The sequence below is a fragment of the Pseudomonas sp. ARP3 genome, assembly GCF_001029595.1.
GTDB lineage: Bacteria > Pseudomonadota > Gammaproteobacteria > Pseudomonadales > Pseudomonadaceae > Aquipseudomonas > Aquipseudomonas rhodesiae.
Map to the genome: position 1 here is coordinate 1 of NZ_LEKF01000008.1, position 57,103 is coordinate 57,103.

The window sequence follows — 57,103 nt, forward strand, 5'->3', positions numbered from 1 at the left end:
GACCTACCGCTATCGGGGGCAAGCCCCCTCCCACAGTTTGTTTGGCGTACAGCCCGGAATTACTCGGACTTGACCTGGTGCTTGACGATGATATCCACCAGGCGTTTGGCAAGTGCCGGGTAGTTCTCGTCGAAGTGATGGCCGCCGGGCAACTTCAAGGCTTCGCCCACGGCAGTCTTATCGGTGCAGCCGCTCTCATCGACTTCTTCGGCACCGTAGATGCACACCACTTTATCCGCTGGCAACTTGGCCATTTCCGGCCCGGTGGCAGCTTCTTTGCCGGCGTTACCCAGCCAGCCTTCCACTTCGATTTCAAAGCTGCCGGTGCGGGCGAAGGCCAGCAGGATGATCGCATCGACCCGCTGTTGCTCGTTTTCCGGCAGGCGGTTGTAAATGGCGGGCAGGACGTCGGCGCCGAACGAGTAGCCAGTCAGCACGAAGCGTTTGGTGCCCCACTTCTGCCGGTAGTGCTGCATCAGCTCGGTGAGGTCCTTGGCGCTTTGTTCCGGGGTCTTGTGTTGCCAGTAGTAGCGCAGGGTGTCGATGCCGACCACCGGGTAACCGATCTTAGCCATCTCGCTGGCCACATCGCGGTCCAGGTCGCGCCAGCCGCCGTCACCGGATAGAAACAGCGTGACGGTGTCCTTGGCTTGCCCGGCAGGCACTTCAACCACCGGGATCGCCAGGCCGCCGTTGTCCGAACCCACCAATTGCTTGCGCAGTTCGTTGTTCAGCACTTGCGGGTAATGAATGTCGTAGTCGCTGATGCTGGTGGTGGCGCGCGGCGTATCGCGTACGAAACTGGCGCTTTCGTCGTCAGGGTTGTCGTTCCAGGCCACCAGCCAGTTGCCGTGGGCGGCGGTCTTCGGCAGCGGATCCTTGCAACCTTCCTGCACCAGGGCAAAGCCTACGGAGATGGCATTGGCCTTATCGTCGTTCTGTGTGGCCAGCCAGCGCCACGCGAGGGCTGCGCCGGGGCCGATGCCGCTGACTAGGGTCGCTGGGCCTTTGAGCTGCGCCAGAGCGCCTTGCAAGGCTTGTTCTTGTAGCTTGCAGTCGTCCTTGGGCAGCACCACCTGCACGATCTGCGCTTTACCGCCCTGGCTCAGGGCAAGCAATTGACTGTCGGCCAACACGTCGTCGGCCATCACCGCCACGATCACACGGGCTTTGGCATTGCCGTTCGGGGTGACGCGGGTCATCGCCGCGCCATCGGCCTGGGGCAACTGCTCCAGGGTGGGCTGCGGGGCAGGGCGGTTCCAGTACCAAAAGCCGCCACCCAGGATCAGGGCGAGCAGCACTACAAAGGCCAATACATACCGCCAGGAGCGTCGAATCATCAGCGTTTCACCAATCCAGTCAAGCCGCCCGCAATCAGGGCGGCGGTATCGGCCAATGCCACCAGCGGATCGAGTCCTGCGGGCACGGCCATGTAACGAGGTTCCCAGTCGGGCTGGAACTTGTCTTTGAAGCGGCGCAAACCTTGGAAGTTATACAGTTGCTCGCCGCGGCGGAACACCATCGAGCCCAAGCGCTGGGTCAGCGGAGCGCCGCGTCGCGGTTGCAGGCCCGACAGCGGCACCATGCCGAGGCTGAAGCGGGCGTAGCCGTGGGTTTTGTAGTGTTGAATCAGGCCGACCATCATAAATTCCATGGTCAATTTGGGCGCGTCCGGGTGCGCGCGCATCAGGTCCAGGCTGGCCAGGTCGTGGCTGTACGTTTCGAGCAGGTTGGCAAAGGCCACCGGGCGCCCTTCGAAGCGAATAATCGCAATGCGAAAGTGCTTAAGGTAATCGTCGCTGAAGCGCCCCAGGGAAAAGCCTTTTTCCCGCACGTTCTTACCGGTCAGCCAGGCATCGGAAATGACCTTTAGCTCGTCCATCGGCGCCGTGCCCGGTTCGCAGATCTCCAGGGACAAACCGTCCCGGGTGCCGCGGTTCCAGGTGTAGCGCAGATCCTTCATCTCTTTGCCCTTGGCTTCCAGGTCAAAGCGCTTGAGGTCGACGCGGGCTTCTTCGCCCAACTTGATCGCGGTCAGGCCGATATCCATGTAGTACGGCAGGTTCTCCGCCCGCACTTGGTAGAACACTGGGCGCGCGTGGTGGATGTCACACAGGTCGCGGAATTGCCAGATCATCTCGGCCCGTTGCTGGGTCGGGCCGATCGGGTCGTACAAAGCCACCAGGCTGCGTCCGCGTCGGGCGTACATCAGAAACGCTTCGTCGTTGGGGTGAAACAGCAGGGCTTTGTCGCCGGTCAACGCCAGGCCGCCGTCGGGTTGGGACGAAGCCATTAAAATCTTGGTGGCGCGCTCCAGCTCTTCCGGCGTCGGTAAATGGATCACCGGGCGCGCGGTGCGCAGCAGCCAGGTCAGCGACACAATCACCAGCAACACCGCTGCGCCCAGCAACGAGCGCAGGCCACGCGGCGCGTTGGCGTCGAGGGTGAACTGCCACCACAGTTGATGGCTGTAGGGGACATCTTGATAGGCAAACAGCAGCAGCCAGATTGAAGCCCCCAGCACGCAGACGCTGGCCACCAGGTATAGCGGCGAAAACGGTAGCTCGGTCAGTCGGCTGGCGCGGTAGAACGAGCGCCGGAAGATCGCCAGCAGCACCGCAGTCATGGTCATCAGGGTGGCTTCTTCCCAGTCGAAGCCTTTAAGCAGCGAGAGCAGGGCGCCCACCAGCAGCAGCACCATGGTCAGCATCCAGGCGGCCGACAAACGTCGACGCAACCCTTGAGCGAGCAGCAGGCACAGCACGCCGATCAGGCTGGCGCCGAAGTGGGACGCGTCAATCAGGCGGTGGGGAATCAGGAAGCCGATGTTTTCCAGGCGTGAATCGATTTCCGGCGTGGCGCCGGAAAACAGCAGGACCACGCCGGACAAAAAAACCAGTACGGCCAACACCGGTGCCGCCAGACCCGAGGCAACCCGCAGGCTCTGCTGGGTCTGGAACAGGCGCTGGGCCTCGTTGACCAGCAGGAACACACAGGCAATCAACAGCGGCAGTACCACATAGATCATGCGATACAGCAGCAGCGCGGCCGCCAATGGCGCGGCGCCGAGCTTATCGGCGAAGGCGGCGAGCAGGATCGCCTCGAACACCCCCACACCGCCCGGTACATGGCTGAGCACGCCCGCGGCCAGGGCCAACAGGTACACCAGCAGGAACGGCCCGAAAGGCGGCGCTTCCGGTAGCAACATATAAAGGACGGTGGCTGCGGCGGCGACGTCCAGCGCGGTGATGATCAGTTGCAGGAAGGTCAGGCGACGCCCGGGAAGCCGCAGCGTGCGGCGGCCGACTTTGACCAGCAGGTTGTCAGCAAACGGTTGTTCCGGCAGGCGACGGCGATAAATGCCGATGCACAGCACCGTCGACAGCAACAGCACGGCGCCGGCTATGCCGCCGAGCAGTATCTGCGGCAGATGCAGGTAGGTGGCGGCGGCCGGCAGGTTGCTCAAGGTCGCCAGAGCGGCCAACGGTGGCAGGGCAGTGCCCAGGGCCAGGCTGGCAAACACCGTCATTCGAGCCACTTCCGAGGCCCCGATGCCGTGGCGGGCATAGAGACGGTAACGCACCGACCCGCCCGAGAGCATCGACAGACCAATGGCGTTGCCGATGGCGAATGCGGTGAAGCCGCCGAGGGCCAGAGTCTTGGCGGGCAGGTTCACCCCTGCGTAGCGGGCGCCGGAAAATTCATAGCCCAGCAGGATCACAAAGCCGGCGACGGCCGCGGCGAAGGCTCCCAGCAAAGCTGGCTTGGGCACTTCCAGGATGGAGTCGTGGAGAGCGTAGAGATCCAGCTCCAGCAACAGGTGTCGACAGGCGATCAGGGCGATTGCAAACAGCAACAACGTAACGGCCAGGCCGATCGGCTGTCGGTATTTGCTCAATAGATCGAGCCAACGCAAACGGGTGGGGGCGATCGGTTGGGTTGCAGTCACGGAGTCTTGTGGTTCAGACGAGTTGGCGCGCATCAATCACCTCTAGGATTGTGCGCGACAGGATGGGGGTATCCAGCCAAGTTACCAATCCCTATGGACAAAATAATTACAAATATTAACGCGTATCACCGGGAGCGGCGACTGCGACCATGGGTCGTAGAGGAGTAAGCATAGCGTGTGCTGAGATGGACTCCACAAACCCTGTACGGTTTCATGAAAGATGCCATGTCATTGTTTCAGAAGAACTTTTTCGCCAGATACAAAAAAGGCCACTCTTTCGAGTAGCCTTTCTTGATGTTTGGTTGCGGGAGCCGGATTTGAACCGACGACCTTCGGGTTATGAGCCCGACGAGCTACCAGACTGCTCCATCCCGCGTCTGTGGGCGGCATTCTACAGTCAGACGGCGAGGTGTCAACCGTTAATAACCTAATGGGTCAAATAAGTGTGAATCGATGGCCTTGCCTGCGCTTCGCACGGTAAGTCTACGGCGGGTAAAGATTTTTTTGTCTTACAATTTCCATACATGTCAAAACAGACGCACACAAAAAAGGCCACTCTTTCGAGTAGCCTTTTTTGATGTTTGGTTGCGGGAGCCGGATTTGAACCGACGACCTTCGGGTTATGAGCCCGACGAGCTACCAGACTGCTCCATCCCGCGTCTGTGTGGCGGCATTCTACAGAGGAACGCGAGTGTGTCAACCCGTAAGTCCAAGAAAAGCGCTTTGGGTTCAATTGGTTAGCGTTCTGTGAGGTGCGCCGCAAACACCGCGGGCCCAGTCAGGCCGAGGCTTTCAGCTCTATCGAGGTGGTAAATTCGATTAAGAAAATAAATCCATAGAGGAGAATTCCTACCGTTCAGACGGAAGATTCAAACTACTGGTGCTATATACAGGGGTGAATGCGATACTGATCGCCCGTTGAATTGCCCCTTCTATTTATGACGCAGCGCAAAATCATCCACGTTGACTGTGATTGCTTCTACGCCGCCATCGAGATGCGCGATGACCCGAGTCTGGCGCAGAAGCCTCTGGCGGTCGGTGGTTCAGCTGAGCGTCGAGGGGTGATTGCCACCTGTAACTATGAAGCGCGGGCCTACGGGGTGCGATCGGCGATGTCGTCACGGCATGCCTTGAAGCTATGCCCGGACCTGACCATCGTCAAGCCGCGCATGGACGCTTATAAAGAGGCGTCGAAGGAAATCCAGACCATCTTTCGCGACTACACCGACCTGATCGAACCGTTGTCGCTGGATGAAGCCTATCTGGACGTTTCCGACAGCCCGCATTTTGGCGGTAGCGCCACACGCATTGCCCAGGACATCCGTCGTCGCGTCTCAAACCAATTGCACATCACCGTGTCCGCTGGCGTGGCACCGAACAAGTTCCTGGCCAAGATCGCCAGCGATTGGAAGAAGCCCAATGGCCTGTTTGTGATCACGCCGGATCAGGTCGAAGCGTTTGTCTCGCAGTTGCGCGTCAGCAAGCTCCACGGCGTGGGCAAAGTTACCGCTGACAAACTGGCGCGCTTGGGCATTGAAGACTGCCTGCAACTGCGCGAATGGAACAAGCTGGCGCTGGTGCGGGAATTCGGCAGTTTTGGCGAGCGACTCTGGAGTCTGGCCCGTGGCATCGATGATCGCTTGGTACAGAACGATAGCCGTCGGCAATCCATCAGTGTGGAAAATACCTACGATGTGGATCTGCCGGATCTCTCAAGCTGCCTGGCTAAATTGCCCGAACTGATGGAAACCCTGGCCGGGCGTATGGCACGCATCGACAGCAGTTATCGCGCGGGCAAGCCGTTCGTGAAGGTGAAGTTTCATGACTTTACCCAGACCACCTTGGAGCAGGCCGGGGCAGGGCGGGATCTGGAGAGTTATCAACAATTGATGACCCAAGCGTTCAATCGCGGCGGCAAGCCCGTGCGTCTGCTGGGGATCGGGGTACGGTTGTTGGACCTCAGTGGCGGTAACGAACAGCTAGAGTTCGCCTGGTAGAAACCGCCAATCAAAATGTGGAAGGGGCTCCTCCCACATTCGATCTCCAACCCTGTGAGCGTCTCAGCGTGCGCCTGGATCCGCTACGAGTCGCCCCGCATCCTTGGTTAGCGCTTGCAGGAATTCCTGCTGCAACTCCGGATCATTGCGGGTCAGTTCGATCAGGCTTTGTTCCAGCTCGCTGGCTTCTTCTTCCAGACCCAGCTCCGACAGGCGCTTGACCCGGTGTACCCACTGGCTGACTTCGTCATCTTCCAGATCGTCGTAGATCAGGCCATGGGCTTCGAGCAACTTACTGCGCAGGGTGTTGCTGATGGCCAGGGTCGAGTCCGAGTGCACGTCGTCCTGGCCATCCTCCACGCTGATCTTCAAGGTGGTGACATGGTTAAGGTCCTGCTCGGCGAACGGGCTGTCCAATAGGTTCAGGCGCAGCACGCCGTTACGGTCGGTAGTCAGCTCGTGGGTGTGTTTGCCGGCGGTGACTTGCACGGGACGCTCGCTCCACGGCAGGCTTGAATACTCCAGGCGCTTGTCGCGCTGAACTTCATCGATACCCGCCAGGTTCTGTTGCGCGCGTCCATGGGATTGCACGTTCATGAACGGGTTGAGCCCGTCTATGCCGTAGATCAGCCAGTCGTGGGTCATGCTTGAAGGCAGGTTGCCGAGGGCGAAGATGTTCGCCACATTGGCGCCCGCGCCCGCCACCAGTGCCACCGCGCCCAGGGGCATCTCGTAGACTTTGCGCCAGGGCTGATAGGGGGTGTAGCGGTCGTAACGCCGGGTGACTTCGAACTCGGTGACCTCGAAGGTCTTCTGCTCGTGAATGCGAACCCGGCGTTGCGGCAGTTCCAGCACTTTGGGTTCGCCTACATCAATCTGCAGACTGTGATCGAGCAATTTGCGCTCGACTCGCTCCTCGTGCTCACTGCGTTGCGACATATGATTGGCGCAGCCGCTGACCAGCAGGGCGCCGCACAAGGCGGCGCCCCCCAGGGCTCTGGTGTTTCGCTTGAACATGACTTCTCTTGATCTGGTTTTCAGCGACGAATACGCGCCTGAAGGAAAGACAGCACGTCAGCCACCGGCAACGGTTGGGCTTCGGCTTCGGTCCGGCTCTTGTATTCCAGATTGCCATCGGCCAGGCCGCGGTCGCTGACCACGATCCGGTGTGGGATGCCAATCAGTTCCATGTCGGCGAACTTGATGCCAGGGCTGGTTTTCTTGTCCCGGTCATCCAGCAGCACTTCAAAACCGGCGGCCGTCAATTCGGCATACAGTTTGTCGGTGGCTTCGCGTACTTGCTCGGTTTCGTAGCGCAGCGGTACCAGCGCCACTTGGAATGGCGCCAGGGCGTCGCTCCAGATGATGCCTTTCTCGTCGTTGTTCTGCTCGATGGCAGCCGCCACTACGCGGGATACGCCAATACCGTAGCAACCCATTTCCAGGGTGATCGGCTTGCCGTTCTCGCCCAGCACTTCGCACTTCATCGCCTTGCTGTACTTGTTGCCCAGCTGGAAGATGTGCCCGACCTCGATGCCGCGCTTGATTTCCAGGGTGCCCTTGCCATCCGGGCTTGGGTCGCCGGCCACCACATTGCGCAGGTCGGCCACGGTCGGAACCGGCAGGTCACGCTCCCAGTTCACGCCGAAGTAGTGCTTGTCGTCGATGTTCGCGCCGATACCGAAGTCGCTCATCAGCTCGACCGAGCGGTCGATGATGATCGGCAGCGGCAGGTTCAGCGGGCCCAGGGAACCGGCGCCGGCGCCAATGGCGTCGCGCAGTTCGGCATCGCTGGCCATGACCAGTGGGCTGGCCACGCCTGGCTGCTGGGCTGCCTTGATTTCGTTGAGTTCGTGGTCGCCACGGATAACCAGGGCGATCAGCTTGCCTGCTTCCTCAGCGTGCACGATCAGGGTCTTGATGGTCTTTTCAATCGGCAGATTGAATTTCTCCACCAGGGCCGCGATGGTCTTGGTGTCCGGCGTGTCCACCAGGCGCAGTTCTTCGGTCGGGGCAGGGCGCGAGGTTTCCCGTGGCACGGCCTCAGCTTTCTCGATGTTCGCCGCGTAGTCGGAACCGTTGCTGAACACGATATCGTCTTCGCCGGACTCGGCCAGTACGTGGAATTCGTGGGAGCCGGCGCCGCCGATGGAACCGTTATCCGCTTCAACCGGGCGGAATTTCAGGCCCAGGCGCGTGAACACATTGCAGTAGGCCTGGTGCATGCGGTCGTAGGTGACCTGCAGGGACGCCTGGTCGGTGTGGAACGAATAGGCATCCTTCATGATGAATTCGCGGCCGCGCATCAAGCCGAAACGTGGGCGGATTTCATCACGGAATTTGGTCTGGATCTGATACAGGTTCAGCGGCAACTGTTTATAGCTGCTCAGCTCGTTGCGCATCAGGTCGGTGATAACTTCTTCATGGGTCGGGCCAGCGCAGAAGTCGCGGCCATGACGATCCTTGAAGCGCAGCAACTCAGGGCCGTACTCTTCCCAGCGCCCGGATTCCTGCCACAGTTCAGCCGGTTGGGTGCTCGGCATCAACACTTCCAGGGAGCCGGCGGCGTTCATTTCTTCACGAACGATGGCTTCGACCTTGCGCATCACCTTCAAGCCCATGGGCAGCCAGGTGTAAAGGCCGGAGGCCAGCTTGCGAATCATGCCGGCGCGCAGCATCAGCTGGTGGCTGATCACGACCGCATCGGAAGGCGTTTCTTTCTGTGTGGCGAGCAAATATTGACTGGTACGCATGGTAGGCCGTTGTCGGTTGCTTGGACTTGAAATGACTTGGGATTGTACGGGCGCGGGCTGCAGGAGTACAGGCATCAGAATGCAGAGGGGCATGTGGGATGGGGCTTGCCCCCGATAGCAGGGTGTCAGGCGCTAATGTGTTACTGAGCTACCGGGGGCAAGTCCAATCGTCGCAATGCCCCTCCCACATTGTCAGTCTTCAGCCGGCGGACTCAATCGAATCCGCCGATTTTCCTGGAACCAGTGCAACGCAATCAGCAGCAGCGTCGGCACACCCAGCATGCAGGTGATCAGGAAGAAGTTGTGGTAACCGAATTTCTCCACCATCACGCCCGAGTAGCCGCCAATCAAGCGGGGCAGCAGCAGCATGATCGAGCTGAGCAACGCATATTGGGTGGCGGAGAACTTGAGGTTGGTCAGGCTCGACAGATAGGCCACGAAGGCCGACGTGGCCATGCCCGAGCTGAAGTTATCCAAGGAGATGGTGAAAATCAGCATCTGCAGGTCCGGGCCCATATCGGCGAGCATCACGAACAGCAGGTTAGTGCCGGCCGACATGACGCCGCCGATAAACAGGATCGGCAGGATACCAAAGCGCACGATCAGCAAGCCGCCCATACCGGCGCCGAGCAGGGTCATGATCAGGCCGAAAATTTTGCTGACGCCCGCAATCTGGTCCTTGGTAAAGCCCTGGTCGATGTAGAACACGTTGGCCATCACGCCCATCACCGTGTCGGACATGCGATAGGTGGCGATCAGCCCGAGCAGCAGCAGGGCCTGCCAACGGTAGCGCAGGATAAAGTCGTTGACTGGCGTCAGCACCGGCGCCAGGCCACGGCGGCCCATGGTCGACAGGCACAGGCAGGTCAGGGTGATATAGAGGATTGCGCGCAGGAAGGCGCGGTCTTCCATCAGCAAATCCCACAGGCTGACGCCCTGGAAGATCACGCTGGCGAAATCGGTGTTGTACAGCTGAGTGAACATCGCCGGCACCGACACCAGCAGTACGATCAGCACGAACACCGAGGCCAGTTGATGCACGAAGCTGTAGCGGCCCGCCTGCAATTGGGTACGCAGCGGCACATTGGGCTCGCGCATGAACAGCGTGGTCAGCAGGGCCGGGATCATCAGCACGCCAAACAGCACGTAAGTGCCGGTCCATGCCGAGTGCTTATAGTTGAAACCGGTGGAGCCGAAACCTTCGGCAAAGAACAGCGCGCCTGCGGTGGCCAGCAGCGCGGCGATCCGGTAGCCGGACATATAGCTGGCGGCCAAGGCGGCCTGGCGGCTGTCGTCGGCGATTTCCAGGCGATAGGCGTCAACCGCGATGTCCTGGGTGGCGGAGGCAAAGGCAACGATCACAGCAATGGCTATCAGCCAGGACAAATGCTTCTGCGGATCGCAGAACCCCATGCCGATCAAGCCCAGGATGACCAGCGACTGGGCGAGCACCAGCCAGGAACGGCGGCGCCCGAGCCTGCCCAGCAGCGGCAGGCGCCATTGGTCGAGCAGCGGCGACCAAACCCACTTGAAGGCGTAGGCCAGCCCGATCAGGCTGGCATAGCCGATGGTTTCGCGGGCTACACCGGCTTCGCGCAACCACACCGAAAGCGTCGAGAACACCAACATGTAAGGCATGCCGGCGGCGAAGCCGAGCAACAACAGCACTAACGTCGAGGGGCTGGCATAGGCAGCGAGCGCGGCGCGCCAGGTTTTACGGGGCATGGGCTGGAGTCTGCCTCAGATTCACGGAAACAAAGCGCGCACTCTAACCGCTGTGCTCTACCGGGCGCCAGCCATGGCGCTGAATATCAACGCGATTGTTCAGGATACTGACACCTTCGCCGCGCAAACGCGCACGTTGTTCGTCACCCGATGCGCTGCCCGCCGGCAGACTTATCCGACCGCCGGCACCCAGCACGCGATGCCAGGGCAACCGCGTGTCCTTTGGGAGCTGGCTCAAGGTCCGCCCCACCCAGCGCGCCGCCCGCCCGAGACCGGCCAAGTGCGCCAGCTCGCCGTAGCTCACCACGCAGCCCTCGGGCACTTGCGCCAAGGTCAGGTACAGCGCGGTGCGGCGCATATCGGCAGCGGTTTGTGGTGTATCGACAGGCAATTTCACTGTGGGACTATCCGTTGAATATGTCGGCGTTTTTGTAAGAAACGGCTGTAAACATGGCGGTGAGAATTGAACTCATCTGCGATCCCTGAGTCAGTCCTTGCTAAGACGTTATCTAACACGATAATGCCCTCTTTTTCGCCAAGCCCGAGCCTCGAATCCGCTTATGTTGTCCAGAACCTTGCTGTGCCTTGCTGTTTTAAGCGCTTCCACACCCTTGCTTGCGGACACCGTCTGGTTGAAGAACGGTGACCGCCTGACCGGCAAAATCAAGGTCTTCGACGGCGGCAAATTGCTGATCCAGACCGCGTATGCCGGTGCGATTCCAGTGGACTGGAAGCAAGTCAAAACCCTGGAAAGCGACCAGGAGCTGCTGGTCAAGCAGGATGCCTACAGTGGCGAGAAAGCCAAGTCCCTCCAAGCGGCAGAAGACGGCAAAGTGGTGCTGGCCAATGGCGAAGCGCCCAAGACCGTTGAACTGGCAAGCATCCAACAGATCATCAAGCCTAAACCGGTGATCGAGGACCTGGTGTGGAAGGGCAATGTCGATCTGGCGCTGGACTACAAGCGCGCCGAAAAAGACACCAACGACTACGACGTCGACTTCAAGACCACCGCCCGCCATGGCCAATGGCGCCATACCGGGCAGGGCGAGTACAACCGCGAATTCCAGGATGACGTGACCACCACCGACAACTGGGCCCTGGAGTACGATCTGGACCGCTTTATTACCGAGCACTGGTTCTGGCAGGGGCGCCTGACCTACAAGCGCGACAAAGTCGAAGACCTGGCGCGTCAGCGCACCGTGGGTACTGGCCCTGGCTACCAGTTCTGGGATGACGAGTTGGGCGCTTTCTCCCTCGGCTCGCTGGTCAACCGCACCGACTATGAATATGCCGATGGCGGCAAGGACAACTTCTATTCCCTGGCCATGAAGTGGAACTACAACCGCTACCTGGTGGGCAAGACCGTTGAGTTCTTCACCAATGGCGAACTCGGCAAGCCTATCGATGCGCCGGCCGAGTACTCCCTGGATGCGGAAATGGGCCTGCGCTACAAAGTCACAGAGTGGGCATCGCTCAACCTCAAGGCCGAGCGTGACGTGATCAGCGGCGATTCGGAGAGCAGCCTGAGCAAGACCCGTTATACCGCCGGTTTCGGGGTGGCTTGGTAGTCGCGTCCCTGGCAACCGCTGCTTATATTGATTACCTTGTGTTGAGATCCATTCCCATACGTTATGGGCGGCTGAATACCCGAGGAGTCATACGTTGAGCGCACAGGTTGCCAAGAACGCCCGAGAGCTGTTGCTCAAGGAATACCGTGGGGCTCTCTCCACATTGTCCAAAGCCATGCCTGGCTTCCCATTTGGATCGGTGGTGCCGTACTGCCTGGACGAGCAGGGCCGCCCGCTGATCCTGATCAGCCGCATCGCCCAGCACACCCATAACCTGCAAAAAGAGCCCAAATGCTCGCTGCTGGTCGGTGAGCGTGGGGCGGACGATGTGCAGGCGGTAGGGCGTCTCACCTACCTGGCCGAAGCCGAGCAATTGCATGACGATGCCGCCATCGAGGCCGCAGCCGAGCGCTATTACCGCTACTTCCCCGAATCGGCCAATTACCACAAGGCCCACGATTTCGATTTCTGGGTGCTCAAGCCGGTTCGCCACCGCTACATAGGCGGATTCGGCGCGATCCACTGGCTCGATCAAATGACCCTGGCCAACCCCTTCGCTGGCGCGGCAGAGCGCAGCATGGTCGAACACATGAACAGCGACCATGCCAAGGCGATTGCCCATTACGTCGACCTGGCCGGTTTACCCGTCAACGAGCCTGCGCAATTGGCCGGCATCGACAGTGAAGGCATGCACCTGCGGATTGGCCAGTCGCTACATTGGTTGCCATTTGCCGCGCCTTGCAACACGCCGACACAAGTGCGCGAAGCCTTGGTTTCACTGGCTCACGCCGCAGCCTGGCCGAAAAAAGCGGCGGCTGACGCTTGAATTCACGAAACGGCGACGTCATCTAAGGTGGACTGGCAAGGCATTCTTGCGTTGAGGAAACATTTGATGCGCCCTTTTTTATTGCTCTTTCTGCTGTTCCCGGTGTTGGAGCTGTTCGTCTTCGTTCAAGTCAGCGGTGCGATCGGGTTCTTCCCAGCATTGCTGTTGATTATTCTGGGCTCGATGCTCGGCGTTCTGGTGCTGCGCGTCGCGGGCCTGGCCACGGCACTGCGTGCCCGTGAAAGCCTGAATCGCGGCGAATTGCCCGCTCAGACCATGCTCGAAGGTCTGATGATGGCCCTGGCCGGTGGCCTGTTGATCCTGCCGGGTTTCATCAGCGACGTGGTGGGCCTGGTGATGCTGCTGCCGGTCACCCGCAGGCTGCTGGCCGGCAAGATGCGCCAGCGTGCCGAGGAGGCAGCTATTCGTCAGCGCGCGTTTGCCGAAGACCTGCAACCCCGTGGCGGCCCGGCTCCGCGCCAGCCCCTGGGCCGTGAAGGCGATGTGATCGAAGGCGAGTTCGAACACCGCGACAGCAAATAACCGCTCCAATGGCACGGCACCTTCGGGTGGCGTGCTGCGTTTACCCGCTCCCGGACATAAAAAATTTCATTTGCCGCCCCTTGTAATAAGCCCAGGCGCCCTTATGTAACGGTCACCGCAAGGTTTCTGGTGGTGACACTAGACAGACTTCCGCGTTTCGCTCAGCGAACCGCGACCGGCACCGCCGGAATTTAACCCGCCGGAATTGATACCGGCCGATGAAAAACACAATTAGGAGAGATCGACAATGAGCAAGCTTCGTCCTCTGCACGACCGCGTCGTCATCCGTCGCAGCGAAGAAGAAAAGAAAACCGCCGGCGGCATCGTGCTGCCAGGTTCGGCTGCTGAAAAAGCCAACCACGGTGTGATCGTCGCTGCTGGCCCAGGCAAAACCCTGGAAAACGGTGAAGTACGCGCGCTGGCCGTGAAAGTGGGTGACAAGGTTGTTTTCGGCCCTTACTCCGGTAGCAACACTGTGAAAGTCGACGGCGAAGACCTGCTGGTAATGGCTGAGAACGAAATTCTCGCTGTACTGGAAGGCTGATTTCCCGCTCATTTTCCCGTTACTTCAAAGTATTTAAGGAATATCGATCATGGCTGCTAAAGAAGTTAAATTCGGCGATTCCGCCCGCAAGAAAATGCTCACCGGTGTCAACATCCTGGCTGATGCAGTAAAAGCGACCCTGGGCCCGAAAGGCCGTAACGTGATCATCGAGAAGAGCTTCGGCGCTCCGACCATCACCAAGGACGGCGTTTCCGTAGCCAAAGAAATCGAACTGGAAGACCGTTTCGAAAACATGGGCGCGCAGCTGGTCAAAGACGTTGCCTCCCGTGCCAACGATGACGCAGGCGACGGCACCACCACCGCCACCGTTCTGGCTCAGTCGATCGTCAACGAAGGCCTCAAGGCCGTCGCTGCCGGCATGAACCCGATGGACCTCAAGCGCGGTATCGACAAGGCGACCATCGCCATCGTTAAAGAGCTGAAGAACCTGTCCAAGCCATGTGCCGACACCAAGGCCATCGCTCAGGTGGGTACCATCTCGGCCAACTCCGACAACTCCATCGGCGACATCATTGCCGAAGCCATGGAAAAAGTCGGTAAAGAAGGCGTGATCACCGTTGAAGAAGGCTCGGGCCTGGAAAACGAACTGTCGGTTGTTGAAGGCATGCAGTTTGACCGTGGCTACCTGTCCCCGTACTTCGTCAACAAGCCAGACACCATGGTTGCCGAGCTGGACAGCCCGCTGATCCTGCTGGTCGACAAGAAAATCTCCAACATCCGCGAAATGCTGCCGGTGCTGGAAGCGGTTGCCAAAGCCGGTCGCCCACTGCTGATCGTGGCCGAAGACGTCGAAGGCGAAGCCCTGGCGACTCTGGTTGTGAACAACATGCGTGGCATCGTCAAAGTCGCTGCCGTCAAGGCGCCAGGCTTTGGTGACCGTCGCAAGGCCATGCTGCAGGACATCGCCGTTCTGACTGGCGGTACCGTTATCTCTGAAGAGATCGGTCTGAGCCTGGAAAGCGCCACCCTGGAAAACCTGGGTAGCGCCAAGCGCGTGACCCTGTCCAAGGAAAACACCATCATCGTCGACGGTGCTGGCGTTGAAGGTGACATCGAGTCGCGCATCGCTCAGATCCGCGCCCAGGTTGCCGAGACTTCCTCGGACTACGACCGTGAAAAACTGCAAGAGCGTCTGGCCAAGCTGTCCGGCGGCGTTGCAGTGATCAAGGTTGGCGCCGGTTCCGAAGTTGAAATGAAAGAGAAGAAAGCCCGCGTTGAAGACGCCCTGCACGCAACCCGTGCAGCCGTTGAAGAAGGCGTGGTACCTGGCGGTGGCGTTGCGCTGATCCGTGCTCTGGAAGCCCTGACTGGCCTGACTGGCGACAACGCCGACCAGAACGTCGGTATTGCTGTACTGCGTCGCGCTGTAGAAGCACCACTGCGCCAGATCGCTGCCAACTCCGGCGACGAGCCAAGCGTTGTGGTCAACGAAGTCAAGAACGGCAAAGGTAACTACGGTTACAACGCCGCCACTGGCGTCTACGGCGACATGATCGAAATGGGCATCCTGGATCCAACCAAGGTTACCCGTTCCGCTCTGCAGGCAGCATCCTCCATCGGCGGTCTGATCCTGACCACCGAAGCGGCCATTGCTGACAAGCCGAAGGCTGAAGGCGCGGCTGGCGGCGGTATGCCAGACATGGGCGGCATGGGTGGCATGGGCGGCATGATGTAAGCCAGCCTTACCCCCGTACTGAAAAGCCCCGCCTGCAGTGATGCAGGCGGGGCTTTTTATTGCGCGTTCGATAAAGAACGTACCTAGCGCTCGGTCAGCCGTGGGCTTGCCTCCTTGGGCGCTTTCCAACTCAATAACTGCTGTTTGAAATCATAGCTGGCGGCCTGGTAGTAGGTGATCGCCCGCTGAATCAACGGATCATCGCCGCCCACTCGCGATTCCTGACTCTCCGCCAACGCCTGATAGTGGCGACGCAAGCCCAAGCGCGGACTGAGAATGGCCAAGTCCTTGCCGTCGAACAGCCCCAGGTGCTGGTAGTTGCCGACTACCACGCGCGGCGGTAGCGGGTTGTCCTGAAGCAAATCGCGGCCAAAGAACGTCGACTCGTAGCTCAGGTTGATCAGGCCCAGCAGGGTCGGCGCCAAGTCGATCTGACTGGCCAGTTGCGCGGATTCCCGAGGGTCGATCAGTTTGGGGGCATAAATGAACAATGGGATCTGGTAGTTGGTGATGGGCAGGTCCTCTTTCCCCGCGCTGCCGGCCGTGTGGTCGGCGACGAACACAAAGATCGTGTTATCGAACCAAGGCTTCTGGCGTGCCGCATCGAGGAATTCGCCGATGGCATGGTCGGTGTATTTCACCGCACCGTCGCGGCCATTGCCGGATTTGATATCGATACGCCCATCCGGGTAGGTGTAAGGGCGATGGTTGGAAGTGGTCATCAGTTGTAGCAGGAATGGCTGCTGCCTAGCGTAATCGGCATCGGCCAGTTTCAGAGTTTGTTTGTATAGATCCTCGTCGGCCATGCCCCAGGCGTTTTTAAACGAGATTTCGGTCTCGGGCACGCTGCTCTGATCGACCACGCGATAGCCGTTGCCGCTGAAAAACGCGTTCATGTTATCGAAGTAACCGCGCCCACCGTACACGAACACGCTGTCATAGCCGACCGCGGAAAGCTGTTGCCCGAGGCTGGCAAAACCGCTTTCACGACCGATGCGTTTGACGATTGAGCGCCCGGGTGTAGGGGGAATCGCCAGGGTGATCGCTTCCAGGCCGCGGTCGGTTCGGGTACCGGTGGCGTAAAAGTTATTGAAGTACAGGCTTTGTTGGCGCAGCGCGTCCAGATTGGGTGTGAGGTTTCGCCCGTCGCCGTTGCTGCCCATGTATTTGGCGCTGAAGCTTTCGATGGTCACCAGCACGATATTGGGCGTGCGCAGCGGGCCCGGGTGGCTGATGGCGCGACGGATATCCAGTGGGTCCTGGCCGATGAAGCGCGCGTTGGGCTCGCTGAGTTCGGCGCGCAGTTGCCTGGCGACAACTTCGGTCGGCAGGCTTTTATAGAATTGTGCGTAATCCAACTCGTTGTTACGGAAGGCTGCGAAAAACTGATAAGGGCCGTTGCTGGCCAGTTCGTTTTTGTAGGCGTTACCGCCTTGGGTGCGGGGGCTGTCCTGACTAATCAACTGCAGGCTGAGGCCGACGGCCAGCACCAGCACCAGTGCATTGAGCAAACGGCCACGCAACGGCGGCAACGGGGCGTCCATGGCGGCGTTGAACGGTTTGCGCAACACCAGGCTCAACACAACGGCCAGCATCGCCAGCAAACTGAGCAATTTGCCGATCGGGTAAGACTCCAGCAGGTTGTTCAACACTTCATCGGAGTACACCAAGTAGTCGACGGCGATAAAGTTGAAGCGCACACCGAACTCGTCCCAGAACAGCCATTCGGCCACCGAGGTAAACAGCATCGCGAAAACGCTGACAGTGAGTACCGCCTGCAAAAACCAGCGGTGGCCGCGACGGCGCCACAGACCGGGCGGGCAAAGCAGCACATACAGGCCCAGCGGTAACGCTGCGTAGGCCAGGAAACCCAGGTCGTAAACCAGGCCCACCCCGAACACCGGCAGCAGATTGCCGCCGACTTCGTCTAGGTGGGTGAGCAGCAGCACGGCGCGCGTCAGCAGGAATATCAATAACCAGGCACCGGTTATCAACAGCAGATAGCGCATTGGCGCTGTTTTGACGAAACCCATGTCTATGTTCCTTATATAAATGGGGGGCGATATTCGTCCTGACACTGTAGTCAGTTTGTGAAGCTATAGTGAAAAACTCGTTGCCCTGGCTATTTGATTGAAAACCTTGATCCACGGGCCTTTCAGGTCTATCCCTGAGCCCCACTTGGCCTTAAGCTGCGCGAGCCAACACGGCCGTTACCGCGTACGGAGACACTGCCCATGCGAATTCTATTGGTTGAAGACAACCGCGATATTCTGGCCAACCTGGCCGATTACTTGGGGCTGAAGGGCTACACCGTCGACTGTGCGCAGGACGGTCTGTCGGGCCTGCATCTGGCCGCAACCGAACACTACGATCTGATCGTGCTCGACATCATGCTGCCTGGCATCGATGGCTACACCTTGTGCAAACGCCTGCGCGAAGATGCGCGGCGCGATACGCCGGTGATCATGCTCACCGCGCGCGACCAGTTGGACGATCGGCTGCAAGGCTTCAAGTCCGGCGCCGATGATTACCTGCTCAAACCCTTCGCCCTGTCGGAACTCGCCGCGCGCATCGAAGCGGTGCTGCGTCGTGCCCAGGGCGGCGGGCGCCGGGCGTTGCAAGTGGGCGATCTGAGCTACGACCTCGACACCTTGGAAGTGACCCGTGAAGGGCGCCTGCTCAAACTCAACCCGGTCGGCCTGAAGCTGCTGGCGGTGCTGATGCAAAAAAGCCCCCATGTGCTGCGCCGGGAAATTCTCGAAGAGGCATTGTGGGGCGATGACTGCCCGGACAGCGACAGCCTGCGCAGCCATGTCCACCAGTTGCGCCAAGTGATCGACAAACCTTTTGCCAAACCGCTGCTGCACACGGTGCACGGTGTGGGGTATCGCCTGGCCGAGGGCCGAGATGGAATTTAAGCAGAGCCTTGCCCAGCGGATCATCATTGCCTTTGCCTTGATGAGCGCGCTGGTGGCGGGGGCTTTCGCCATGGGCATCGTGGCAACGGTGCACCTGGTGGAAGAGAAGCTGATTTCGGCGGGCCTCGGCGGCGATTTGCAACGCTTGCTGCTGATGGACAGCGTCGAAGACTGGAGCCATCGACCTGAGCCGGATCAGCTGTTCTATTTCAGCGGCGGCCGTGGCGATTTCGAATTACCCAAAGATCTGCGTCACCTGGAGCCTGGCTTTCACGAGGTATTCCGTGAGTCGCTGTCATACCACGCCATGGTCGAAGTCATAGACGGGCGGCGCTACGTGCTGCTGCAGGATCAGAGTGACTTCGAAGAGCGTGAGCGCGTGCTGTTCGCCGTGGTGCTGGTGGGCTTCGTACTCAGTCTGGCCCTGGCCGTGTTCCTCGGTTGGGTGCTGGCGCGCAAAGTGATGGCCCCGGTGGTGCGTCTGGCCCGCCAGGTGCGCCATCGTGACCAGTTGCTGGGCCTGGCGCCGCCTTTGGCGCCGGACTACGCGGCCGATGAAGTGGGCGAATTGGCGGTGGCGTTCGATGCCACATTGGGCCGTCTGCGCCAGGCATTGTCCCGCGAGCAATTGTTTACCAGCGATGTGAGTCACGAACTGCGCACGCCGTTGATGGTGCTGGCCAGTTCTTGCGAACTGCTGCTGGAAAACCCGGCCATCGACCAGCGCGGGCGTAACCAGGTGCTACGTATTGCCAGGGCTTGCGAAGAAATGCGCGAGCTGGTGCAAACCTTCCTGATGCTGGCGCGGGCCCAGCACAACGATGCGGTGATGTCGCCCCAGGTCAGCCTCACTCAAGTGGCGGAGGACCTGTTGGGAATCTGGCGTGAGCCTATCGAGCAGAAGGGCCTGCAACTGATCTATCAACAGGGCAACCCTCTGGACACGCGCTATAACACCACCTTCCTGCACGCGGTAATGGGCAACCTGCTGCGCAATGCGTTGCACTACACCGAGCAGGGCTTTATTCGCCTGACTCTGGAACCGACCGGTTTTGTCGTGGAAGACAGCGGCGTCGGCATTCCCGAAGAAAAACGCGAAGCCATGTTCGAGCCGTTCGTACGCGGTAGTGAGAAACGCGGCGAGGGCCTGGGGCTGGGCCTGTCGCTGGTACAGCGCATCTGCGAGAACCAGGGCTGGAGCGTTAGCCTCAGCACCATGGAGCCTAATGGTTGCCGCTTTCATGTCGAGTTGAGTCAGGTCAAACCCTGACTCCACCCCCTGCCGTTATCCTGCCAATGGTCGCCGTAATTCGGCGAATATGGCCCGTTGATACTATTTGTCTTTGTAAAGTCTTGAAATGTATGAGATTGGACAGGACAAGTTTTTCACAACGAGTTGACCTATTGATCACGCGGCGCTGAATAGTTTGTAGGCATCAGTCATTGGAGACCTGTTGATGCCTACCCCGATCAAGCTCGAATTTTCCGAAAAGTACGACGATCAGCACGCAGAGAAATATTTGCTCAAGCATCAGGACAATCTGGCTCGCCGGTTGTCCCACAAACGCGACGAGCAATTGGCCCGTGGTGCGCTGGCCATGGCCGGTGAGCCTGGACTGGTGTTGGACTTGCCGTGTGGCGCCGGTCGTTTCTGGCCGCTGCTGGCGGAAAAGCCCAACCGCGTGATTATCGGTGCCGATAATTCCGCGTCGATGCTGAAGGTGGCCACCCAGGCGCAGCCGGCAGAGGTGGTGAAACGGGTACGTCCTTTGCACACCTCTGCCTTTGATATTGATTTGCCAGATAACGCGGTCGACAGCATTTTCTGTATGCGCCTGCTGCACCATATTGGTGATCCGGCCCATCGTCTGGCGATATTGCGCGAGTTTCAGCGAGTTACCCGTGACAGCGTGATTATTTCTCTGTGGGTCGATGGCAATTTCAAAGCGTGGAAGCGCAAGCGCACCGAAGATCGACGTCGTAGGAAAGGTGAGCAGGACGGTTACCAAAACAGGTTTGTGTTACCGGCTGCTACTGTAGAAGCAGAATTCGAGCAGGCGGGTTTTCGTGTTCAGGACGCTCTGGACTTCATACCGCTCTACGCCATGTGGCGAGTATATGTATTACGCAAGAGGTAACAGGATGGCAGTTGAGTGCGTAGCAGGCAGTCACGTAGCTCCAGAAGAACGATTCGACTATTTCTGGCGTCAGCAGGGCGAATGGGTGGAAGAGCCCAATCGTCGGCGCGGCGGCGAAAGCGGTGTACAGCGGGTCATGAGCGCCAGCGGGCGTTTGCTCTATTGCAAGCGGCAGACCGGGCATATTTACCGCAGTTGGCTGCACCCGTTCGGGCGTCCTACGGTGCTGCGCGAGCGTGATGCGCTCAAGGGGCTTCGCCTGCTGGATGTGCGAGTGCCGGAAATGGTGTTCTGCGAAGCGCGTCGTGATCCTGAACACCAGTGGAAAGCCATATTGGTGACGGCTTCTTTGGATGGTTTCGACGAGATCGAAAAATGGTACGCCGCCGGCGGCCGTGAGCAGTACGGTGAACAGGTGCATGAGCGTCTGCTCAAGGAAGTGGCGACCACCCTGGCACGTATGCACAAGGGGCGCTGGCAGCACGGCTGTCTGTACATCAAGCATATTTTTGCGCGCGTGACGGGCGAGGGTGACTCGGCCACCGTCGAAGTGGCGTTGCTGGATTTTGAAAAATGTCGCCAGCGCCTGACCGCTTATCGGGCGGCTTCCCACGACATGCTGCAACTGCGGCGCCATTCGTCGTGGAGCAGCGCTGACTGGGAAAAACTCAGCTACTTTTACGAGACGGCGTTTGGCAGCGCTATCAAGGGTTTAACCAGATGAAGCTAGAAATAGCACGAGGTTTTTTTTTGGTGGGAGCGTTAGGCGTAGCAGCCTTGGCGCTGGCCGCCTGGGAGCAGCCTCGTACCCAGGTACTCAGCGCGTCGCAGGGCGGCGCGCAATGCCTGTTGCCGCGTGTCGCCAAGGCGAGCACCGCGGCCAAGCCCGATCATGAACTGTTGCTGTTCATGTTCGGAATGTCTCAAGGGATGAGGCCGCAAAGTTGAAACCTTTAAATCTCCCGAACAGGGCCTTGCGATGCGAGGCCCTTTTTTTTGCGGATTTTTCAGTCTGTCAGCGGGCGTTTATGCCAGATGCAGATGGTTATCCCAAAGCCCGGCCGGCAATTCCAACGGTTTAGCGACCAACTGTTTCTGTCGGCAATCGTAGAAGCGGCAACGGCCCTGGCCCGAGGTGACCACAAACCCATCCGCCACCGCTCCCACGCCCGCGCAGTCGGGCAGTGGGCCGTCCAGGCGCAGCTCACCGCTGTCCATGTCCCAGATAAAGAAGCGATTGCCGCGCGGGGCCGTCAAGGCGACCAAGCGCAGTTCGCTGTGCACGGCTACGCTGGCGGTGTAATGCCCCATGGCTTGCAACTGCGCATCGGCCACCGGAAATGCCACGAACGGTTGGCCGGGACGCTTGATGGCCAACAGTTCGGAGCGCTCCTGGGAAGGGCCCATAAACTGTTGGCCGGTAAGGATCGTGCCATCGCTGGCAATACCCATGTGACGTACGCTATTCATCTGCTGGCTCAGGGTTTCCTTGCTGATCAGCGCGCCGTCGCGACGCATCAGCACCAGGCTCGGCTCCATGGCGTTGAGGTTCATCTCCACGCGGCTTTCCGCTTCGGTGCGGATGCCGCCATTGGCCACCACCAGGGTTTCGCCGTCGGGCATCCACGACACTTGGTGCGGGCCGATGCCATGGGTGGACAGCTCGCCGCTATGCACCAGGCGCTCACCCTCGAACTTGTACACACCGAGCAGGCCGCGGCCGGGGTCGGAGGTATCGTTTTCGGTGGCGTACAGCCACTCGCCACTCTTGTGGATGACCGCGTGGCCATAGAAGTGGCGATTGACGTTTGAGGAGATGGTTTGCAGCAGCGCGCCATCGCGCAGGTCGATCAGGTAGCTCTCGGTGCCCGGACGACGGGCCACAAACAGCGCAATCGGCAGCGTCGGGTGGTTGATGATGTCGTGGCAGCGCTGGCCGACCTGGGTGGCGAACACCCGCGTGCCGTCCAGGCGATAGCCCACGGCGTAGTGCTTGCCGTCCCCATCATCCCGCGCCGACAGCAGCAACGGTCCGTTGTCCTTGTGCTTGAACAGCGTCCAGCCGCCCAGAGTGAGCGCGCTGAGCAGCACGCTGCCAATCGCCAAAGCCTGTCGCCTGAGCATCATCAGTCACCGTCGTTGGCGTTAAAGCCCAGTTGGATCCCCAGCGCCTTGGCCAGCTCACCTTCATGCAGGCGATGCACCACGTTGAGGCTGTCGTAGAGGTCGTTGAGTTGCTGACGCCCGGCGTCGTCGTTCAACAGTTCGTTGAGGCTGCGCTGGTTGCTGGCAAACAGTTTCAGGGACGCGGCATAGGCGGCGTCGATCTTGTCGGCCAAGGCTTTCTGATCCGACGGCAGCAAGCCACGCAAGCCATTATTGTCGACGCCGACCCACACGGTCTGGGCGGCGGCGAGGCTGGCCTCCAGGCTTTGCAGCGACGACTGGCTACGCCAGGCATCGGCCTGGAACGGTTGCGGGATGCCTTTGGTCTGGCGGCCCATGGGCGTGCCGAGTTTTTTCTTCAGGGTGTCCAGCGCGGTCACTTGCACACGCAGCAGATCGGCGATCGCTTCGTGGGAATCGGCATAACGCTGGTTCGGAAACTTGCTCATCTGCGCGAGCATGCCGTCGGTGCTGTTCCAACTGGCCAGGATCTCTTCGGCCAGGGCTTTCTGGCGCTCACCGATGGCCATTAGCAGCGGGCAATAGCGGGCTTTCTGGGCGCTGTCGGCGAGGTCGGTCTTGGCGTCGTAGAGGATGTATTCGTAGGCCGACAGGCCTTGCACAACCACGCTGGCCTTGGCCAGGGCGGCGCCGTCGATCTGCGGCTGGGCTTCCACCAGTTGCTCGACCTGGCGACCCACCAAGTTCTTTTTGTCCGGCCAGAACTGCACTTGCCACGCGCGGTTGCCTTCGGCCAACGGGCCGATCAGCAGCGGTTGCAGCTCGGCCCAGGCTTTTTGTGCGTGCAGGAAATCGGCGCGGGCGGTGTCCAGGCTTTCCTTGCCTTGGCAGTAGGCCAGCGCGCTGACCGCCAATTGGCGATCGGCGTCGACCCAGCGGCTGTAGGTAGGCAGGATCACTTGCTTGGCGATGGCCGCCGAGGTCACGGCTTGCGGGTCCTGGGGCGAACAGGCGCCAAGGGCGAGGGCGGCCAGGCTGGTGAACAACAACTTGGGACGGAACATGTCGAGCTCCCTTCTGTAATTGGGGCGAAGCTTATAAAGAGTTCAGAAACGCCAGCAACGCAGCGCGCTGCTCGGCATTGAAAGACAGCACATGCTGCTGCGCCGCCTGGGCCTCGCCGCCATGCCAGAGCACGGCTTCGAGCAGGTTGCGGGCGCGGCCGTCATGCAGAAACTGGGTATGACCACTCACGGTTTGCGTCAAACCGATGCCCCACAACGGCGGCGTACGCCAGTCGCGGCCACCGGCCTTGAATTCGCTGCGGTTGTCGGCAAGGCCTTCGCCCATGTCGTGCAACAACAAATCGCTGTATGGACGGATGGTTTGATTGGCCAATTCAGGCTCGGCGGCGTCGGCGGCGGTGGTGAACGTCGGCTTGTGACAACCCTGGCAACCGGCCTGATAGAACAGGTTTTTCCCGGCCAGCACCTGCGGTGCGTCGACATCGCGGCGCACCGGCACGGCCAGGTTGCGAGTGTAGAACAGCACCAGGCGCAGAATGTTATCGCTGACTTCCGGCTCGCCGTCGGGGCCATTCCCGTTGGGCGCCTGTTTGCAGGCGACTTGGGCGTCGGTGCAGTCATCGAAAGGTCTCAGGGTGGTGGTGAGGCCCATATCACCAGAGAACGCGTGAACATTTTGTTGATTGAGTGTGGGTTGCCCGGCTTTCCAGCCAAACCGGCCCTGCACGGTTTTCTGCTGGGCGTCGTCCCAGACCCAATTCGGCCGACCGACAATGGCGTCTTTGTCGGCGGTTTTCGGGTCGGTGTTGCGCAGGATATCCGCGTCGCTGATGGCTTCGAGCAGGCCCAGGCCGATCATCGGTGGCGCAATGCGGGCGGAGAAACGCGTGTCGGGGTGCATCGGGCCGTAGCCCAGTTGGGTGATTTGCAGGTTCGGCTTGCGCAGCTCGACCACGGTGCCGTCTTTGAATGTCACCTTGACCGGGGTGTAGTCGACCCGCACCTTGCCTTCCGGCACCACGCCCGGTACGGCCATGTCCTGCAATTGCCCGCCGTACACCGGCTCCGGCACCACGCCGAGTTGTTCGATCAGCTTGGCGTAGGGCGGTGCATCCGGTATCGACAGGCGCACCAGCATGGACACTGCGTTGGGCGCATCGGCCAGCGGCGGGTGCCCGCGACCGTCCTTGATATGGCAGTTCTGGCAGGCATTGGTGTTGAACAGCGGGCCCAGGCCATCACGGGCGGTGGTGGTGGACGGTGCAATCACCCAGGGGCTGCGGAAAAAACTGTTGCCGACGCTGAAGTCCAGGCGGCGCGTGGGTGACAGGTTGGCCGAGGGCAGGGAAAACGCGTTCTGGTCGCCTTTGTTTACCGTCGTCGCACCGCCGGCGCGCGCTTCACCGGGCTCGGCCTGGGTAAAGCGCGGGGCGTTGTCGCACGCAGTCAGGCCCAGGGCCATACATGCGACAGACAGACGAAAAAGCGAACGGAACATCGAGTTTCCTGAACGAATGCGAAAAAGGTGGGCGCAAAGTCTAACAGGGCGGGGCGGATTGAATAAGAGCAATTATCGTTTGATGGACTCACGGTTCATTCCCGCTAGAATGACCGCACATTTTTTTCTGGAGGTGGCCAATGCAGGCTCTCGACGCTTTGCTCAACCGTGTTTCCGTGCCGCGTTTGCTGGAGCCGGCACCGACCCCGGCGCAGCGCGAGGTGCTCTTCGCCGCCGCCATGCGCGCGCCGGACCACGGTCAACTGCGTCCGTGGCGCTTCCTCACCGTTGAAGGCGCGGCGCGTGAGCAAATGGGCACGCTGCTGGCCGAAGCCGCGCGCCTGCAAGACCCCCAAGCCCCGCAGGCCGCCATCGAAAAGGCCCAGAATGGTCCGTTGCGGGCGCCGCTGGTGGTGGTGGTGATCGCGCGTCTGCAGGAGCATTTCAAAGTGCCAAAATCCGAACAACTGCTGGCCGCCGCCTGCGCGGCCCACGGCATTCTGCTGGCGGCTTACGCCCAGGGAATCGGTGCGGTGTGGCGCACTGGTGAATTGTCCTACTCGGCCCACGTCGCCAAGGGCTTGGGGCTGGCGGCGAATGAGGAAGTGATTGGCTTCCTCTATTTGGGCACACCGCAGAACCCGCCGCGTACGGCACCGAAGGAAGATGTGGCGGCGTTTGTGCAGGCTTGGCCCGGTCTTTGAAAGGTGGGGGGGCTTGCCCCCGATAGCGATGTGTCAGCTACAGATGAGTTGACTGACACACTGCAATCGGGGGCAAGCCCCCTCCCACATTGGTCCCGTGGTGTTTGTTAAACCTTGAACTGATCCATTAGTTTCATCTGCTGGCTGGCCAACGCATTGAGCTGGCTGCTGATGGCCGCCGATTCGGTGGCCTGGCCGGTAAGGGTTTCGGTCACGGTGCGGATCGCCGAGACATTGCGGTTGACCTCTTCGGCCACCGCGCTCTGCTGCTCGGCGGCGCTGGCGATTTGCAGGTTCATGTCGCTGATCACCGTAACCGCGTCGCTGATCTTGCCCAGTGCCTGCACGGCCTGATGGATCTGTCCGGCATTGCTCTGGGCCTGGCTTTGGCTGGAATGCATGGTCGCCACCACGCCACGGGTGCCGCTCTGGATGCGTTCGATTACCTGGCGGATTTCCTCCACCGAATCCTGAGTGCGTTTGGCCAGGTTGCGCACTTCGTCGGCCACCACCGCGAATCCGCGTCCGCTTTCCCCGGCGCGCGCTGCTTCGATCGCCGCGTTGAGCGCCAGCAGGTTGGTCTGCTCGGCGATGCTGCGGATCACCTCCAGCACTGAGCCGATCTGCTCGCTGTTGACCGCCAGCGCTTCGACTTCACCCACCGCCTTGCTGACTTCGTCGGCCAAGGTGGTGATGTCGCGGGTGCTCTTCTCGATAATCTGCATGCCTTCACGGGCCGACTGGTCGGCGCCGCGCGCCGCACTGGCGGCGTTGGAGGCGCTGTTGGCGACGTCGTGGGCCGTGGCACTCATCTCGTTGGAGGCGGTGGCCACCTGGTCGATTTCGCGGAACTGCACTTGCATGCCTTCACTGGTCTGGCGAGCAATGGCCGACGATTGATCCGCTGTGCCCCGGGCTTCGGTGATGCTTTGCTTGATCTGTGCAATGGTCGGCTGCAGCTTGTCGAGGAAGCGGTTGAACCAGTTCACCAACTCGCCTAGTTCGTCCTTCTTGGCGTAGGCCAGACGCTGCGTAAGGTCGCCTTCACCGCTGGCGATGTTCTTGAGCATGGCCGCCACGCTGTTGATCGGGCGGGTCACGCCGGTGGCGGTGAGCCAGATCAGCAGAAGGCCCAGCAGGCCGGCAGCGGCCCCTACCAGCAGCGCCTTGATTGTGCCGCTGGCCTGGGCTTCGTCGAGTACCGCTTGGAGCTTGACGTTATCGGCCAGCATCACGCTTTTGGGCAGTTTGATCACTACGCCCCAAGGCTTGGCATCGGGGAGTGGTTTGACCGGGTACACCGCGCGGATGGTGTCGCCCTGTTCGCGGATCATGCGGCTGTCACTTGCCAGCAACTGCACGATCTCCTTGCCTTCTTCACCCAGGGTGTCGATCAAATTCTTGCCGACCCTGGCCGGTTCGCCGCTGTAGGCCGCAATCAGACCGCTGCTGGAGAGAATCTCCAGGTGCGCAGCCCCGTTGAACAGGTCTTTTTGTGCGACGTCGGTGGTTTCCTGCAAGGCGGTCAGCGCAATGTCCACGCCGACGACGCCGATAAGCTTGCCCTCTACAATCAACGGCGATGCGATGGTGGTCATCAGTACCTTTTTGCCACCTACCGTATCTTCATAGGGTTCCAGCAGGCAGGTATTGCGGGTGTCGCGTGGGCACGTGTACCAGATGTTGTAGGGCGTACCGTTGAGGGTGACGGTGGTCTTGTTCAGGTCCTCTTCAACCATGATGGTGTTCAAGCTTTCGCCGCCGGCACGGCTCCAATAACTGGAGAAGCGCCCTTTCTCATTGGAAGCGCGGGCCTTGTCATCAAGGAATTCGCTGTCCTTGCCGTCCAGAGCGTTGGGTTCGAACGACAGCCAGAAACCCAATACTTTGCTGTTGCGATCGAACGTGGTTTTCATGCTCTGATTGAGGTCCTCGCGCAGCGCACCGGCTTCCAGGCCACGTTTGTTGGCCATGATGCGCAGGTCCTTGATCTGGTCGGCCAGTGCGGTCAGCGCCAGCAGGCTGTCGCCGAATGTTTCCTGCAACTGCACCGCCTGTTCGGCCGCCTTGGCCTGCAGCAACTGTTCCACGCCGTCAGTGAGCATGCGTGAGCTTGAGTCACTGACCAGTTGATCATTCTGGTTGGTGTTGTAAATGTTGATGCTGACCACCAGCGCAATCACCCCTAACAGGCAAAGCCCGGACAGCAGCACGATTTTCAAGCGGATAGAGAGGGTGTCGAACATAGGTTCACTCACGAATGGACGTAGTGGTGGGCAAGGCACGGCCAAGTCCATTCAGCGCTATGTCTGCAACATCGGCGCAACGGATCGATTCATGAGCAGAAGGCGATAAGCGGTAGGAAAACAACTACAGCCTTTGTTACGCGGGGGCTGGCAGCCTTTCGGGGCGCGACCAGATCCACAGGTTGCCCAGGCTCATGCCGACGATTGCCAGGTACACCGGCCAGCCATGGTCGAGCATCACCAGCATCAGGATCGCGCACAGCAACATGCTCACGGTGGCGCTGATTTTGGCGCGACGGGCGATGATCTTGCCGTTGCGCCAGTTGAACAGGATAGGTCCGAACAGGCGGTGGTTCTCCAGCCACGCGCTCAGGCGCGGTGAGCTTTTGGTCGCGGCCCAGGCGGCCAGCAGGATGAATTCGGTGGTGGGCAACCCCGGCACCACAATCGCAATCAAGCCGATGCCCAGGCTCACATAAGCCAGCAGGCCGAAGAGGAGCTGGGCGATTTTCGAGGTGGATTGGGTCTGGCGGGTCATGGGATATGCAGATTCGGGAAAAAACAAAGACAAAGGTGGGAGGGGGCTTGGCCCCGATTGCAGTGCATCAGCCAACAAATAGGAAACTGACCCGCCGTCATCGGGGGCAAGCCCCCTCCCACAGTCGATTGCATTTCAAAAGGGGGATCAGGCCAGTTCTGGGGCGCTAGCGTACGCCTGTTCCAGCAAAACGGTGAAGCGTACAAACGCGTCAATCGCGCCTTTTTCCGCTGCCGCTTCTTCTTCGGCGCTCAATTGCAGTGCATCCAGGGTGCGGGTGAAGCTTTTCCAGCCTTCGGCGCGTCCGCCGGCCGGCTCACCCAAATGGCGTGCGCCAAAGGTGTCGCTCAGGCCCAGGCCCACGGCACGCTTGATCAGGAACGCAGCGCCCAGCTTGGAGCCTTCGGACACAAACAACCAGCCCAGGGCTTCGGCCTTGCTTGGGTTTTTCAGTGCGCCCGGGACCGGGGCTGGCACGTCGGTCTCCAGGTCGGCCAGGTCCAGCCTGGCGGCTTCGGCGCGGCAGCGTTCGGCCAGGTCCGGCACCAGCTTGATCAGCTCGGGATCGGTGTACAGCGCCACCAGTTCCGATTGGAACAGGTACTGCGCCACCACGAACCGCGCGAAGTTGGCCTGGGTCTCGAATGGGGCATGGGCCTTGACCAGCGCGTCGAGCTTGGCGTGCGGGGCGTGGGTGATCTGGTTCAGACGCTGGGAGCGCAGGCTTGGGCGTTCTGCGGTAGGGGAAGCGGTCATGAGAAAGTCCTTGAAAGGGGGGGCGCCGGGTTGTTCTTAAAGAGAGTGGTTATCAACTAGACGAACAAGAAGACGCAGCACAGTAAAAAATCCTCACCTCGCCGCTGACATTTCGGCGAAGTGAGGTCGATGCGGTCAGATATCCCAGATCACATTGACGGCAAAGTTGCGGCCGGGCTGGGTCAGACGGTCGAGGTTGGCCGGACCGGTTACAGCCGCTTCGCCGACGCTGTCGTAGCTGCGCACGTCATCCCAGTTCCAGTATTTCTTGTCGGTGAGGTTGTAGACGCCGCCGTTGATGGTCACGTCGTTAGTCACTTTGTAGAAGGCCGTCAGGTCGACCACGCCGAATCCTGGGGTTTTGAACGGGCCGCTGGTATCGCCGTCCGGCGCGTGGAAGGTACTGCTGTCAACGCGGTTCTGTTTTTTCACCAGGGTCCAGCTCAACAGGCCACCGTAGTTGTCCTGGTCATAGCCCAGGCCCAATACGCCCTTAAGCGGGTTGACGCTGTTCAGCGGCTCGCCGTTATCGTCGTTGCGGCCGTAGGCATAGGAAACCGCACCCTGGGTATAGAGGCCTTGCGGGGCGCCGAAAGCATCCAGGTTCAGGCGACCTTTGGCTTCCGCACCTTTGATGGTGGCGCGCTTGATATTGACCGCCTGGAACTGTTCAACCGTGCCCCCGACGACGGCATTGTCTTCGTCGATAAAGTTGCGGTACTTGTTATAAAACAACGCGATTTCAAAAGAGCCCTCGTCGAACTTGCCGCGAATCCCGGTTTCGACGCCTTTGCTGGTTTCTGGCTTGAGGTCGGGGTTCGGTTCGACCGTGTAGCCCAGGTTGAGGTTTTCAAAGCGCCCGTACAGGGCCTTGGCTGACGGTGTACGGAAACCTTCGGCGTATTGGCCGAACCAGGTGTATTGATCGGTCAGTGCGTACGTCAGGCCAAACTTGGGCGTTATACGGTGCCAGGTTTTTTCCTTGTCACTCACCGGGTCCGCGCCGGTCGGGTTGACGGTGTTGAGGAACTCTTGGGTCAACTTGGGCTTGAGCCGGGTGTAGTCGTAGCGCACGGCCGGCAGGAAGGTCCATTTGTCCCAGGCGATCTGGTCCTGGGCGAACAGCGAGTAGGTGTTGATGGTCGGGTCGGGAAAGTCGCTGGACTTCTTCACGCTGTCACTGGCCATCGGGCTGGGCGCGCCGATGGCGGTGCAACCGCTGCCGACGGCCAGGCACGTCGCGCTGCCCTCCCGCGAGCCGGTGACCTTCTGCTGCTTGAGGGTGGTGCCGTAGGTCACTTGGTGATCGGTGGCACCCAGGCTGAATGCTTTGTCCAACTGCGCATCGAAAACCCACTGTTTTTCCTGGTACAGGGTGTCGCGCGTGCGCAGGACGCGACGGCCTGACTGATAGATCTCGGCGGTGGTCTGGTCGGTCTTGGCGATCTGGTAATTGAGGCTGGTCTTGATGCGATCGGCAATGGGCGACTCAAGCGCGAAGCTGTTTTCCAGGCCGAAACGCTCGCGGGTGATGGTGTCGTTGCCTCGACGATCACGGTAGAGGTTGAACCCTCGGCCACCGATGAACGGACCACCCACGGCGTTCTTCAAGTTGACGTCGCGGTCATCCTTGTACTTTTCGTAGGTCAGGCCCAGGCGGTTGTCCTCGCCGTAGTTCCAACCGAGCTTGGCCAGTACGTTGGTGGTGCGTGCGTCTTCCGGGTTGGCGCCGGTGCGGGCCAGGCCGGTGGCGTTGTTGCCGTTGTAGGATTCGGTTTCATGGCCGTTGCGCTGGCTCAGGTGCAGCAAACCGTCGACGTCGCCCACGCGGCCGGCGAAGGTGCCGGAGGTCAGCCAGCTCTCGTCGGCGGAGCTGTAGCCGGTCTTCAGGCGCGCACCGACATCCTGGCCGGGCTTGATGATGTCGTCCGGGTCGAGGGTGAAGTAACTCACGGCACCGCCGATGGCGCTGCTGCCGTACAGGGCGGAGGCCGGGCCGCGCAGGATTTCCACGCGCTTGACGATTTCCGGATCGACGTAGTTGCGGCGCGTCTTGGCGTAGGGGCCGTTGAAGAAGTTGTCCGGCACTTCCACGCCGTCCACCTGGGTGAGGATGCGGTCGCCGTCGATGCCGCGGATGTTGAAACCGGCATTGCCCGAACGGGTGCCGGCGCCGCCCATCGAAACCCCAGGTTCATAGCGGGCCAGGTCGCGAATGGTGTTGACGTTCTGGCGGTCGAGTTCCTCGCGCTCGTGCACGCTGACGGTGCTCGGTACGCTGTCGACGTCCTGGGCGTTGCGGGTGGCGCTGATGGTCACCTGTTGCAGGTTGAGGGTGCTGCCGGCGGCGCGTCTCTCTAGAACAATGTTGTTATTGCCCAGTTTGCGATAGCTCAGGTTGGTCCCCACCAACAGCCGATCCAAGGCTTTTTCCGGCGGCAAAGGGCCGCGTACGCCAGGTGAGGACACGCCCTGGCCGAGTTCCGCCGGCAGGCCCACTTGCCAGCCAGTCACCGCGGTAAAGGCATTGAGGGCCGAGACCAGCGGCTGTTGTTCGATGCTGAATTGATAATTGCCGTGGCTGCGCGGCGCCGGTTCGGCGGCCGTGGCGCTGACGGCGGGTATGCCGGCCAGCAGGATGGCGGCGGTGAGCAAGGACAGAACGGGCGAAGAAGACCGGCGGTTGAAACGAGAGGACATCGAGAGCGCTCCGGGGTACGAATCTTATAGTTGCAAACCTTTCCAAATAGGAATTAGTTGCATTGGCTAAGACGAGACGTACCACCGCCGGCTATCGAGTAAAAATAATTCTCATTTAGTTCAATATCACCAAGGCGGGGTATTCCGAGAGCGTGGCTGAAGTGATGTGGGCCAGTGAGCGCACAACATCCAGAGGTTGGTCGAGGCGGTAATTACCGGTGACGGCCACACTGGCGAGTTGCTCGTTGGTGTTGACGATCCAGCCGGGGTAGTAGCGACGTAGTTCGGCAAGCACCTCGCTCAAAGGGCAGTTTTCGAAAATCAGCCGGCCCCGCACCCAGGCCAGGTCTTTGTTGGCATCCAGCTTGGCCGGCTGGCCGAAGCCCTTGGGGCCGATGCGGATACTTTCCCCGGCGCTCAGGCGCACCCGGGCGTCGTCGAAGGTGTTGCTCAGGTCCACATCGCCGCGTTGCACCTGCACTTGTGCCTCGCCATTGAGGTAGCGCACGGCGAACGCGGTGTCACTTACGCTGGCGCGCACCGGGCCGGCATCGATTTCCAGGGGCAGGCCATGGGTGGCCGCCACGTCGAAAAACGCTTCGCCCTGATAGAGGCGGGCGATGCGCTGGTGGTTCTGAACGCGGCTGGAAAACGCCGAGTTGGTGTTGAGCAACACGTTGGCGCCTTCGTCCAGTTGCAGGCGCTGCCGTTCACCGACCACGGTGAGGTGGTCGGCTTGCAGGCGCATCGGCAGACTGCTGAAGCTGAACAGCCCGATCACCAGCACGGCGGCGGTAGCCAGGGGTTTCCAGTGCGGTTGGATACGGCGCCAGGCGCTCGGTTTGCGCGGCGCGGCCAGGGCCACGGCGGCGCTGTGTACCGGCGCGCCGCCCCAGGCGGCTTGGGCTTTATCGAAGGCGTGAGCATGGGCCGGATCGCGGGCCAGCCAGGCTTGGAACTCAGCCTGCTGGCCGTGCTGCGGGCACTGCAGGGCGATCAGCCAATCGAGGGCCTGGTCCATCGCCGGGTCTTGCAGCACCTCATGCGCCAGCGCTTCGGGGCGCGGGTTATTCGGGTCGGTCACGGGGTTCCTCGGGTCTTCGCCACGTTTTTATTCAATTTTCCTACGGCCTGCGTCGACACTTCTGTGGGATGCAGCTTAAGACTGATCCAGCCGTTCGGCCACACCTACGCAGATGGCCATGATCAATTTCAGTTCCTTCTGCACCGTGCTCAAGGACACACCCAACTGGTCGGCAATCTCCTGATAGCTGCAACCGTGCAGGCGACTGAGGATGAAAATCTGCTGCTGACGCGCGCTCAATTGGCCCAGGCTGACGCTCAGGTGCTCCAGCAGTTGCTCGGCCTGGGTCGCGTCCTCGGGGGTGGTGGTGGGGGCGACGACGCTTTGCAGAATCTGCAGCGGCACGTCTTCTTGCAGGGTGCGGGCCTGGATTTTGCGCGCGCGTAGATGATCCAACGCCAGATTGCGCGCTGTTTGATAGACGAAAGGTTCGAGGTGATCGATCGGCCGCTCGCTCAGGGCCCGGGTCACGCGCAGGTAGGTTTCCTGCAGCAAGTCTTCGGCGGTGCTGTGGTTATGCACCATGCGTTGCAGGGTGCGCAGCAGAATCGCCCGTTGAGTGAGGAAGACGTGGTTGAAGCGAGATTGGCTCACAGTGACACCAGACCGATAGGCAGTTAATGATAATGCTTATCATCAACGCAAATGGCAAGTGGCTATTCCTCTGTTGCTCAATACAAAGCTAATGGGGGAGGGAGCTTGCCCCCTCCCGCACAACCACCATTACTCGGCGTTGCAGAGTGCCAGGCAGTTATCCAGCATACGGTTGGAGAAGCCCCACTCGTTGTCATACCAGGCGAGCACTTTCAGCAATTTACCGCTGACCTTGGTGTGATTGGCGTCAAAGATCGACGACAGCGGGTTGTGGTTGAAGTCACTGGAAACCAGCGGCAGGGTGTTGTAGCCGAGGATCTTGGAGTGCTGGCTGGCGTCCTTGAGCAGCGCGTTGACTTGCTCTGCCGTGGCTTCTTGCTTCAGTTGCACGGTGAGGTCCACCAGGGACACGTTGATCACCGGCACGCGCACGGCCATGCCGGTCAGTTTGCCCGCCAGTTCCGGCAGCACCAGGCCGACCGCTTCGGCAGCGCCGGTCTTGCTTGGGATCATGTTCTGGGTGGCCGAACGCGCGCGGTATGGGTCGGTGTGGTAAACGTCGGTCAGGTTCTGGTCGTTGGTGTAGGCGTGGATCGTGGTCATCAGGCCGCTTTCGATGCCCAGCTCACGGTGCAGCACCTGGGCCACCGGCGCCAGGCAGTTGGTGGTGCACGAAGCGTTGGAGATGATCTGGTGGGATTGGCGCAGAATGTCATGGTTCACGCCGTAGACCACGGTGGCGTCCGCGCCCTTGGCCGGGGCGGAGATGATCACCTTGCGCGCGCCGGCGCTGATATGGGCGGCGGCTTTGGCGCGGTCGGTGAACAGACCGGTGCATTCGAACACCACGTCGATATTCAGCGCGGCCCACGGCAGCTCGGCCGGGTTGCGAATGGCACTGACGGCGATCCGGTCACCGTTGACGGTCAGGCTTTCCTGATCGTGGGCGACCTCTGCATCGAAAGTACCGTGTACGGTATCGAATTTGAGCAAGTGGGCATTGATCGAACTGTCGCCCAGATCATTGATGGCGACGATCTGCAAATCCTGGCGGTAGCCTTGGGTATACAGTGCGCGCAGGACATTGCGGCCGATACGGCCAAAACCATTGATTGCGATACGAAGAGTCATTGGAAAGTGCCTGTCGTCGATTTGTTGTAAGAATTACAAGATTATTCGCATAAAAATAGAAAACAAGCCTTTTTAGTGGCAATATTTTGTTCAATCTACAACGAGTGACCTGAATCAACTGGTCCGATGATCCAAACGACACCCTGCCATCCCATGCGCTGTGGGCGTTTGATCAGCATAGACACTCAGGTCGCCACATCCGTTAGCCTGGAGTTCTACACATGCATCCCCGCGTCCTTGAGGTCACCGAACGGCTTATCGCCCGCAGCCGCGCCACCCGCGAGGCTTACCTTGCGCTCATCCGCGGCGCAGCCAGCGACGGTCCGATGCGCGGTAAGCTGCAATGCGCCAACTTCGCCCATGGCGTGGCCGGTTGCGGCACCGAAGACAAACAGAGCCTGCGCATGATGAATGCCGCCAACGTGGCAATTGTTTCTTCATATAACGACATGCTCTCGGCGCATCAGCCCTACGAACATTTCCCTGAACAAATAAAGAAAGCCCTACGCGAAGTGGGCTCGGTCGGCCAATTCGCTGGCGGCACTCCGGCGATGTGCGATGGTGTGACCCAGGGCGAACCGGGCATGGAGCTGAGCCTGCTCAGTCGTGAAGTTATCGCCATGTCCACGGCGGTGGCGCTGTCCCACAACATGTTCGATGCGGCGCTGATGCTGGGCATCTGCGACAAGATCGTGCCTGGCCTGATGATGGGCGCGCTGCGCTACGGGCATTTGCCGATGATCTTCGTGCCGGGCGGGCCGATGCCGTCGGGCATCTCCAACAAACAGAAAGCCGATGTGCGCCAGCGTTACGCTGAAGGCAAGGCCAGCCGCGAGGAGCTGCTGGAATCGGAGATGCAGTCCTACCACAGCCCCGGCACCTGCACCTTCTACGGCACCGCTAACACCAACCAACTGCTGATGGAAGTGATGGGCCTGCACCTGCCGGGCGCGTCGTTCGTCAACCCGTATACACCGCTGCGCGATGCGTTGACCCGCGAAGCCGCGCACCAGGTCACGCGTCTGACCAAGGCCAACGGCAACTTCACACCGATCGGCGAGATCGTCGACGAAAAATCCATCGTCAACTCCATCGTGGCCCTGAATGCCACCGGCGGCTCCACCAACCACACCCTGCACATGCCGGCCATCGCCATGTCGGCGGGCATCATCCTGACCTGGCAGGACATGGCCGACCTCTCCGAGGTGGTGCCGACCCTGTCCCACGTTTATCCAAACGGCAAAGCCGATATCAACCACTTCCAGGCAGCGGGCGGTATGTCGTTCCTGATCCGTGAACTGCTGGAAGCCGGGCTGTTGCATGAAGACGTCAACACCGTGGCCGGCAAAGGCCTGAGCCGCTACACCCAGGAACCGTTCCTGGTCGACGGCGAGCTGATCTGGCGCGACGGCCCCATCGAAAGCCTCGACGAAGCCATCCTGCGCCCGGTGGCCCGTGCGTTCTCGCCCGAAGGCGGGCTGCGGGTAATGGAAGGCAACCTCGGTCGTGGTGTGATGAAAGTCTCCGCCGTGGCCCTTGAGCACCAGATCGTGGAAGCGCCGGCGGTGGTGTTCCAGGACCAGCAGGACCTGGCCGACGCGTTCAAGGCCGGCGAGTTGGAAAAAGATTTCGTGGCGGTGATGCGCTTCCAGGGCCCGCGTTCCAATGGCATGCCGGAACTGCACAAAATGACGCCGTTCCTTGGCGTGTTGCAGGACCGTGGTTTCAAAGTGGCCTTGGTAACAGACGGGCGTATGTCCGGCGCGTCGGGTAAGATTCCCGCCGCGATCCATGTGAACCCCGAAGCCCAAAGCGGCGGGCCGCTGGCGCGCGTGCGCGATGGCGATATCATTCGCGTGGATGGCGTCAAAGGCACCCTGGAGCTTAAGGTGGACGCCGAAGAATTTGCAGCGCGAGCGCCTGCCACGGGCCTGTTGGGTAATAACGTGGGGGCCGGTCGCGAGCTGTTTGCATTTATGCGCTTGGCCGCAAGCTCCGCAGAGCAGGGCGCCAGCGCCTTTACCTCTGCCCTGGAGACGCTTAAGTGAAGTTAGCGCTGGTCGGTGACATCGGTGGTACCAACGCCCGTTTCGCGTTGTGGCGGGATCAAGCCCTGCATTCGATCCGCGTGCACGCCACGGCGGATCACGACAGCCCTGAGGCGGCCATCCAGGTCTACCTCAAGGAAGAGGGCCTGAGCGTCGGCGACATCGGCGCGGTGTGCCTGTCGGTGGCGGGGCCGGTGAGTGGCGATGAGTTCAAGTTCACCAACAATCACTGGCGCTTGAGCAAGACCGCATTCTGCAAAACGTTGCAGGTGGATGAACTGCTGCTGGTCAACGATTTCTCGGCCATGGCCCTGGGCATGACGCGCCTGCAACCCGACGAATTCCGCGTGGTTTGCGAAGGCACGCCCGAGCCGTTGCGCCCAGCGGTGGTGATCGGCCCAGGCACCGGGCTGGGGGTCGGCACCTTGCTGGACCTTGGCGCCGGCCGGTTCGCGGCGTTGCCAGGGGAGGGCGGCCATGTCGACCTGCCCCTGAGCAGCCCGCGGGAAACCCAGCTGTGGCAGCACATCTACACCGAGATCGGCCATGTCAGCGCCGAAACTGCCTTGAGCGGCGGCGGCTTGCCGCGTCTGTATCGGGCGATTTGTGCGGTGGACGGCCATGTTCCGGTGCTGGACACGCCCGAAGCCATCACGGCGGCGGGCCTGGCCGGCGATCCGATCGCCATGGAAGTATTGGATCAGTTCAGCATCTGGCTGGGTCGTGTGGCCGGTAACAACGTGCTCACCACCGGCGCCCGCGGTGGCGTGTATATCGTGGGCGGGGTGATTCCGAGATTTGCCGACTTCTTTATCCACAGCGGCTTTGCCAAGAGCTTTCGTGACAAAGGCTGCATGAGCGAGTACTTCAACGGTATTCCGGTGTGGCTGGTGACGGCGCCGTATTCCGGCTTGACCGGGGCGGGAGTGGCGTTAGAACAGGCATTTGCTTAGGCAGTGATAGCCACCCACAGCCGTGTGAGAGGGGGCTTGCCCCCGATGAGGCCAGCAACAACACCCCATAACAACAAGGAGGCCCCTCGTGAGCGTTATCAGTAAATCCATTCTCCTGGTCGACGACGACCAGGAAATCCGCGAATTGCTGCAAACCTACCTCAGTCGCGCCGGCTTCCAGGTGCGGGGCGTGGCCGATGGCGCGGGGTTCCGTCAGGCGATGAACGACGCTCCGTGCGATCTGGTGATCCTTGACGTGATGTTGCCGGACGAAGACGGTTTCAGCCTGTGTCGCTGGGTTCGCCAGCACCCGCGCCAGGCGCAGGTGCCGATCATCATGCTCACCGCCAGCTCCGACGAAGCCGACCGCGTTATCGGCCTGGAGCTGGGCGCCGATGACTACATCGGTAAGCCGTTCAGCCCACGTGAGCTGCAAGCGCGGATCAAAGCGCTGTTGCGCCGTTGTCAGTTCGGCCAGGAGCGCAATACTGGCGGCGACGTGGTGGTGTTCGACGAGTGGCGCCTGGACATGATCAGCCACCGCCTGTTTCACGTCGATGGCGAAGAAGTGATTCTGTCCGGCGCCGACTTTGCCCTGCTCAAATTGTTTCTCGATCATCCCCAGGAAATTCTCGACCGCGACACCATCGGCAACGCCACCCGTGGCCGCGACCTGATGCCGCTGGACCGTATCGTCGACATGGCGGTCAGCCGTCTGCGCCAACGCCTGCGCGATACCGAAAAGCCTCCACGGCTGATCCGCACCGTGCGCGGCAGCGGCTATCAACTGGCAGCCAACGTGGTTGCCGGCAATGCCCACTGAACCAGTAGCCGAACGTCGCCGCCGCTTTCCGGTGCCACGCTCGCTATTGGGGCGCATGTTGTTGCTCACGTTGCTGGTGGTGCTGTTCGCCCAGGCGCTGTCCAGCGTGATCTGGGTCTCGCAATTGCGCGCCACCCAGCTCGAAGGCCTGGTCACCAGCGCGCGCAGCCTGGCGCATTCGATGACCGCCAGCGTGAGTTACTTCCGTTCCCTGCCGGTGGCCTACCGCCCATTGGTGCTCGACCAACTGCGCAGCATGGGCGGCACTCGCTTTGTGGTGACCCTCAACGATCGCCCCCTCGACATGCAAGTGCTGCCTGAAACTCCGCGCAAACAAGCGGTGCTGGTAGCGGTGGATGAAGTGTTGCGCCAGACCCTGGGCGCTGATGTGCATATCTCGGTGGAATTCGTCAGCGCCGAAGACCTGCGGATTTTCAACGCGGGCCTCAAGCTCGATGAATTGCCACGGTCCTGGGCCCATTACGCGCTGACCCTGGAGCCGGTGAACCCGCCAGTGCTGGTGACCCAGATCCAACTGGCGCCCGGCGAATGGCTGTATATCGCTTCGCTGCTGCCCGAACCCTACACCAGCCTCGAAGAACAGGGCCTGCCGTCTCAGCAGGTGTGGTTCATCGTGTTGACCAGCGGCCTTCTACTGCTGTTTATCGGTTTGTTGGTGCACTGGCAGAGCCGGCCCCTCAAGCGCCTGGCGCGGGCGGCGCGGGACATGTCCCTGGGCGCCGACGTCGAACCGGTAGCCGAAGGCGGCGGCAGCGAGGTGGTCGAAGTGGGGCGTGCATTCAATGCCATGCGCGAACGCATTAGCCGCTACCTGACCGAGCGCAGCCAGTTGTTCAGTGCAATTTCCCACGACCTGCGCACGCCGATCACACGTCTGCGCCTGCGCGTGGAGCTGCTTGAAGATGAGAACCTGCAAGCCAAGTTCGGTCGCGACCTGGATGAGCTGGAACTGCTGGTCAAGGGTGCGCTGCAATGCGTGAAAGACACCGATATCCACGAGAACATCCAGCCGGTGGACCTCAACCATGTGCTCGAATGCCTGGTGGAGCCCTACGTGGCGCCCAGCGGCAACGGTCGCGTAACCCTGGACGGCATGGCGCTGGCGACGTACCCGGGCAAGCCGCTGGCCCTCAAGCGCTGCATCGGCAACCTGATCGACAACGCGTTGAAGTACGGGCAAAACGCTCATCTGCATATCGAGGACGATGGCGTGCAGTTCATCCTGCATGTGGACGACGAAGGCCCCGGGGTGCCGGAGCAGCGTCTGGAGCAAGTCTTCGAACCGCACTTTCGGCTCGCCGGCCAACAACAGGGCTACGGCCTGGGGTTGGGTATCGCACGCAACATCGCCCACAGCCATGGCGGCGAAGTGAGTTTGCAGAACCTGCGCGAGGGCGGCTTGCGCGTCACCCTGCAACTGCCCCGAACCCTGGACTGATAAGACTATCGGACAAATATGGGAGGGGCGGTGTGACGATTCGACTGGCCCCCGATAGCAGTGGCTCAGTCAGCCCATTCGCCGCCGACGCACTGCTATCGAGCACACCCTCGGCTGCAATGGTTTTCTCTGGTGTATCAGATGCTTTGGCGCAGCCGCGCCAGATCCCGCAGCGGTGGTGCGCCGAACAAGCGGCTGTACTCGCGGCTGAACTGCGATGGGCTTTCATACCCCACCCGATAGCCTGCCGCCGACGCTTCCAACCCTTCGGCGATCATCAGGCGTCGCGCTTCCTGTAAACGCAGCTGCTTCTGGTACTGCAGCGGGCTCATTGCCGTGATCGCCTTGAAGCGATGGTGCAAGGTCGACACGCTCAGGTTCACTTCCTTGGCCAGGTCATCGATGCGCAGGGGTTGCTCATAGTTGCCGTTGAGCCATTTGATCGCCTGGCTGACTCGATGGCTCTGGCTGTTGGCCACGGCAATTTCATACAGCCGATAGCCCTGCGGCCCACGCAGCAAGCGGTAGAGGATCTCCCGATTGATCAACGGCGCGAGCATGGCGATATCTTTGGGCGTGTCCAGCAAACGCGCCAGGCGCAGCACGGCGTCGAGCAGCTGGGTGTCGATGCGGTCCACGTACATCCCGCGGGAGGTCGGGCGCGTGGGCACGCCCATGGGGCCGGCTTCGGCGATCAGGGCGGTCAACTGGGCCGGGTCGATATTGATACGCACCGACAGGTTCGGGTCCTCGGGTGTGGCGTCGATGATCCGCCCGGCCACCGGCATCGCCACCGAGAACACCAAGTAATTGAGGGGGTCGTAGGCGAAGACCTCGTCGGCCAGGCGCACTTCCTTGCTGCCACTGGCGAGGATGCACAGCGCGGGCTCCACCAGCACCGGCGCGAAATCCCGCGGCGTGTTGTGGCGGTTCATGAACAGCGAAGTAATTGCCGTGCCGTAAGAGCCGTCTTCCCAGGTATGCCGATGCACGATGCTGGCGAGTTCGGCACGCTGTTTTTCCATCTCGGCATCGAGGGGCGGGGAGAGGTGGTCGAGCGACGGCATGGGATGTCCTCTGGGCGGTGCTTGGATGGAGCTCAGCTTAGTGGCGGCTATTGAAAAAGTGTTAGGTCGATTCTGCACAATCCTTGCCTGATCCTGCGGCCCGTCGTGAATCAGGCAAGCCCGTTACCGGTCACGGGCCTGTAATACGGCGTTCTTGCTTTGCCTGAAACCGCGGGTCTGCACAGCGGTTTCAGGCTTCTCGCAGGATTGTGCAATAAGCCGGCAGGAATCGACTAACCGACTGCGCGCCCGCGCCGCTATTGTTGATCCTGTGGCAACACGCCCCTCACTGTGCTTGCCGAGCATCACTTCTCAACGGGAGAGTCGAATATGTCCACCCCCATTCCCGTAAGCCATATGGCCTTTATCCGCGCCCGCAGCGGGTGCAGCACCGAACTGGGTGCACGCTTGAGCAGTTTGATTGAACCGGGCCGTCAGGCGCAGGGTTGTCTGCAATTCTCCTTGCAGCATTCCCAGGTCGACCCCGATGTGTGGCTGGTCTCAGGTTTTTGGAGCAGTGAGCAGGCGATGAGCGCTTACTTCAACTCGCCGGCCCTGATGATCTTTACCGAGCTGTTGAACGACATGGTCGTGCGCAGCATGGACTTCCAGACCTTCACCGATGCGTCCGCCGCCCACGCCTATGGCGAGTACCTGCAACTCGCCGGTTGAAGCGGTTTAGAATGGCCGACTTTTCATTGGCCAGGACCTGCAATATGGCACGTAAACAATTTGCCCATCACGAAGCCGTTTCCGCTGTTGTACCGGGGGAAGGGGGCTACAGCGCCGCCGTCGCCGTGAAGGCGCTGCACGGCATGGGCGCCCCACGGTTTCACAAGATCCTCGACGGGCAAACGTTCAAGACGGCTTCGGATGCCGATGATGCGGCCGTCGTGCAGCTTGAGCAGTTGGTCGATGTCGATGAAGAGGGTCAACTGACCTGGGCGAATGCCGCCAGCTGAAACTGCGGCAGGGGCCTTCGGTTATTTCAGTCAGGGTTTGCTGGCGCCTGGGCGGTACATCTTGAACAGCGCCTCCGGCCCTAGCTGGAAGTAGTCCGCCGGGCCTCCGCCGCGCAGAATCGGCTCGGCCGCGGCGGTGTCATAGATGCCGTCCTTGAGCAGCCATTTGGCGATGTGCACCGCAACCACTTCGCCCAGCACCAACCAGCTCGGTACCAGGGTTTGATCGGCGCGTTGCAGCTGGATGATCTGGGTGACTTTGCATTCGAACGACACCGGGCTTTCACCCACCCGTGGCACGCTGACGATCTTCGACGCCACCGGTGTCAGGCCGGATAACGCAAATTCATCCACCTCGGGCGCCACCGCCGCGCAGCTCTGATTCATCTGCTCGGCCAGCGGGCGAGTCGCCAGGTTCCAGACGAACTCGCCGGTCTGTTCGATATTGTTCAGGCTGTCTTTGCGCCCAACGCTGGAGAACCCAATGATCGGCGGAACGTAATTGAACGCATTGAAGAAACTGTAGGGCGCCAGGTTCAGGCGGCCTGCTTGGTCGTGGGACGAAATCCAGCCAATCGGCCGGGGACCGACGATGGCATTGAACGGATCATGAGGCAGGCCGTGGCCGTTGGCGGGTTCGTAGAAGTGGATATCGTCAGGCATGGCCGGGTTCCTGCTGCGGGGGTTCTGGAAGGCAGCCATAGTGCAATCCATAGCGACGAATTTCCATCCGCCCATAGAATTTTCATTCAGCGTCCACCTCTTTTTCACAGCGGCCCGTTCAGTCTTCGCCAAGGTCGAAACCCCTTATAAGACTGAGCCTCGGAGCCTTCTACCGCATGAATAAACTTCCTCAGATCACCCTGGCGTTCTGGGTCATGAAAATCTGCGCAACCACCCTGGGCGAAACCGCCGGTGACTTGCTATCGATGACCCTCAACGTCGGTTACGCCCTTAGCTCGATGATTTTGATCAGCGTGTTCCTGGTCACTCTGGTGACACAACTTTGGTCGAAAACCTACAACCCGGTGCTGTATTGGATCGTGATTTTATCCACCAGCACTGCAGGCACTACCATGTCCGACTTCATGGATCGCACCCTGGGCCTGGGTTACGCCACCGGTTCGATGATTCTGATCGTGATACTGATGATCATCTTCGCCCTGTGGCACCTCAGTGGCGACTCACTGAACGTGAACAAGGTGCAGACGTTCCGAGGCGAGTTGTTCTATTGGATGGCCATCCTGTTTTCCAACACCCTGGGCACGGCCCTGGGCGACTTCCTGGCGGATGATTCGGGGTTGGGCTTCGCTGGCGGAGCATTGCTGATTGGCTCGACCATCGCAGCGGTGGTAGCGCTCAAGTACTTCACCCAAATCTCGTCGGTGCTGTTGTTCTGGGTGGCATTTGTGTTGACCCGGCCGTTTGGTGCGACCTTGGGCGACTTCTTGACCAAGCCCTATGAAAAAGGCGGCTTGGATTTCGGCACCATTGGGTCCTCGGCGGTATTGGCGGCGGTGCTGGTGGTGATGATTGCTGGGGCGTCGTATGCACAGCGGCGGTATGGCCGGAGCCCAATAGCAGAGGTGTCCTGACTCAAAATAATGAGATGGTCACCTTGCAGAAAAGGCGGGAACCCTAGATGTGGGAGGGGACAAGCCCGCTCCCACATTTGTTACTGCACGCAACCGTTAGTTCGTAGTAATCCGCGAATGTTTGCGAGTGTCTTTCATGGTCACGTAGACCATCAGCGACACCGCGATGCAGGCAGTCACGTACCAGTAGTAACCGGTTTCCATGCCGATGCTCTTGAACCACAGCGCGATGTATTCCGCAGTCCCGCCGAAGATCGATACGGTCAGTGCATACGGCAGGCCCACGCCCAGGGCGCGGATTTCGGTGGGGAACAGTTCGGCTTTGACCACCGCGTTGATCGAGGTGTAGCCGCTGACGATGATCAGCGCCGCCATGATCAGGAAGAACGCTCCCCACCAGGTCTGGATGGTGTGCAAGGTGGTGAGGATCGGCACGGTGAACAGCGTACCGAGGATGCCGAAGGCGATCAGGATGGGGCGGCGACCGATCTTGTCCGACAGCCCGCCGATGATAGGTTGCAGGCACATGAACAGAAACAGTGTCGCCGCCGAGATGGTGGTGGAGTCGGAAATGCTCATGCCGACGGTATTCACCAGGTACTTCTGCATGTAAGTGGTGTAGGTGTAGAAGGCCAGGGTGCCGCCCATGGTCAGGCCGACCACGGTCATCAATTCCTTGGGGTGACGCAGCAAGGTGCGCATGGCGCTTTCCTTGGCTTTTTCCTTCTTGGTAAACGACTCGGTTTCTTCCATGCCACGACGCAGGTACAACGCAACCACGGCACACAGGGCGCCGATGGCGAACGGAATACGCCAGCCCCAGGCGTAAAGTTGTTCGGTGGTCAGCACTTGTTGCAGCACGATCAACACCGCCAGCGCGATGAGCTGGCCGGAGATCAGGGTTACGTATTGGAAGCTTGAGAAGAAACCACGGCGTTCCTTGGTTGCCATCTCGCTGAGGTAGGTGGCCGAGGTGCCGTATTCGCCACCCACCGACAAACCTTGCAGCAAGCGGGCAAACACCAGCAGGATCGGCGCGCCGACGCCGATGGTTTCATAGCCGGGGCTGAGGGCGATGATCAGCGAGCCGAAGCACATCAGCAGCACCGAGGCCATCAGCGCGGCCTTGCGCCCTTTGTAGTCCGCATACAAGCCCATCAGCCAGCCGCCGATCGGGCGCATCAGGAAGCCCACGGCGAAGATCGCGGCGGTGTTGAGCAATTGGGCGGTGGTGTCGCCTTTGGGGAAGAAGGCTTTGGCGAAATACAGCGAGAAGGCGGCATAGACGTACCAGTCATACCACTCGACCATGTTGCCCACCGAGCCGCTGAAGATCGATTTGATCCGGCTGGTGGTGGTGCGTTCTTTGGCCGGCGAAGCCGCCGACCCCGCAGGCAGGGTGTTGGAGTTATCCATCGAAGGATCCTTCATCTAGTTGTTTTTATGGAGCAGCGCGAGCGTTGCCTGGCTGGGGCTGTAGCAGGAGCTGTGCCAAGGGGATGAAGGCCCGGTTTAGAAGGGTTTGAGGAGAATTTTGAGCGAAAAGTCGCTGATGATTTTGGTGGTGATGAGCGGAAATCCGCTCATTCGTCCGGCAGAAACATTTCTCGGGTCAGGCCGTGGCGCTGCATTTTTTCATTGAAGGTGCGCCGCGGCAGTTGCAGTTCCGCGAGCACCGCTTTGATATCGCCCTTGTGTCGGGTCAACGCAGCTTTCAGGCACTGCGCTTCAAAGGCTTCCTGCTGCGCCGCCAGGGATTGCCCGGTTTCGACAGTGTCCGGTTCCGGCTCGCCCAGGCCCAGCACCTGGCGTTCGGCAACGTTGGCCAACTCTCGCACATTACCCGGCCAGTCATGGCTGAGCAGACGCCCCAACTGCGCGCCGCTCAAGGGCTCAACATGGCGCCCAAGGCGCTCGGCGGCGCTCTGGGCGAAGTGCTCGTAGAGCAGGGGAATGTCTTCGCGCCGCTCGCGCAGCGGCGGCAGGCGCAACTGTGCGACGTTCAGGCGATACGCCAGGTCTTCGCGAAAGCGTCCGGCGCGGGCCTCTTCCAGCAAATCGGGTTTGGTCGCGGCGATGATGCGCAGGTCCACAGGGATGCTCTGGTTGGAACCCAGGCGCTCCAGCTTCTGCTCTTGCAGTACCCGCAGCAGTTTGACTTGTTGGGCCAGGGGCATGCTTTCGATTTCGTCGAGAAACAGCGTACCGCCGTGGGCGTATTCCAGTTTGCCGATGCGTTTGCCCTGGGCCCCGGTAAAGGCGCCGCTTTCGTGTCCGAAGAGCTCGGCCTCAAACAGCTGCTCGGGGATCGCCGCGCAGTTGAGCGCCACGAACGGCTTTTTCGCCCGTGGACCGAAATCATGCAGGCAGCGCGCGACCAGTTCCTTGCCGCTGCCGGTCTCGCCACGGATCAGCACATTGACCGGCAGCGCCGCCAGATCCAGCACTTGGCGGCGCAGGTTCTGCAACGCGCGGGACATGCCGAGCAAGCTCGATTCCAACTGCGCGCGCTGCCCGGCCTGCTGGTGCAGGCGGCGGTTTTCCAGGACCAGCCCGCGCTTGTCCAAGGCGCGGCGCAGGCCGTTGAGCAAGGCGTCGGGGCTGAAGGGCTTTTCCAGAAAGTCGTAGGCGCCGTCGCGCATGGCTTCCACGGCCATCGGCACATCGCCATGGCCGGTGAGCAGAATCACCGGCAGGTCCGCGTCGCGCCGCTGCACTTCGGCCAGCAGTTCCAAGCCGCTGAGCCCGGGCATGCGCACGTCACTGAGGATGACTCCGGCAAAGTCCCTGGGCAGCTGTGCCAGGCATTCCTCGGCGCGACTGAACAGTTGCACCTCGAAACCGGACAGGCTCAACCATTGTTCGACGGCCGTGCGGATACTGGCTTCGTCGTCGACCACAATTACCGCGTTCAACATAGGTCCGGCGTCTCCAGCGCGATGGGCAGGGTCAGGGTGAATACCGCGCCGTCGCCTCGGTTAGCGGCGATCAGGCGTCCGCCGAGTTCGTGCACGATGGCGTAGGACACCGCCAGCCCCAGGCCGAGCCCGTCGCCCACCGGTTTGGTGGTGAAAAACGGGTCGAACACACTGTTCAAGTGTTCTTCGGCAATGCCGCCGCCGCTGTCGCTGACGGTCAACTGCCACAGCTGCTGGTCGGCGTGCAGGCGGATTTCCAGGCGCTTGCGCGGTTTGTCGGCCATGGCATCCAGAGCGTTGCGCAGCAGGTTGATCAGCACCTGTTCCAGGCGGATCGCGTCGCCGCGTACCCAGGCAGGGCGGGTCAGGTCCAGCACAGTGCCGATGTTCTCGTCGCGCAGGCGCGCGTCGAGCAAGTGCAGGGATTGGTCGACCACGGTGGCCAGGTCCAGGCGTTCGCGCAGGCCGCTGGGGCTTTTACGCGCAAAGGTCTTGAGATGGCCAGTGAGCGCGGCCATGCGCGTGAGCATATCGTCCAGCGGCGCAAGAGCCTTGTAGGCGTCGTCCACGCGGCCATGGTCGAGCAGCAGGCGCAGGGTGGCCAGTTGCATGCGCTGGGCTGTCAGCGGCTGGTTGATTTCATGGGCCAGGGCCGCCGACATCTGCCCCAGGGCCGCCAGCTTGGCGGACTGCACCAGGCCATCCTGAGCAGTGCGCAGGGCTTGGGTGCGCTCTTCCACCAGGCGCTCCAGCTCTTCGCGACTGCGCTGGCGCAGGCGTGCCAGGCGCCAACGCTGGGTCAGGAACAGCACCAGAAACACCAGCGCCAGCCACGAACCGGCAGCAGCCAGACCGGCATTGCGTTGGTCTTCGAAAGCGAACTGGGGTTTGCGCAACAGGTGCAAGGTCCACCCTTCGGCCTTCAGCGGCAGGGATTCCCAGATGTAATTGGCACTGCCGTCTGGGCCGTTGACGCGCATCAGGTGACTGTTTTCGTCGAAGCGTTGCAGGGGCTGAGTGTCCAGCGGCTGCAGCTGTTTCTTATCGTATTGGCGGGTGGCCTTGAGTTCGGCGAGGTCGCTGTCCGACAGCGGTCGCAGGTTGCGGTAGCGCCAGCCCGGCTGGTTGGCGATAAATACGATGCCACGCGCATCGCTGACCAGCAGCAGATCATTGCCCTGGGCCCATTCGCGCTCAAGCTCGGGAAACTCCAACTTGACCACCATGGCGCCGAGGAACTGCTCGTGCTCGTCCAGTACCGCGCTGGACAGGAAATAGCCGGGAATGCCCGTGGTCACCCCCACCGCATAAAAACGCCCGGTGCCCTGGCTGCGGGTCTGGCTAAAATAAGGCCGGAATGCGTAGTTGTGGCCAACATAACTGCTCGGCAAGTTCCAGTTACTGGCCGCGACGGCCAGACCGGTGCGATCCATCAATTCCAGGGTGGACGACTGCGCGGCGCCGTTGATGCGTTCCAGCTTGCGGTTGAGCAAGTCCTGGGTGGCGCCGTCCAGCGGACCTTTCAAGGCGTTGATCATTTCCGAATCCAGCGCCAGCACCGCAGGCAGGGCGCGGTAGCGTTCGATCAGGGTGTGCAGGGAGTTGGCATACAGCGCCAATTGCTGATTGGCACGGGCGGCATCGTCCACCAGGGCTTGGCGTTCGGCATGCCGCGTGGCCAGGGCGGCGGCCAGTACCGCACCGGCGATGATCAGCAGGGAGTAGAAGGTCAAACGCAGGGGGCGAGGGATCACGATCATACGGTGATGAACAGGCACGGTAAGGGGAGTGCACCATAGCATGAGCAGCAGCGGTCTTGGGGTGCGCCAGGTCATTGTAAATGGGCAGGTTGCGCAGGTTTTGCGGCAAGCCCGTCATTGAGAAATCGGCAGGCAATAAAAAAGCGACCGTGCTGATCGCAGCGGTCGCTTTTTCTGTCGCTCAGGCAGTGCTTATTGCACTTCTACCGCCAGGCTTTCACTGATCTTTTTCTGCCAGATGGCAGGACCGGTGATGTGGACGGATTCGCCCTTGCTGTCCACCGCCACGGTGACCGGCATGTCTTTGACCTCGAACTCGTAGATCGCTTCCATGCCCAGTTCGGCGAAGGCCACCACGCGGGACTTCTTGATAGCTTGCGCCACCAGGTAGGCAGCGCCGCCCACGGCCATCAGGTACACGGCTTTGTGGTCCTTGATCGCGTCGATGGCGGTCGGGCCGCGTTCGGATTTACCGATCATGCCCAACAGGCCGGTCTGATCAAGGATCTGACGGGTGAACTTGTCCATCCGCGTGGCGGTGGTCGGGCCGGCTGGGCCGACTACTTCTTCGCGCACTGGATCAACCGGGCCGACGTAGTAGATGAAGCGACCCTTGAGGTCCACTGGCAGGGTTTCACCCTTGTTCAGCATCTCGACCATGCGCTTGTGCGCCGCGTCGCGACCGGTGAGCATCTTGCCGTTGAGCAACACGGTTTCGCCCGGTTTCCAGCTCTGCACGTCTTCCGGGGTCAGGGTGTCGAGGTTGACGCGGCGGGCAGACGGGCCGGCCTCCCAGACGATTTCCGGGTAGGCGTCCAACGGTGGTGCCTCCAGCGACGCCGGGCCCGAACCGTCGAGCACGAAGTGCGCGTGACGGGTGGCGGCGCAGTTGGGGATCATGCACACCGGCAACGAGGCTGCGTGGGTCGGGTAATCCATGATCTTCACGTCGAGCACGGTGGTCAGGCCACCCAGGCCCTGGGCGCCAATGCCCAGTTGGTTGACCTTCTCGAACAGCTCCAGGCGCATCTCTTCGATACGGTTCTGCGGGCCGCGTTTTTTCAGCTCGTGGATGTCGATGGATTCCATCAACACTTCCTTGGCCATCACGGCGGCTTTCTCGGCGGTGCCGCCGATGCCGATGCCGAGCATGCCAGGTGGGCACCAGCCGGCGCCCATGGTCGGAACGGTCTTGAGCACCCAGTCGACGATCGAGTCGGACGGGTTGAGCATGGCCATTTTCGACTTGTTCTCGGAGCCGCCGCCTTTGGCCGCCACGTCCACTTCCACGGTGTTGCCCGGAACGATGGAGTAGTGGATGACCGCAGGGGTGTTGTCCTTGGTGTTTTTACGCGCGCCGGCCGGATCGGCGAGAATCGAGGCACGCAGGACGTTTTCCGGCAGGTTGTAGGCGCGACGCACACCTTCGTTGATCATGTCGTCCAGGCCCATGGTGGCGCCATCCCAACGTACGTCCATGCCCACGCGCACGAACACGGTGACGATACCGGTGTCCTGGCAGATCGGGCGATGGCCGGTGGCGCACATGCGCGAGTTGATCAGGATCTGGGCCATGGAGTCACGGGCCGCTGGCGACTCTTCGCGCAGGTAGGCTTCGTGCATCGCCTGGATGAAATCCACGGGGTGGTAGTAGGAAATGAATTGCAGGGCGTCGGCAACGCTCTGAATCAGGTCGTCTTGCTTGATCACGGTCATGAGTCGCGCTCCTCTATAAGACGGGAACATTCAATAAAGGTGGCATCAGTGGGGTGCATCGGTCGGCTGAGGCCACCTTTCCAAGGCACGCCAAGTGGTGCAGGCGCGACGCTAAAAAGGCGCGGCAGTATAACCCGGCGCGGTGGCCGATACACCCGACTATGGTCAAACTGTGCCGAGCGTGATTCCCTGTGCACGCCTTTTGATGCGAGATGTTCCATGCCTGAACTGCATGTCGGCGAACGCCATTGGTCGGTACCCACCGGCAGTAACCTGTTGGATGCCTTGAACCAGGCGGGCGTGGCCGTGCCTTACAGTTGCCGGGCCGGCAGTTGCCATGCGTGCCTGGTACGGTGCGAGGGTGAGGTGGATGATCGCCAGCCGGAGGCTTTGAGCCCTGCGCAACGCCAGGACGGCTGGCGCCTGGCGTGCCAATGTCAGGTGAGCGGGGACGTGCAGGTCGAGACATTTGATCCGCTGCGCGATGGCGTAACGGCCGAGGTCGTGGCGACGGATTGGTTGACCCCGAGCGTTTTGCGCCTGCGCGTGCAAGCGCAACACAACCTGCGTTATCGGGCCGGGCAGCACCTGGTGCTGTGGGCGGGGCAGGTGGCGCGGCCGTATTCCCTGGCGAGCTTGCCCCAGGAGGACGGGTTCCTGGAGTTTCATCTCGATTGCCGCCAGCCCGGTCAATTCAGCGATATCGCCCGCCGGTTGCAGGTCGGCGAGCGTTTGGTCCTGGGCGAATTGCGCGGCGGCGCCTTGCACTATGACCCTGATTGGCAATCCCGGCCGCTATGGCTGCTGGCCTCGGGGACAGGGCTGGGCCCTTTGTGGGGCGTGTTGCGCGAGGCGTTGCGCCAGGATCATCAAGGGCCCATCCGCGTGATTCACCTGGCCCATGACGCCAACGGCCATTATCTGGCCGAACCCCTGGCGGCGCTGGCCGCCCGCCACCCGCAGTTGACCGTGGAGCTGTGGGCCGCGGCTGAGTTGACCCAGGCATTGGCGCAACTGCGGCTTGTTTCCCGGCAAACCCTGGCCTTACTCTGCGGGAGCCCTGCCAGTGTCGAAGCGTTTTCCAAGCGTCTGTTCCTGGCCGGACTGCCGCGCAATCAACTGCTGGCCGATGTGTTCCTGCCCCGTGGTTGAGCGCTAAATTCCACCGCCGCGAGACTCGCCATGACCGACGCCATCCTCCAGCAACGTGACGGCGGGCTGCTGACCCTGCAGCTCAATCGCCCGGACAAGAAGAACGCCCTGACCCGCGCCATGTACACCCGCTTGGCCGAGGCGCTGGAACAGGCCGATGCTGACCCGCAGATCAATGCCGTACTGATCCAAGGCAGCAGCGAATGCTTTACCGCCGGCAACGACATCGGCGACTTTCTCGACCAGCCGCCCAGCGACTTGGACACCCCGCCGTTTCACTTTATGAAGAGCCTGCTCAATTGTCGCAAACCGGTGATCGCCGCCGTGGCCGGAGCAGCGGTGGGCATCGGTACGACCCTGCTGCTGCACTGCGACCTGGTGTACGTCAGTCGTGATGCGCATTTGCGCATGCCGTTCGTCAACCTGGGGCTGTGCCCTGAGTTCGGTTCCAGCCTGATCCTGCCTCGATTGCTGGGGCACGCCAAAGCCGCCGAGCTGTTGCTGTTGGGCGAAGGGTTTACCGGTGAGCTGGCCGCGGCATGGGGCATCGCCACCGAAGCCTTGGGCAGTGGTGAGGCGACGTTGGCCAAAGCCAGGCAAATCGCTGAGCGTTTCGACACCTTGGCGCCGGGGGCAGTGCAGATCACCAAGCAACTGATGAAAAGCGTGGACCGCGAGCAGTTGCGTCAGGTGATCGAAGAGGAGGGGGCGTTGTTTACACAACGGTTAAGGTCGCCGGAGGCGATCGCGGCGTTGTCCGGGTTCGTCACTCGACGCTGATCGTAAGCAAGGCCTTCTATCACGAAAAGCCAAAAGCCCCGTCACTTGCATGACAGGGCTTTTGTTTTCAGCGATCGATCACTCAGACCATTGGGTCGCCAACGTGCAGGATCTTCATGCCGTTGGTGCCGCCGATGGTGTTGTAGCTGTCGCCCTTGGTCAGGATGACCCAGTCGCCTTTCTCCACAACGCCGCGCTTGAGCAGCTCGTCGATGGCCGCCTGGCTGACTTCATGGGGTGGCAACGACGCCGGGTCGAACGGTACGGTGTAGACACCCCGGAACATGGCCGCGCGGGCCTGGGTTTCGCGGTGCGGGGAGAACGCGTAGATCGGTACCGACGAACGGATGCGCGACATGATCAACGGTGTGTAGCCACTTTCGGTCAGAGCGATGATCGCTTTCACGCCTGGGAAATGGTTGGCGGTGTACATCGCAGCCAGGGCGATGCTCTGGTCGCAGCTTTCGAACACTTTGCCGATGCGGTGGCTGGAGGTCTTGCTGGTCGGGTGCTTTTCGGCACCGACACAGATACGCGCCATGGCCTGGACGGCTTCCAGCGGGTACGGGCCGGCGGCGCTTTCGGCCGACAGCATGACGGCGTCGGTGTAGTCCAGCACGGCGTTGGCCACGTCGGACACTTCGGCGCGGGTCGGCATCGGGTTCTGGATCATCGACTCCATCATCTGGGTCGCGACGATCACCGCTTTATTGTGGCGACGTGCGTGCAGGATGATTTTTTTCTGGATACCGATCAGTTCGGCGTCGCCGATTTCAACGCCCAGGTCGCCACGGGCAACCATCACGGCGTCGGAAGCCTTGATCAGGCCGTCGAGGGTTTCGTCATCGGCCACGGCTTCGGCGCGTTCGATCTTCGCCACCAGCCAGGCGGTACCGCCGGCCTCGTCGCGCAGCTTACGGGCGTATTCCATGTCAGCGGCGTCGCGGGGGAAGGACACTGCGAGGTAGTCCACTTCCATTTCGGCGGCCAGCTTGATGTCGGCTTTGTCTTTTTCGGTCAGGGCCGGTGCGGTCAGGCCACCACCGCGACGGTTGATGCCTTTATGGTCGGACAGTGGCCCACCGATGGTCACGGTGCAGATCAGCTCAGTGCTGGTGGCGGTGTCGACGCGCATGACCACGCGGCCATCATCCAGCAGCAGCTCGTCACCGACGCCGCAGTCTTTGACCAAGTCCGGATAGTCGATACCCACGACTTGCTGGTTGCCTTCGGTCAGCGGGTGGCTGGTGGAGAAGGTGAAGGTGTCGCCGATCTTCAGTTCGATTCGCTTGTTAGCGAATTTGGCGATACGGATTTTCGGGCCTTGCAGGTCGCCCAGCAACGCCACGAAACGGCCGTGCTTGGCGGCGAGATCACGCACCAGCTTGGCGCGAGCCTTGTGCTCGTCGGGGGTGCCGTGGGAGAAGTTCAGACGGGCAACGTCCAAACCAGCCAGAATCAGCTGTTCGAGGACTTCCGGCGAATTGCTGGCCGGGCCAAGGGTGGCGACGATTTTGGTACGACGGACGGACATGCACAGACTCCTGAGTTCAAGCGCTGAGGAAGGCTACTATGCTCTTTCGTTGTAGTCATTGTTCGTTTGCACTACTTATCGAACATTCACTTGTTTTGGCGGCGGGCTAAAAGATGAACGACCTTGAAGATTTTCGACGAAGGGTCGATACACTCCACAAGACAGGAGAACCCTCATGCGAATTTTGCTCGTTGCTGCCCTGGCCGTCAGTGTTGTCGGCTGCACCCGCTGGTCGATGGACCATCATTTGAATAACGCCTACCGGGCTTATGGGGTCGGTGATTGCCAGCGCGTCACCCTGGAATTGTCCCAGGTGGACCGCGAAAGCCGCAGCCGTCGGTACGTGCAGCCGGAGGTCTCGATGTTGCGTGGGCAGTGTCTGGAACGGCAGAAATTGTTCGTCGATGCGGTGCAAACCTATCAATTCATCATTACCCAATACCCGTCCAGCGAGTACGCCTACCGCGCCCGCGCGCGTCTCGACACCCTGCAACAACTGGGGCATTACCCCGGCGCCAGTGCTGCTCAGCCACGTCCTGCGTCCTTGTGAGGATATTTACCGTGGGTTAACTGGCCCGTTGCCAGTCTTGGGCTATCCTTTGGATGATCGTTTGTACAAGTTTCTATTCGAACGAATGAGGGGCCCGGATTCGGCGGCTGTCTAGTGCACAACGCAATGTGTTGTCACACCGAGATCCAGGGAGAGCGAGCGTTTATGCTCGTTCCGAATCACTGGCACGGCCAGAGTCATGGCCACTGGATGGCGATCTCACCATGTTTACCGACCGACGGATCGAGCGGCATCAATTACCGAGTTTCTTGCAAGTGTTTAACCGTCTTACCGACAAGCCCATTGGTTTTCTGGGCAATGCCTCGGAAGACGGACTGATGTTGATCAGCCTATTGCCCATGATGATTGATGTGGATTTTGAGCTGCGGTTAAAGATTCCTGCGGCGGATGGCGACTTTCATGCCATTGATCTCACCGCGACGTGTTTGTGGAGTCACGAAGACATCAACCCGCAGCACTACGATTCCGGCTTTCGCATCATCAGCGCCAGTGAGGAATATGGGCAATTGATCAGCGTTTTGGTGCATTACTTCAGCTTTGATCCTTTGCAGGCGTCTGCCTAGCATCAAGCGTTGTCGACTCGGCATGGGCTTCAGAGCCCCTGTCGTGCCGAGCTCAGCTTTTAGAACACACCAGCTTTCTTCCAACCCAGATAACGAGTCACCAGGGCCGCGCCCATCTCCGAAGGCAAGGTATCCAGTACTGACAGGCCATGTGCGCCCAGCCGGTCATGCAATTCGTCGCGTCTGGTGAGGTAATCCACCGTGCCGCTGTAAACCAGGGCCTCAGGTAAGGTTTGCACGGGGGACTGCCGCAATTGGTCCAATACCTCCTCGCGCAAACTCGCCACCAGCACTCTATGTTGGCGGCCGATACGTTTGACGGCCGCCAGCAGCGCTTCATCGTCCTCATCCCGCAGGTTGGTGACGATGATCACCAACGCCCGACGCTTTTGCCGAGCCAGCAATTGGTTCGCCGCTGCGAGGTAGTCGGCCGACCGGCGAGTTGTGTCCAGGTCGTATACCGCGTTCAACAACAGACTCAACTGGCCGCTGCCTTTAACCGGTGCCAGGTAGCGGGGCTGATCGCCAGCAAACGTGCATATCCCCACCGCATCGCCCTGGCGCAAGGCGACATAGCTAAGCAGCAGGCAAGCATTGAGGGCATGGTCGAAATGGGACAGTTCATCGTCCTGGCTGCGCATGCGGCGGCCGCAATCGAGCATGAACACGATCTGCTGGTCGCGTTCGTCCTGATACTCCCGGGCGATCGGTGTGCGTTGTCGCGCGGTGGCTTTCCAGTCGATCTGACGCAGGCTGTCGCCTTCGCGAAATTCACGTAATTGATGAAACTCCAACCCCAGGCCGCGTCGTTGACGCTGGCGAACCCCCAACTGGCTCAGCCAGTTATCCACACCCAGTAATTGGGCGCCGTACAACCGGGCGAAATCCGGGTATACGCGGGTGACATCCTGGGTTTCGATAAAGCGCCGTGCCGACCATAACCCCAAAGGGCTGGGGATATGGATTTCACAGCGGTCGAATGGGAAGTGGCCACGGCGCAAGGGGCGCAGGCGATACCCCAGTTCACTGCGTTCGCCGGGACGTAGTTCGATGGTTTGCGGCAGGTTATCGACGTTCAGCCCATCGGGAACATGGTCGAACACCTGTACCTTCAGTGTTTGTGCAAAAGCGTGTTCCAGGCTCAGGCGAACGTCGCCCCAGCGTCCTAGCGCCAGACTGCCGGGCATTTGCCGTTGCAATCGCGGAGTAGGCCGGTGGCGCAGGCGCAGGGCATCCAGCACGGCCAGCAGTAACAATGCTAGGAGCAAGCCCCAGGCCACCGAGTGCAGTGTGTCGGGCACCTTCAGGTGCAGCGCTGCCGTGGCGCCCAGCAGAATGCTCAGGCCCAGCAGCACGCTGAGCCAGGTTAATAGCAGACGGGTCGGTTTCATGGGCGATTCATTGCCGCGGAGCCGGGATCTGGTCCAGCAGTTGCTTAAGTACCTGGTCGACTTCCAGCCCGTCGATATCCAGTTCTGGCGCAATACGTACCCGATGCCGCAACACCGCCAGGGCACATCCTTTGATGTCATCCGGAGTGACGAACTCGCCGCCGCGTAGCAAGGCTCGGGCACGGGCGCCACGCACTAGCGCGATTGAGGCTCGCGGCCCCGCGCCGATGGCCAGCCCTGGCCAGCTTCGGGTCGCTCGCGCCAGGCGCACGGCGTAGTCGAGTACGTGTTCGTCCAGGGCCAGTTCGCTGGCGATCTGTTGCAGTTGCATGACATCGTCGGCCTGCAGCACGGTGCGCAAGGGTTGCACATCCAGCATATCGGCCCGGGATGAACGCGTAACCTCGCGCACCATATCCAATTCCTGCTGCGCTTCTGGATAGTCGATGCGCACTTTGAGCATGAAGCGATCCAGTTCCGCCTCCGGCAGGGGATAAGTCCCTTCCTGTTCGATGGGGTTCTGGGTGGCCAGTACCATGAAGGGCTGACCGATGGGCAGCGCCTCGCCTTCCAAGGTCACTTGCCGCTCTTGCATGGCTTCGAGCAGAGCGGCCTGGGTCTTGGCCGGGGCGCGGTTGATTTCGTCGGCCAGTAACAGGTGGGTGAAGACCGGGCCTTTGCGCAGCTTGAATTGTTCGGTGTGCAGGTCATACACGGCATGGCCGGTGACATCGCTGGGCATCAGGTCCGG

At 60.8% G+C, this 57,103-nt stretch carries 49 protein-coding genes, 2 tRNA genes and 1 pseudogene (1 of these 52 cut by a window edge); 23 read left to right on the plus strand and 29 right to left on the minus strand.

What is annotated here, in order from left to right:
• Positions 1-59 precede the first annotated feature (59 nt).
• The 4 genes from ABX75_RS11375 to ABX75_RS11390 form a co-directional block, all read right to left on the minus strand.
• A complete protein-coding gene (locus tag ABX75_RS11375) occupies positions 60-1,340 on the minus strand; it encodes a virulence factor family protein (RefSeq protein ID WP_034100316.1) in 1,281 nt (426 codons plus the stop codon).
• On the minus strand, positions 1,340-3,982 hold the full coding sequence (mprF, locus tag ABX75_RS11380; RefSeq protein ID WP_034100314.1) for a bifunctional lysylphosphatidylglycerol flippase/synthetase MprF: 2,643 nt from the start codon (positions 3,980-3,982) through the stop codon (positions 1,340-1,342). The genes ABX75_RS11375 and mprF overlap by 1 nt, the downstream gene beginning before the upstream one ends.
• A 266-nt stretch (positions 3,983-4,248) precedes the next feature.
• Positions 4,249-4,325: transfer RNA gene (locus ABX75_RS11385), tRNA-Met, on the minus strand.
• Positions 4,326-4,531: 206 nt separating this feature from the next.
• Positions 4,532-4,608 (minus strand) — tRNA-Met (locus ABX75_RS11390).
• 279 nt (positions 4,609-4,887) lie between these two features.
• On the opposite strand from ABX75_RS11390, the gene dinB reads away from it, so the two are divergent.
• Positions 4,888-5,946: a DNA polymerase IV gene (gene dinB / locus ABX75_RS11395; RefSeq protein WP_034100312.1), complete on the plus strand. Its 1,059-nt coding sequence runs from the start codon at positions 4,888-4,890 to the stop codon at positions 5,944-5,946.
• A 63-nt stretch (positions 5,947-6,009) separates the two neighbouring features.
• Here the strand turns inward: dinB and ABX75_RS11400 are convergent, their stop codons facing one another.
• The 4 genes from ABX75_RS11400 to ABX75_RS11415 form a co-directional block, all read right to left on the minus strand.
• The gene (locus tag ABX75_RS11400) at positions 6,010-6,963 is read right to left on the minus strand and encodes a hypothetical protein (protein ID WP_034100310.1); all 954 of its coding nucleotides are present in this window, start codon (positions 6,961-6,963) and stop codon (positions 6,010-6,012) included.
• Between the two features lie 20 nt (positions 6,964-6,983).
• Positions 6,984-8,699, minus strand: a complete 1,716-nt coding sequence (locus tag ABX75_RS11405; RefSeq protein ID WP_034100308.1) for a proline--tRNA ligase — start codon at positions 8,697-8,699, stop codon at positions 6,984-6,986.
• A gap of 192 nt (positions 8,700-8,891) precedes the next feature.
• Positions 8,892-10,424 (minus strand): AmpG family muropeptide MFS transporter, encoded by a 1,533-nt coding sequence (locus tag ABX75_RS11410; protein ID WP_034100306.1) that lies wholly within the window; start codon positions 10,422-10,424, stop codon positions 8,892-8,894.
• Positions 10,425-10,467: 43 nt separating this feature from the next.
• Positions 10,468-10,782, minus strand: a complete 315-nt coding sequence (locus tag ABX75_RS11415) for an MGMT family protein (protein WP_047882009.1) — start codon at positions 10,780-10,782, stop codon at positions 10,468-10,470.
• 202 nt (positions 10,783-10,984) lie between these two features.
• Here ABX75_RS11415 and ABX75_RS11420 point away from each other — a divergent pair, with 202 nt between their 5' ends.
• From ABX75_RS11420 to groL, 5 genes are all read left to right on the plus strand, one after another.
• Positions 10,985-11,992 (plus strand): DUF481 domain-containing protein, encoded by a 1,008-nt coding sequence (locus ABX75_RS11420; protein ID WP_034100302.1) that lies wholly within the window; start codon positions 10,985-10,987, stop codon positions 11,990-11,992.
• A 94-nt stretch (positions 11,993-12,086) separates the two neighbouring features.
• Positions 12,087-12,818: a HugZ family protein gene (locus ABX75_RS11425; protein WP_034100300.1), complete on the plus strand. Its 732-nt coding sequence runs from the start codon at positions 12,087-12,089 to the stop codon at positions 12,816-12,818.
• Between the two features lie 66 nt (positions 12,819-12,884).
• Positions 12,885-13,361, plus strand: coding sequence for an FxsA family protein (locus ABX75_RS11430; protein ID WP_034100298.1), 477 nt, complete (start codon positions 12,885-12,887; stop codon positions 13,359-13,361).
• Between the two features lie 247 nt (positions 13,362-13,608).
• Entirely contained in the window at positions 13,609-13,905 is a 297-nt protein-coding gene (groES, locus tag ABX75_RS11435; RefSeq protein WP_017846112.1) for a co-chaperone GroES, read from the plus strand.
• 49 nt (positions 13,906-13,954) lie between these two features.
• Complete coding sequence (gene groL, locus ABX75_RS11440; protein ID WP_034100295.1) at positions 13,955-15,601, plus strand: chaperonin GroEL; 1,647 nt, start codon at positions 13,955-13,957, stop codon at positions 15,599-15,601.
• A gap of 83 nt (positions 15,602-15,684) precedes the next feature.
• Here groL and ABX75_RS11445 read toward each other — a convergent pair whose 3' ends face one another.
• Positions 15,685-17,634: an LTA synthase family protein gene (locus ABX75_RS11445; RefSeq protein WP_047881962.1), complete on the minus strand. Its 1,950-nt coding sequence runs from the start codon at positions 17,632-17,634 to the stop codon at positions 15,685-15,687.
• A 201-nt stretch (positions 17,635-17,835) separates the two neighbouring features.
• Here ABX75_RS11445 and colR point away from each other — a divergent pair, with 201 nt between their 5' ends.
• The 5 genes from colR (at position 17,836) to ABX75_RS11470 (ending at position 21,605) form a co-directional block, all read left to right on the plus strand.
• Positions 17,836-18,519, plus strand: coding sequence for a two-component system response regulator ColR (colR, locus tag ABX75_RS11450; RefSeq protein WP_047881963.1), 684 nt, complete (start codon positions 17,836-17,838; stop codon positions 18,517-18,519).
• Complete coding sequence (locus ABX75_RS11455) at positions 18,509-19,789, plus strand: HAMP domain-containing sensor histidine kinase (protein WP_034100289.1); 1,281 nt, start codon at positions 18,509-18,511, stop codon at positions 19,787-19,789. Before colR ends, ABX75_RS11455 begins: the two co-directional genes overlap by 11 nt.
• Before the next feature lie 187 nt (positions 19,790-19,976).
• Entirely contained in the window at positions 19,977-20,657 is a 681-nt protein-coding gene (locus tag ABX75_RS11460; protein WP_034100287.1) for a class I SAM-dependent methyltransferase, read from the plus strand.
• Between the two features lie 4 nt (positions 20,658-20,661).
• Complete coding sequence (locus ABX75_RS11465) at positions 20,662-21,381, plus strand: lipopolysaccharide kinase InaA family protein (RefSeq protein WP_034100285.1); 720 nt, start codon at positions 20,662-20,664, stop codon at positions 21,379-21,381.
• Complete coding sequence (locus tag ABX75_RS11470) at positions 21,378-21,605, plus strand: hypothetical protein (protein ID WP_034100283.1); 228 nt, start codon at positions 21,378-21,380, stop codon at positions 21,603-21,605. The genes ABX75_RS11465 and ABX75_RS11470 overlap by 4 nt, the downstream gene beginning before the upstream one ends.
• A gap of 78 nt (positions 21,606-21,683) precedes the next feature.
• On the opposite strand, the gene ABX75_RS11475 is transcribed toward ABX75_RS11470, so the two are convergent.
• Genes ABX75_RS11475 through ABX75_RS11485 form a run of 3 tightly spaced genes read right to left on the minus strand, consistent with a single transcriptional unit; the run spans position 21,684 to position 25,307 of the window.
• The gene (locus ABX75_RS11475; RefSeq protein ID WP_047881964.1) at positions 21,684-22,781 is read right to left on the minus strand and encodes a DUF1513 domain-containing protein; all 1,098 of its coding nucleotides are present in this window, start codon (positions 22,779-22,781) and stop codon (positions 21,684-21,686) included.
• A 2-nt stretch (positions 22,782-22,783) separates the two neighbouring features.
• Positions 22,784-23,848, minus strand: coding sequence for an imelysin family protein (locus ABX75_RS11480; RefSeq protein ID WP_047881965.1), 1,065 nt, complete (start codon positions 23,846-23,848; stop codon positions 22,784-22,786).
• Positions 23,849-23,879: 31 nt separating this feature from the next.
• Complete coding sequence (locus ABX75_RS11485) at positions 23,880-25,307, minus strand: di-heme oxidoredictase family protein (RefSeq protein WP_047881966.1); 1,428 nt, start codon at positions 25,305-25,307, stop codon at positions 23,880-23,882.
• A 140-nt stretch (positions 25,308-25,447) separates the two neighbouring features.
• On the opposite strand from ABX75_RS11485, the gene ABX75_RS11490 reads away from it, so the two are divergent.
• Positions 25,448-26,011, plus strand: a complete 564-nt coding sequence (locus ABX75_RS11490; RefSeq protein ID WP_047881967.1) for a nitroreductase family protein — start codon at positions 25,448-25,450, stop codon at positions 26,009-26,011.
• Between the two features lie 107 nt (positions 26,012-26,118).
• Here the strand turns inward: ABX75_RS11490 and ABX75_RS29965 are convergent, their stop codons facing one another.
• The 8 genes and pseudogenes from ABX75_RS29965 to gap form a co-directional block, all read right to left on the minus strand.
• The gene (locus ABX75_RS29965) at positions 26,119-26,874 is read right to left on the minus strand and encodes a methyl-accepting chemotaxis protein (protein ID WP_371263988.1); all 756 of its coding nucleotides are present in this window, start codon (positions 26,872-26,874) and stop codon (positions 26,119-26,121) included.
• A gap of 150 nt (positions 26,875-27,024) precedes the next feature.
• Positions 27,025-28,308, minus strand: a pseudogene (locus ABX75_RS29970) (cache domain-containing protein); the annotation flags it as partial.
• Between the two features lie 85 nt (positions 28,309-28,393).
• Positions 28,394-28,795 (minus strand): YbaN family protein, encoded by a 402-nt coding sequence (locus ABX75_RS11500; RefSeq protein WP_034100274.1) that lies wholly within the window; start codon positions 28,793-28,795, stop codon positions 28,394-28,396.
• A gap of 147 nt (positions 28,796-28,942) precedes the next feature.
• Positions 28,943-29,551 (minus strand): biliverdin-producing heme oxygenase, encoded by a 609-nt coding sequence (locus tag ABX75_RS11505; protein WP_034100272.1) that lies wholly within the window; start codon positions 29,549-29,551, stop codon positions 28,943-28,945.
• A gap of 135 nt (positions 29,552-29,686) precedes the next feature.
• Entirely contained in the window at positions 29,687-32,251 is a 2,565-nt protein-coding gene (locus tag ABX75_RS11510; RefSeq protein ID WP_047881968.1) for a TonB-dependent receptor, read from the minus strand.
• A 115-nt stretch (positions 32,252-32,366) separates the two neighbouring features.
• A complete protein-coding gene (locus ABX75_RS11515; RefSeq protein WP_047881969.1) occupies positions 32,367-33,335 on the minus strand; it encodes a FecR domain-containing protein in 969 nt (322 codons plus the stop codon).
• Between the two features lie 75 nt (positions 33,336-33,410).
• The gene (locus ABX75_RS11520) at positions 33,411-33,929 is read right to left on the minus strand and encodes an RNA polymerase sigma factor (RefSeq protein WP_034100266.1); all 519 of its coding nucleotides are present in this window, start codon (positions 33,927-33,929) and stop codon (positions 33,411-33,413) included.
• Positions 33,930-34,058: 129 nt separating this feature from the next.
• The gene (gene gap, locus ABX75_RS11525) at positions 34,059-35,060 is read right to left on the minus strand and encodes a type I glyceraldehyde-3-phosphate dehydrogenase (protein WP_034114997.1); all 1,002 of its coding nucleotides are present in this window, start codon (positions 35,058-35,060) and stop codon (positions 34,059-34,061) included.
• A gap of 221 nt (positions 35,061-35,281) precedes the next feature.
• On the opposite strand from gap, the gene edd reads away from it, so the two are divergent.
• The 4 genes from edd to ABX75_RS11545 all read left to right on the plus strand — a co-directional run bounded on the left by edd (position 35,282) and on the right by ABX75_RS11545 (position 40,343).
• Complete coding sequence (gene edd / locus ABX75_RS11530) at positions 35,282-37,108, plus strand: phosphogluconate dehydratase (protein WP_034100262.1); 1,827 nt, start codon at positions 35,282-35,284, stop codon at positions 37,106-37,108.
• Complete coding sequence (locus ABX75_RS11535; protein ID WP_034139160.1) at positions 37,105-38,061, plus strand: glucokinase; 957 nt, start codon at positions 37,105-37,107, stop codon at positions 38,059-38,061. Before edd ends, ABX75_RS11535 begins: the two co-directional genes overlap by 4 nt.
• Positions 38,062-38,149: 88 nt before the next feature.
• Entirely contained in the window at positions 38,150-38,884 is a 735-nt protein-coding gene (locus ABX75_RS11540; protein ID WP_034100258.1) for a response regulator, read from the plus strand.
• Positions 38,874-40,343 (plus strand): ATP-binding protein, encoded by a 1,470-nt coding sequence (locus tag ABX75_RS11545; protein WP_034100255.1) that lies wholly within the window; start codon positions 38,874-38,876, stop codon positions 40,341-40,343. Before ABX75_RS11540 ends, ABX75_RS11545 begins: the two co-directional genes overlap by 11 nt.
• A 137-nt stretch (positions 40,344-40,480) precedes the next feature.
• On the opposite strand, the gene ABX75_RS11550 is transcribed toward ABX75_RS11545, so the two are convergent.
• The gene (locus ABX75_RS11550) at positions 40,481-41,410 is read right to left on the minus strand and encodes an AraC family transcriptional regulator (RefSeq protein ID WP_034114996.1); all 930 of its coding nucleotides are present in this window, start codon (positions 41,408-41,410) and stop codon (positions 40,481-40,483) included.
• A 330-nt stretch (positions 41,411-41,740) separates the two neighbouring features.
• Between ABX75_RS11550 and ABX75_RS11555 the strand changes: the two genes are divergently transcribed.
• Both ABX75_RS11555 and ABX75_RS11560 read left to right on the plus strand, forming a co-directional pair.
• Positions 41,741-42,082 (plus strand): antibiotic biosynthesis monooxygenase family protein, encoded by a 342-nt coding sequence (locus ABX75_RS11555; RefSeq protein ID WP_047881970.1) that lies wholly within the window; start codon positions 41,741-41,743, stop codon positions 42,080-42,082.
• Between the two features lie 44 nt (positions 42,083-42,126).
• The gene (locus tag ABX75_RS11560; protein WP_047881971.1) at positions 42,127-42,372 is read left to right on the plus strand and encodes a hypothetical protein; all 246 of its coding nucleotides are present in this window, start codon (positions 42,127-42,129) and stop codon (positions 42,370-42,372) included.
• A gap of 30 nt (positions 42,373-42,402) precedes the next feature.
• On the opposite strand, the gene ABX75_RS11565 is transcribed toward ABX75_RS11560, so the two are convergent.
• Positions 42,403-43,035: a flavin reductase family protein gene (locus tag ABX75_RS11565; protein ID WP_034114995.1), complete on the minus strand. Its 633-nt coding sequence runs from the start codon at positions 43,033-43,035 to the stop codon at positions 42,403-42,405.
• A 176-nt stretch (positions 43,036-43,211) separates the two neighbouring features.
• Between ABX75_RS11565 and ABX75_RS11575 the strand changes: the two genes are divergently transcribed.
• Positions 43,212-43,967, plus strand: a complete 756-nt coding sequence (locus ABX75_RS11575) for a membrane protein (RefSeq protein ID WP_047881973.1) — start codon at positions 43,212-43,214, stop codon at positions 43,965-43,967.
• A 96-nt stretch (positions 43,968-44,063) separates the two neighbouring features.
• Here ABX75_RS11575 and ABX75_RS11580 read toward each other — a convergent pair whose 3' ends face one another.
• The 4 genes from ABX75_RS11580 to ABX75_RS11595 all read right to left on the minus strand — a co-directional run bounded on the left by ABX75_RS11580 (position 44,064) and on the right by ABX75_RS11595 (position 50,361).
• Positions 44,064-45,383 carry an MFS transporter gene (locus tag ABX75_RS11580; RefSeq protein ID WP_034100245.1) on the minus strand — a complete coding sequence of 440 codons (1,320 nt, stop codon included), beginning with the start codon at positions 45,381-45,383 and terminating at the stop codon, positions 44,064-44,066.
• Between the two features lie 167 nt (positions 45,384-45,550).
• A complete protein-coding gene (locus tag ABX75_RS11585) occupies positions 45,551-46,885 on the minus strand; it encodes a sigma-54 dependent transcriptional regulator (protein ID WP_047881974.1) in 1,335 nt (444 codons plus the stop codon).
• Positions 46,879-48,645 (minus strand): ATP-binding protein, encoded by a 1,767-nt coding sequence (locus tag ABX75_RS11590; protein ID WP_034100241.1) that lies wholly within the window; start codon positions 48,643-48,645, stop codon positions 46,879-46,881. Before ABX75_RS11590 ends, ABX75_RS11585 begins: the two co-directional genes overlap by 7 nt.
• A 192-nt stretch (positions 48,646-48,837) precedes the next feature.
• The gene (locus ABX75_RS11595; protein WP_034100239.1) at positions 48,838-50,361 is read right to left on the minus strand and encodes a fumarate hydratase; all 1,524 of its coding nucleotides are present in this window, start codon (positions 50,359-50,361) and stop codon (positions 48,838-48,840) included.
• Positions 50,362-50,580: 219 nt separating this feature from the next.
• Here ABX75_RS11595 and ABX75_RS11600 point away from each other — a divergent pair, with 219 nt between their 5' ends.
• Together ABX75_RS11600 and ABX75_RS11605 are read left to right on the plus strand one after the other, a co-directional pair.
• On the plus strand, positions 50,581-51,513 hold the full coding sequence (locus ABX75_RS11600; RefSeq protein WP_047881975.1) for an iron-sulfur-binding ferredoxin reductase: 933 nt from the start codon (positions 50,581-50,583) through the stop codon (positions 51,511-51,513).
• A 30-nt stretch (positions 51,514-51,543) separates the two neighbouring features.
• Positions 51,544-52,293 (plus strand): enoyl-CoA hydratase-related protein, encoded by a 750-nt coding sequence (locus ABX75_RS11605; RefSeq protein ID WP_047881976.1) that lies wholly within the window; start codon positions 51,544-51,546, stop codon positions 52,291-52,293.
• A gap of 82 nt (positions 52,294-52,375) precedes the next feature.
• Here ABX75_RS11605 and pyk read toward each other — a convergent pair whose 3' ends face one another.
• A complete protein-coding gene (gene pyk / locus ABX75_RS11610; RefSeq protein ID WP_034100233.1) occupies positions 52,376-53,827 on the minus strand; it encodes a pyruvate kinase in 1,452 nt (483 codons plus the stop codon).
• A 175-nt stretch (positions 53,828-54,002) separates the two neighbouring features.
• On the opposite strand from pyk, the gene ABX75_RS11615 reads away from it, so the two are divergent.
• Together ABX75_RS11615 and ABX75_RS11620 are read left to right on the plus strand one after the other, a co-directional pair.
• A complete protein-coding gene (locus ABX75_RS11615) occupies positions 54,003-54,377 on the plus strand; it encodes a tol-pal system YbgF family protein (protein WP_034100231.1) in 375 nt (124 codons plus the stop codon).
• A 224-nt stretch (positions 54,378-54,601) separates the two neighbouring features.
• The gene (locus tag ABX75_RS11620) at positions 54,602-54,961 is read left to right on the plus strand and encodes a pilus assembly protein PilZ (protein ID WP_034100229.1); all 360 of its coding nucleotides are present in this window, start codon (positions 54,602-54,604) and stop codon (positions 54,959-54,961) included.
• Positions 54,962-55,020: 59 nt separating this feature from the next.
• Here ABX75_RS11620 and ABX75_RS11625 read toward each other — a convergent pair whose 3' ends face one another.
• Together ABX75_RS11625 and ABX75_RS11630 are read right to left on the minus strand one after the other, a co-directional pair.
• The gene (locus ABX75_RS11625; RefSeq protein ID WP_047881977.1) at positions 55,021-56,352 is read right to left on the minus strand and encodes a DUF58 domain-containing protein; all 1,332 of its coding nucleotides are present in this window, start codon (positions 56,350-56,352) and stop codon (positions 55,021-55,023) included.
• 7 nt (positions 56,353-56,359) lie between these two features.
• Positions 56,360-57,103, minus strand: partial view of a MoxR family ATPase gene (locus ABX75_RS11630; protein WP_047881978.1) — the 3' portion only. 252 nt of this gene lie beyond the right edge of the window; 744 of the gene's 996 nt are visible here — the last part of the coding sequence; its start codon lies off the right edge, out of view; the stop codon is at positions 56,360-56,362.

Bases quoted from the DNA above. Each gene is read 5' to 3' on its own strand.
- ABX75_RS11625 (WP_047881977.1), bottom strand. From the start codon at position 56,352: ATGAAACCGACCCGTCTGCTATTAACCTGGCTCAGCGTGCTGCTGGGC.
- ABX75_RS11600 (WP_047881975.1), top strand. From the start codon at position 50,581: ATGCCTGAACTGCATGTCGGCGAACGCCATTGGTCGGTACCCACCGGC.
- ABX75_RS11550 (WP_034114996.1), bottom strand. From the start codon at position 41,410: ATGCCGTCGCTCGACCACCTCTCCCCGCCCCTCGATGCCGAGATGGAA.
- gap (WP_034114997.1), bottom strand. From the start codon at position 35,060: ATGACTCTTCGTATCGCAATCAATGGTTTTGGCCGTATCGGCCGCAAT.
- mprF (WP_034100314.1), bottom strand. From the start codon at position 3,982: ATGCGCGCCAACTCGTCTGAACCACAAGACTCCGTGACTGCAACCCAA.
- ABX75_RS11585 (WP_047881974.1), bottom strand. From the start codon at position 46,885: ATGTTGAACGCGGTAATTGTGGTCGACGACGAAGCCAGTATCCGCACG.
- ABX75_RS11430 (WP_034100298.1), top strand. From the start codon at position 12,885: ATGCGCCCTTTTTTATTGCTCTTTCTGCTGTTCCCGGTGTTGGAGCTG.
- ABX75_RS11505 (WP_034100272.1), bottom strand. From the start codon at position 29,551: ATGACCGCTTCCCCTACCGCAGAACGCCCAAGCCTGCGCTCCCAGCGT.
- ABX75_RS11510 (WP_047881968.1), bottom strand. From the start codon at position 32,251: ATGTCCTCTCGTTTCAACCGCCGGTCTTCTTCGCCCGTTCTGTCCTTG.
- ABX75_RS11420 (WP_034100302.1), top strand. From the start codon at position 10,985: ATGTTGTCCAGAACCTTGCTGTGCCTTGCTGTTTTAAGCGCTTCCACA.
- ABX75_RS11490 (WP_047881967.1), top strand. From the start codon at position 25,448: ATGCAGGCTCTCGACGCTTTGCTCAACCGTGTTTCCGTGCCGCGTTTG.
- ABX75_RS11620 (WP_034100229.1), top strand. From the start codon at position 54,602: ATGTTTACCGACCGACGGATCGAGCGGCATCAATTACCGAGTTTCTTG.
- ABX75_RS11595 (WP_034100239.1), bottom strand. From the start codon at position 50,361: ATGACCGTGATCAAGCAAGACGACCTGATTCAGAGCGTTGCCGACGCC.
- ABX75_RS11470 (WP_034100283.1), top strand. From the start codon at position 21,378: ATGAAGCTAGAAATAGCACGAGGTTTTTTTTTGGTGGGAGCGTTAGGC.
- ABX75_RS11475 (WP_047881964.1), bottom strand. From the start codon at position 22,781: ATGCTCAGGCGACAGGCTTTGGCGATTGGCAGCGTGCTGCTCAGCGCG.
- ABX75_RS11400 (WP_034100310.1), bottom strand. From the start codon at position 6,963: ATGTTCAAGCGAAACACCAGAGCCCTGGGGGGCGCCGCCTTGTGCGGC.
- colR (WP_047881963.1), top strand. From the start codon at position 17,836: ATGCGAATTCTATTGGTTGAAGACAACCGCGATATTCTGGCCAACCTG.
- ABX75_RS11405 (WP_034100308.1), bottom strand. From the start codon at position 8,699: ATGCGTACCAGTCAATATTTGCTCGCCACACAGAAAGAAACGCCTTCC.
- ABX75_RS11485 (WP_047881966.1), bottom strand. From the start codon at position 25,307: ATGTTCCGTTCGCTTTTTCGTCTGTCTGTCGCATGTATGGCCCTGGGC.
- ABX75_RS11605 (WP_047881976.1), top strand. From the start codon at position 51,544: ATGACCGACGCCATCCTCCAGCAACGTGACGGCGGGCTGCTGACCCTG.
- ABX75_RS11500 (WP_034100274.1), bottom strand. From the start codon at position 28,795: ATGACCCGCCAGACCCAATCCACCTCGAAAATCGCCCAGCTCCTCTTC.
- dinB (WP_034100312.1), top strand. From the start codon at position 4,888: ATGACGCAGCGCAAAATCATCCACGTTGACTGTGATTGCTTCTACGCC.
- groL (WP_034100295.1), top strand. From the start codon at position 13,955: ATGGCTGCTAAAGAAGTTAAATTCGGCGATTCCGCCCGCAAGAAAATG.
- ABX75_RS29965 (WP_371263988.1), bottom strand. From the start codon at position 26,874: ATGCAAGTGCAGTTCCGCGAAATCGACCAGGTGGCCACCGCCTCCAAC.
- ABX75_RS11480 (WP_047881965.1), bottom strand. From the start codon at position 23,848: ATGTTCCGTCCCAAGTTGTTGTTCACCAGCCTGGCCGCCCTCGCCCTT.
- groES (WP_017846112.1), top strand. From the start codon at position 13,609: ATGAGCAAGCTTCGTCCTCTGCACGACCGCGTCGTCATCCGTCGCAGC.
- ABX75_RS11455 (WP_034100289.1), top strand. From the start codon at position 18,509: ATGGAATTTAAGCAGAGCCTTGCCCAGCGGATCATCATTGCCTTTGCC.
- ABX75_RS11445 (WP_047881962.1), bottom strand. From the start codon at position 17,634: ATGGGTTTCGTCAAAACAGCGCCAATGCGCTATCTGCTGTTGATAACC.
- ABX75_RS11615 (WP_034100231.1), top strand. From the start codon at position 54,003: ATGCGAATTTTGCTCGTTGCTGCCCTGGCCGTCAGTGTTGTCGGCTGC.
- ABX75_RS11565 (WP_034114995.1), bottom strand. From the start codon at position 43,035: ATGCCTGACGATATCCACTTCTACGAACCCGCCAACGGCCACGGCCTG.
- ABX75_RS11560 (WP_047881971.1), top strand. From the start codon at position 42,127: ATGGCACGTAAACAATTTGCCCATCACGAAGCCGTTTCCGCTGTTGTA.
- ABX75_RS11415 (WP_047882009.1), bottom strand. From the start codon at position 10,782: ATGCGCCGCACCGCGCTGTACCTGACCTTGGCGCAAGTGCCCGAGGGC.
- ABX75_RS11460 (WP_034100287.1), top strand. From the start codon at position 19,977: ATGCCTACCCCGATCAAGCTCGAATTTTCCGAAAAGTACGACGATCAG.
- ABX75_RS11410 (WP_034100306.1), bottom strand. From the start codon at position 10,424: ATGCCCCGTAAAACCTGGCGCGCCGCGCTCGCTGCCTATGCCAGCCCC.
- ABX75_RS11590 (WP_034100241.1), bottom strand. From the start codon at position 48,645: ATGATCGTGATCCCTCGCCCCCTGCGTTTGACCTTCTACTCCCTGCTG.
- ABX75_RS11375 (WP_034100316.1), bottom strand. From the start codon at position 1,340: ATGATTCGACGCTCCTGGCGGTATGTATTGGCCTTTGTAGTGCTGCTC.
- pyk (WP_034100233.1), bottom strand. From the start codon at position 53,827: ATGTCCGTCCGTCGTACCAAAATCGTCGCCACCCTTGGCCCGGCCAGC.
- ABX75_RS11545 (WP_034100255.1), top strand. From the start codon at position 38,874: ATGCCCACTGAACCAGTAGCCGAACGTCGCCGCCGCTTTCCGGTGCCA.
- ABX75_RS11580 (WP_034100245.1), bottom strand. From the start codon at position 45,383: ATGGATAACTCCAACACCCTGCCTGCGGGGTCGGCGGCTTCGCCGGCC.
- ABX75_RS11465 (WP_034100285.1), top strand. From the start codon at position 20,662: ATGGCAGTTGAGTGCGTAGCAGGCAGTCACGTAGCTCCAGAAGAACGA.
- ABX75_RS11575 (WP_047881973.1), top strand. From the start codon at position 43,212: ATGAATAAACTTCCTCAGATCACCCTGGCGTTCTGGGTCATGAAAATC.
- ABX75_RS11555 (WP_047881970.1), top strand. From the start codon at position 41,741: ATGTCCACCCCCATTCCCGTAAGCCATATGGCCTTTATCCGCGCCCGC.
- edd (WP_034100262.1), top strand. From the start codon at position 35,282: ATGCATCCCCGCGTCCTTGAGGTCACCGAACGGCTTATCGCCCGCAGC.